Origin of the sequence: Flavobacterium sp. (assembly GCF_039595935.1) — a bacterium.
GTDB lineage: Bacteria > Bacteroidota > Bacteroidia > Flavobacteriales > Flavobacteriaceae > Flavobacterium.
Genome location: NZ_JBCNKR010000006.1, coordinates 1,499,457 through 1,557,127, shown reverse-complemented (window position 1 = coordinate 1,557,127; position 57,671 = coordinate 1,499,457). Strand labels below are relative to the sequence as shown.

Here is a 57,671-nt window from a genome sequence, read left to right as displayed (position 1 = left end):
CTGTTATTAAATCTTCCAACTTATAGTATGCCATACTTAACAGCTGGTATATATAATGCTCAGGTTAATCCTGGTTTTGATTTGGCAAATGCTGGAGAATCTCCAAAAATCTACGGCCGTCAAACCGGAGCAAATAATTCTGAATTACAAATTGATTTTATGGTGGGCGGCAACAGCATTGCCTCTCCTATTGTATTAAAGTTTACCAATATTTCAAATTATAAAAATCCTTGTGGTGAAAGTGTAACTGCCCCAAAATGGGCAGATGTAGCAGGCTTTAAAAACTTCCATTACGAATTATATAACGCCGATGATAAAACTTATAAATTCAAAATTTTAGCAACTATCGTTCGTAAAGGAGTAACACCAACTTGTATAACACCGGAAGAAGTTATTATTGAAGGATATACAAAAGCTGCTGTAGGCGGATGTCATTTTGCTGGTGATGCCGGTGTAGGTGAAACTATTGCTTTAGCAGGTGATCAATGTAATAAAAAAGAACTTTTTAGTAGTGCTTTAAGAGATCTAGTTCTTAATTTACAAACCAGCGGAACGCTGACAACAACTCAGGATATTAGTAATAATGCTGTTTTTAAAACAGGAAATTTAAATACTTATTTCGGCATCAACTCAGGTGATGTTGTAAAATGGAATTACGAAGTAGTTTCTAATGAAAGACTTTTCTCTATAACGGTTAACAATATCTCTAGAATGAGATTGAACGCTGGAGATGCGAGCGTAAACCTAGGAAGCATTAGAGACTTATTTATAGGTGATCTAAAAGCTGATGGTAAAAGCAATATAGTTAAATTAGTAACCAGAAGATCTATTGGTATTACCCATATAACTACTACAAAAGTTATTTCTATAGCTGCTGGTAAAAACAATGCTTTATATTTTGCTTGTTGCGGAACTTGTGGTGAAAATGATTTCGATGGTGATGGTTATGGAGATTTATGTGGAGATCCAACTATTCCTTCAAACGCAATTAATGCTTGTCAGTTAGCAGATAATGCAGAAGTTATCTATGAAGAAGGTTTAAAAAATGCTCTTAATAACGGCTTAGCAAATTATACAAATGGTATTACTCAAAATACCTCAAATAATGCTGCTATGAACTCTTTTGTTACTAATTCAAATTTAATCAGTCATTTTCAATCGTATTTAAACTATAATTACAAACATCAATTTTATCCTGATGTTCCAACAGTTCCTACGGTTACTTTATCAAAATTCTATTTTGTTCAAAATCCAACAAGCAGTGAAACGCAATTAGCATTTTTCTTCCAAAACAATAACAATGAAGATCAGGGTCAAACTGTCCTGACTATTCCAGGAGTAAATGGCGTAAAACAAATTAATTCTATTGATATAGTTGATGGGCAATATGCTCGCGTCAATCTTATAGATATTAATAATGCAACTTTAGTAGTCGAAAATGCAAAAGTAAGTAATACTGCTTATCCTACTTTCTTTCATGGATATTCTGCAACATTTTGCCAATTTATGAACAATGATCATCCTGCAGTTCCTGCAGAATCAGTTAAAGTAACTACTTGTTCTATAAGTGAAAATGATGAAATAAAATATGAAGAAACCTTAAAAAAAGCTTTCAATTACATACTAAATGGAGCTTCAAATACATACTATGATTCGGTAGATGTTCCAATTGTATTAGAATTTATAAATGAATCAAAATTAATCCAGCATTTTCAATCTGCGAGAGATTTTGCTATAACATATTATCAATATCAAGATCTTTATACTTCACCAATTACACTTGCTCATTATCAAATAAATCACATTAGTAATGGAATTCAATTATTATTTTTAAATGACAATTATGAATGGGAAGGAGCAATAACTTTATGGAATATTCCTAATTTTTCAGAAATAAGTACTATAGATTTTTTAGATTATACCAACGATTTATTTAATACTGCAATTATTAAATATACAGATTTCAATGGCCAATCTCATACTTTTAATGATGCAATCATAACAAATGGTATAGGTATAAATAGACAAGCCATGGGTATGCTCAAATTATGTGATTTTCTTTCAGATAATTATCCTTATAGTCAATCAGCCAAAAAAATCGTTTCTAAATCATCTATACTTAGGTTATCATCAGCCTCCCAATCCTGCAACACATCCTGCATTCCGCCAACAATTACACCAGTAGTCTGTGGAGATAAATGGAATGAATATAAAACACGAATGCAGGTTCAAATGCCTACTTACCAAATTCCGACTAAGTTAACCGCTAACGGAACATTTTTCTGTGAGGCTAATTATGGGTATATCAGTAAAGAATATGTAGATTATTTAGTTAAGTTCAATGTTACGACAGCTCAGGATCCTTTATTCTTAACGATTGCTGAATTTGGAAGTACTAATCTAAAATATGGTAATAATCAAACATCAGAAGTTATTGATGCTTATTATACCTATATCCAAACACAAACTGCAGTTAATGCAAGTCTGGAAACAAAACTAGAAGTTCAAAACTGGAATGCTTTTGCAAATTCATATGTTATAGCAAACGACATTTGTGCTCCAGCAACGTTAACTCCTTCGTTTAGTATGGAATTACCGGTTGATCCAGGAACTAAAACTCCTTGTGAAATTTACAAGAAAGCTATTAATGACGTAAACATTCAACAAGTTTCTGAAAGTTTTTATGCGGAGAAAAAAGAAGCCTTTAAACGTAATTACCTTAAAGCTGCATTTGAAGGTTTAAAAGAAACTTTAACTAAAACCGCTATTGATAAAGAATATCAGTATACTTTATATTATTACGATCAGGCAGGAAACTTAGTGCAGACTGTTCCGCCAGAAGGTGTAGATCGTTTGGCAACAGCTTCAAGTAATGCTATTGATGCTGTTCGCGAAAATAATCCACTAAAAGAAGATACTGCAGATGTAAATGGTGTTAAAGTAGCACCTGCTCACAAATTGCAGACACAGTATCGTTATAATTCCCTAAATCAGTTAGTTTGGCAGCAAACTCCTGATGGTGGTATAACACGTTTTGCTTATGATGAACTAGGCCGAATTATTGCCAGTCAAAATGCAAATCAAATCAGCAATGGTCAATTTAGTTATACACGTTATGATGGACTTGGCCGTATTATGGAAGCTGGTCAGTTAAAAACAAAAACGGGTCTTACTATAAATATTAGTGAAAATGGAAGATTAACAAATGTAAATGGAGATGTCATTCCTTCAGACGCAGTATTACCAACCGTTAATTATCCGTATAATATCGCCGATGCTACAGAACAAGTAACAAAAACAATTTATGACAATCCTTTACAGGATTCACAAAGCTGGTTCACTTCATATGGTTCAGACAATAGCCATAAAAGAGTAACTGCTGTATTGTATTTTGATACCTATAGCAGTCAAATGGATATCAATGGATACAATAATGGTATCTTTTATGATTATGACGTTCACGGAAATGTAAAAGAACTTGTTCATCGTATAAACAATGACAAGCTGAACACAATGAATGTAACTACTAAAAAAGTAGTGTACGACTATGACTTAATCAGCGGTAATGTAAACAAAGTTACCTATCAGCCAAATGATGCCAAAGAGCAATTTATCCATCGCTATGAATATGATGCTGATAACAGAATCCAACAGGTTTATACCAGTAAAGACAATGTAATTTGGGAAAAAGAAGCTAATTATTTATACTACGATCACGGTCCGCTGGCACGTGTAGAATTAGGAGACAAAAAAGTGCAGGGTCTTGACTATATCTATACATTGCAAGGCTGGTTGAAAGGGGTTAACTCTGAAAAAATCGGAAAAGATTATGATGCAGGTGGAGATGGACTGAATGTAGCACAAGATGCATTCGGATTTGCCTTAAATTATTACAAAGGCGATTACCAGTCTCGTTTTAACACTAACGATATTAACATTTTTACATACAGTAAAGGTGGAAATATGGAAAAAGACGATAATAACTTGTACAATGGAAACATTAAAGAAATGGTTACTTCATTAACTGACCATAATCAAAATGTTATTCCAACACAATTTAATTATTACAAATACGATCAGCTGAACAGAATTAAGGATATGACGTCTAAGTCTATTCTGGGTTCAACAATATCTGACAGTTATGCATCTAACTATAGTTATGACAGAAACGGGAACTTACAAACCCTTTACAACTCTGCTCCTAAAAATGGTACTTTCATACCAATGGATCAGTTAACGTATCATTATAACTCAGGTAAAAATCAATTAAGACGTGTTAACGATGCTGTTGCAAATGATGCATTTGGTGCAGCTGATGATCGATCAGTAGATATTGACAATCAAACGGACGAAGAAAATTATGAATACGATAATATCGGGCAATTAACACACGACAAACAAGAAGGAATTCATATTGACTGGCGTGTTGACGGTAAAGTAAAATCGGTTACGAAAGATAACGGAACCGTTATAAGTTTTGAATACGATGGTCTAGGAAACCGTATTGCCAAAATAGTTGCGGCAAGCGATAAAACAATTACCACTTATTACATGCGTGATGCACAAGGCAATGTTTTAAGTACTTACGAAATGGTCAACCAAGGCAGCCAGACAACGTATTACCTTGTTGAGCAGGAAATATATGGAAGCAGCCGACTTGGTGCTCAAAAACGTAAAATACAAATAAGTGAAGACATTGCACCACAACAGTTAAGAATGGCGGCACGCAGCGCTAAAGTTGTGGCAAGTGCAGAGCCTATGAGCTTAATGTCAACAAGTGCCGTAACTCCTGCTGTGCAGTTAGGATTAAATTTTGATGCTGACACTGACAAAGCAACCTGGACAGAAACAACAGAAAATGCGATCAACTTATTTAACCCTTCGATTGAAAAAACAAAATCGATAACATTAAATACGCATTTAAAAATTGATGCTGCCAATGCACTTAACAGCACTGGACTTATAGCAGCTTTACACGGAACTTCAAAAAGAGGTGACAACTGGCCTGGAGATGGGACTTACTCTTATTTAAATTCTATTCTCGTAACCGTTAAAAAAACAGATGCAGGATATGTACCAACAGTTTCTTTAATTAATTATATAAGAGGACATAATAAGTATACTAACAATTCAAGGAAAACAAAATACAGTTTTAGAAACTACAGGTATAGAACTAATTACGAAATTAGTTCTACCACTCCACTATTGGCTATACCAGAAGACGAATGGGATTTAAAAGTAACAGTAACTCCAAGTCAAAATTCTGAAACATCAAAAGTTGAATTAATTATCAATGGTAATCTTTATACTGCAAAAGCATCTTCAGTAATTACGGAGTTAAATGGAGGAAATGATACTCAGGTACTTGGAAAAAACAGAGATTCTCAGGAACTTAATATTACATTGCCTTCTCAGTCTTTAGGTTATACAAAAATTGACTATTATGGTGGAAAAAGTGGAGATACAAAAGCATCTAGTACTTACAACGCCCTTAAAGCAGAGATGTGTGATTTTACCTATTCTGTAAATAATAATCAGGAAGCAGAGGATATTAAAGTCAACGAATATAGTTTTGATGAAGGCGGCAGTACTGCACAATCACCAACTGGTCCAACTATGACATTAAACGTTGATCACGCTGAAACTTTCTGCGGATCTAAAGAAGGTGACCGTGATGGAGATGGAGTAAAAGATATTAATGACAACTGTCCGGATACTTTCAACCCAGGTCAGGAAGATGTTGATGGTGATGGTGTAGGCGACGTTTGTGATAACTGTAAAAACACCGCAAACACTAATCAATTAGATACTGATGGAGATGGTGTTGGTGATGTATGTGATAATTGCAAAAATAAAGCTAACTTTGATCAAAAAGATACTGACGGAGACGGTGTTGGTGACGTATGCGATAACTGTAGATCTCATGCAAATCCTCTTCAGGAAGATGTAAACAACAATGGTGTTGGAGATATCTGTGAAGGATTGGCACAAGGTGAAGGACAAAATGCAGTTCCTACTACTCCACTTACAGCATACCGTTTTGTAGGAGACAAACAATACGAATTATCGAACCATTTAGGTAACGTTCTTTCGGTAATTACAGACCGTAGTTTATTTGCTGAGGATCATTTTGTGGCCGACGTTTCTAGCTACTCAGATTACTATCCTTTTGGAATGCTCTTACCTGGTCGTCATGGAAGTGCTAGTCCGCATGAATATCGCTATGGGTTCCAAGGGCAGGAGAAAGATGATGAGATTAAAGGCGGGGAAGGGAATTCGCTTAATTATACCTTCAGAATGCATGATCCTAGGATTGGGAGGTTCTTTGCTATTGACCCGTTAACTGCAACATATCCGTGGAATTCTCCTTATGCTTTTAGTGAAAATGATGTTATATCTCATGTTGAGTTAGAAGGACTAGAAAAACATCCTGCAATACAGGGACCTATGGATAAATTTATAAATGCAATAGGTTTAGATGGGCTAAAACTTAGTCCTAAAGAAGCAAAAAATGGAGAAGAGGCAAACGAAATCATGGCTAAAAAGAAAGAAGCTTTGAATAGAACTAAAACCGCAACAGAAGTAACACAAAAAGCTGCATATACTACAGCTGGAATTGCAGCTAGCCCATTTGTGATTGGGGGTGTCGTGTATGTGTCGCCATTCATAGCAGGTTATTATGATACATATTGTATATGGTATGCTAATAGCATGGCATATTCCTATTTTGGAACTGTAGCGGGTGTAGGAGGAACATCTTCCGCATTTATGATAGATTTTAATGCATATGCGAGTAGCTCTATTTGGAGGGCTTCTTTAGGAGAAAGAGCAACTAATGCTGTTACAAATTTTGGAGGACAATTCATTGGAAATGACTTTAAATTCGATAGTAAATTAAATTATGCACAACCAATAGCTGACTTCATGATTTACAACCCATTAGCTCAAAATTGGGGAGAATCATCTTTTCAACTACATTATATGGGCAATGGGGAATGGAGTGGAGGTTTTTCAACATTAGGACAGTTTAGCGAATCTTTTTCTGGAAACTTGTTTGGGGATCTAGTGACAAAAAGATTTGAGCAAACTCTAAAACCTATTACGAATTTTAGTAAATCTTTAAACCCAATGTTTGAGGTGTATGGGGGAATGGGAATAGAATTACTTGAATCGGACTTTTCTGACAATATTGTCAAGCCGTATACTGATCCTGAACCTTAATTAAGCAAGAAAACTTTAAATAATATGAATATAAAAGGAAATAAGATTGAATTGTTTTTGACAAGTATTGGACTCATAATATGTTTTTATATAATAATTTTGGCAATAACTCAAACCTGTCAAAATAATATTGACATTGATAATAATGAGTTCACTACAATTGGAATGGTTTATAAATATGAGGAAGGAAGAAGAGTTGAGAATTATAAATACAAATATTACTACAATAGAAAACTTTATCAATCGGAGATAAATACATATGGATTTGGAGGAGCGAAATGCATTAATCATTTTTATACTGTAAAATTATCGAGTAAAAATCCTCATAATTCAGAAATATTATTAGAAAAAGAAATAATTGATAATTATGAAATTTTAAATTCGGGATTCCGCCCCTAGCACAAGCATCTTGCTCATGAACATAGAATAAAAAAGCGACAACATTAAAAAGTTGTCGCTTTTTTAATAACTCTCCAATTTACTATGCACTTTCTCAATTTCCTTATCCATATAGGCTTGTGCATAATGCACATAACGATTAAAAGAAGTACTGGCATGACTATGACCACTAATTTTGCGTACTAAATGTTCCGGCATTCCTAAAATGAGTAAAGTAGTAATGGCAGTTCGTCTCATCATGTGGGAACTCATTTTATCGCAAAAACGGTTTTTTGAAGTATCTGTTTTTTTAGTTATAGTTTGAGTTTTGCCTTGTTTTTCTCTTGAAACTTCAATAGGAGTTGTAAAGCCAGCGAGTTCGCCTATATGTTTTAAACTTTTATTGAAATTGAATAAACTAGTATTTCCAAAAAGTGTAGACTTGTTATTGGGTGTAGTATAACGTTGAAAAATCATAACTGCATACGCAGAAAGTTTAATAAAACTAAACGTTTTGGTTTTCTTAGATTTTAGTTTTAGGTACCATTCTCCATCTATTTTTTCGAAATTTTTATTGGTTAATAAAAAGATATCGGAGTAGCGTAAACCTGTAGAACAGCCAAAAACAAAAATATCTTTTATACGTTTATAACTGGGTATTAGGGTTTGCTCAAAATCTTTATCGTGAATTAAAAACTTAAGCTGATCAGGCGAAAGAACAAATATTTCAATTTCTTCTTTTCGAACGTAAAACAAACGTTGAAAATCGCCTGTATTTAAGTCTTTGTCATTTTTTAAATAATTGAAAAAAACACGAATTACTTTAATATTAGCTCCCACATAGTTATCATGACAGCCTTTTTTGTATAAAAATTCCGTAAACTTTTGGTAAAACTTTTTCCAATAACTTTTCTCAGAAGCTAATTCTCTTTTATCCAGTTTTGAAGCATCACAAATACGCAATTCAAATTTATTATCACTCGAAAACTGAATTAAATTATTTAATACATACTTATAGTTTTGTATAGAATCTGGTTTTATTTTTTCACCATTTTTTTTGAGTCGTTTTCCTGTTTCTGTTTCTTTTATGAATTGTTTGAATAAAGGAATGATTGGACTCTGTTTTTTCATATTTTATTTTTTGGTAAAAATATAATTTTAGCTGAATTGAAATTGATTTGACCATAGAATAAAAAACAGACACTTCAAAAAATAGTTTTTACGTCAAAATGAGTTCACATATGATGCGAAGAACTGCCATTACTACTTTACTAATTTTAGGAATGCCGGAACATTTAGTTCGCAAAATCAGCGGACACAGTCATGCTAGTACTTTTTGTAATCATTATGTACATTATGCGCAGACTTATATGGATAAGGAGATTGAGAAAGTCATATTAAGTAGGAGAGTTATTAAATTAAAAACTATAAAATTTTAATAAAGTTATAGTTTTTAGTTTAATATGACAAGATGCTCGAGTTCGAAAGAGTATAATTAAATTATCGAACGTTTACTGCCTTTAATATAATTTGGAAAAACTTTTTTTATTAAATTTTCTGACAAATAGTTAATAGGATCTTCAAACTTACCTATCCATTGATCATCAGGAAGGTATTCTTCAATATCAATCTCATCAAAATAACTTATAAATATTTTTGAATCAAAATCAATAAAGAAAAGAAAAATATCCATAAATCTATAATCAGACATATTCACCGAATCGATGTCAATTTTGTCAACTTCAATATATTTTATAAAAGGATCAATATTATTATCATTAACATTCAATATATTACCCCTAAAAACGAATTCCCAATCATCAGGATTGTACTCTGGGTCATATGTAAGATGATTTAATATCCAATATGCTATTGGCATTAAATAAAACGAAAACTCATTTTTATATTTTACACAGCCAAATAAATAGCTGTTTTTAATATTTTCTTGAATTATATTACTCATAATGTTATATCTTTTTATGGTGTTGTAACTGTTGCACTTCCTTTAACGGCACCTTCTTGTAATTTCTTTATATACTTAGCAGGCAAACCATATGCACTTTTTGATTTAGTTATATCTGCCTGTTCAGGACTGTCAGGAAATGCCTTAGCTTGTTTTTGAGGAACCGCCGTTCTTCTAATTTCATCTGCAACTTCCTTTTTTACTCGAAATGATGTAATCGATGCACCTCCTTCTGAAGCTCCTTTTTTATTATAATAATAATTGACATGATTTGCATCATCAATTGTTATATATAACTTACTTTCTCCTGAAATATGAATATCACCAGACTTGTTTACAGAAATTCTTTTACTTTGAGGGTGCTCTGTTTGAACTCTGGTAACAATTACACTTTCTTCTTGAATAGGAGTTTTTTCTACAGGCGTGGAATATTCAGCATATACAATCATTGCATTTGCCGCAGCCATGAGATATTCACTACTAGTACTTAGAAAATCTTTTGAAAATGCAGCTTCAGCATCATCTTCATTTTGATATCTAATTTTTTTAGAATCAGAAACAAATTTTCTTAAACTTGCAGGCAAATTTAATGTCTCAGGTATAGAAGTTGGTCCATATTGTATATGTTTACCTTCTTTTGGGAATACATATTCAGTTTTTTCACCACTACTACTCTGATAAACAACGGTGTGTTCTTCGTTTGGAATCCATGTATATCCTAAAAATGATTTTCTGTATACAGTTTTTTCATTCTCTATTGCAAATAAAATTTTTCCTGATTTCTTATCCCATTTAGCTAAATAATGATACTCTTCCGCACCATCTAAATCAATAGCTTGAATAGGTGTATTACCTGCAAATTGATATGGGCTATAATGAGGGAAGCTCTTAGTTAATGGATCAATACTTAAAAATCTGCCAATACGTGTATCTTGAACGCGAGCTTCATAGTTTATACTATTTCCTTCACCACCTTTGAGTTCATTATCTTTCTCCATTCCATTAAACCCATAGCGATATTCATGCGGACTAGCACTTCCATGACGACTAGGTAAGAGCATTCCAAAAGGATAGTAATCTAAACCTTTACAAAGTCAATAAAAATAAGAACTTTTAGCCAAACCAATAATTAATAAAAATGCATTTTAAGGCAATTTTTAGCAATTTAAAGTATATATAATAATTTGATTTTTCAGCATAAAATTATCTCTTTCAAACGTACGAATTATTTTTATATCATAGTAAACAAAACAAATCCTCATATTTTTTTTTAAAAAATAAGCACAAATGAGGAAACCCGTAATTAAATTAAAAAAATATAAAATATTTTTGCTCATCAAAAATAACTTGATATAAAAGCATAATAAAATCAATAATTTATATTTAAACTTAAATTTTATACGATTCATTTACAAATAAAAAACCACCTAAAATTATAGATAGTTTTAATTCTAAATTTATTATAAAAAAAGTATATTGCCCCACAATTCATAAATCAAAATAACCCTTGAAAACATTAACAATACCACGTTATTTCGTTATCTTTTTGGCATTCATTTTGGTCTCTTTTGGAGATCCGTATATGATCAAAAGAATTTCTGATAAAGACTTTAGATACGAGTTTTATACTACTGATAAAAAAATTACTCCTAAAATTTCAAAAACGTACTACTGGTTCAAGGGCGGTCTTATCCATGAAGCGCAAGGCGGTATTGGCGGTGATTTGCTAAATGATAAGTTTACCAAAATGTACCACAGCAACCAGCTGGCAGAACAAGGTGAGTTTAAAGACGGTCTGCGTGTGGGCGAATGGAAAACCTGGCACCAAAATGGTGTTTTGGCTACCATATCAAATTACAGTAAAGGGCTTCGCTGTGGCAAATATTTTAGATACAATGAAATTGGCGCTTTAGTCGAAAACGGCAAATATTCTTCTAACCAAAAAACCGGAAAATGGACCAATGCCGAAACTAAAGAAGTTACAACTTATAAAAACGGTGTAATTGTTAAGAAAAAAGAAACGCTTTCTAAATCTGAAAAATACAGAATTAAACAGGAAAATATCAAACTCGAAAATTCTAAAGAAACTCAAAAAGAATTAGAAGAAACCTCAGATGCTTTAAAACTGGAAAGCTACAAAGCGAAAACTAAAGAAGAAAAAGCGCAAGCTAAGGAAAAAGAAAAAAGAGAAAGAGAAGCTAAAGCCGCAGCCCAAAAAGCAGAAAAAGAAGCTAAAAAACAGGCAAAAGCAAGAGAAAAAGAACGAGCAAAAAATGAACCTAAAAAAGATTCAAAAATAAAAAGCTTCTTTAAAAATCTCTTCAAAAAGAAAGATAAAGCTCCAAAATAATGGTCAAGGCTCACAGTTTGCTATATGCCATTTATATATGCTTAATTGTTTCTATAATTTGCGGCGCACTGTTGTATTTTTCAAACTTATACAATCAGCTTAACTTGTATTATAACCTGCAGGAAGAACTTTATATCCAGAACCAGTCTGTTTTAAATTTTGCCTTAGGAAATAAAACAACCCCGGCAGAAATTGAAAAAGATGAAAAAACAGGAATCGAAGGCAGTTTTGAAACCAAACCGTATGGCTTGTTTTCATTAATTCTGGCAAAATCGTATATCGCAAACGATACGGTTTCGTCTGTTCATTTTGCGGGTGCACGCAACATAAACAAAACTGCCGTTTATGTAACCAACTTTACAAAATCGCTTTATTATTCAGGAACCGTAAAATTAATTGGAGATAAACAGCTGCCTACTCCTTATATCGAAACTTCGTTCCTTAACAACGAAGTAAACAAACTTACGAACGAAGGAAAAATGACAATTTCTGAACCGCAGCTGCCGGAAATAAATTCGGAGTTCAAAAAGATTTTTGAAGGAATACAATCAGAAAAAGTAAAACTTTCTGATGTCGAAAAGCCCAAAGATTCTCTTTTTTATAATTCCTTCTTTAATCCAACCAAAGAAATCTCGGTAAAGTCAACGATCAGTAATATGATTTTTAAAGGAAATTTTATTCTGCGCTCTGACGATTCTATTCGGGTAAAGAAAAATATGGTTTTAGAAGATGTTATTTTAATAGCGCCAAAAATAACTTTTGAAGAAGGTTTTAAAGGAACTGTTCAGGCATTTGCCACAAAAGGAATTGAACTCGAAGACAAAGTAACTTTAAACTATCCGTCGGTAATTTGTGTTTATAACGAAACCACAGAAGAGGCTAAGATCAACATAAAAAAAGAATGCCGCATTACGGGCGCAGTAGTTTTATTTGGAAACCCAAATAATCTAATAGACAAAAACACAATTGTAGTGGATGAAAAAGGGCTTCTTTTTGGCGATTTATACTGCACAGGAAAACTAATGCTTAAAAGCAATGTTTACGGCTCTGTTTACACCAATCGCTTTTTTTTAAAAACGACTGGTTCCTCATACGAAAATGTAATCAGCAATATTGAAATCAATACCGGTAAACGTCCGGATTATTTTATTTCAATTCCATTATTCAACACTAAAAATACAACGTATGGCGTCATTAAAAAAGTGTTGTAATCTGGCGGCAAATTCGCTGTTAGAATCGGTTATTGCTTTGACTATTATTTCGGTATGCCTGTATTTTGCCGTGATGATTTTTGCTTCGGTTTATACGCCAAGAACATCGGCTAAATTTTACAGTACACAAAATAAGGTGAATGAACTTTTTTATTTATCGCAGTTAAAAAGTGATTCTATAGCCAATGAAAGTGAAGATGAAAACCTTTTAATAGAAGAAGAACCGATAAACGAAAATCTCAAAAAAATATCCATTCAATATAAAGACAGCACGCAGTTTAAGTTCGAAAAAAGTTTCTATGTTCAGAGTAATCCGTAGTCAATCAAAATCGGTTCCTGCTTTTTCTATTATAGAAGCAGTCGTTGGTATGGCCATTACAGCTATTATCATGGGAATTTTGTTTGTTATTTTTTCGATTGTTACGGGACGAATGCTGGATTTTAAAAGTCAGAATCAATTGGTAAACGATTTAAACCGACTGACGTATAGTTTGAACAAAGATATTTTTGAAAAGGAAAAAATGACGGCTTCTGAAAGTGAAATTTATTTTAACGGCTACACAGGCGAAAGGGTTTCTTATCAGTTTCTTGATGATTATATTTTAAGAAACAGCAAGACTTTTATTGATACTTTTCATATTAAAATGCACAGTATAATTCTGGATACGGTAAAAAGCAAAACAGAACAATTTGTTTTTCAAAAAATAAAATTAAACGTAGAAGCAAACGAAAAAGAACTGGATTTACGATTTTATAAAAGAGTGTATCCAAATGAATTATTACAAAGAATAAAAAGCGAATGAGTTTCGATTTATCAACATACAAAGCGCCAAAAGCAGAGAAAAAGGATTTCAGGATAGAAACCGGTTCTTTTCAGTTTTCTAAAAAACTCTCCGATAAAAAAAAGGAGATTTTTTACAGAGAACTCGGCATGCTTTTAAGATCCGGAGTAGATTTTAAAAAAGCCTTGGAAATCCTAAGCAATCAATCGGCCAATAAATTTGAAAAAGAGCTGATTCTTCAAATCAAAGAAAAAGTAATTGAAGGAAAAAGCATTTACGAATCGATGCGCGAAAGCAATCAGTTTTCGCCATACGAATATTATAGTATTCAAATTGGTGAGGAAACCAGAAAACTGGAAGAAGTTTTAGGAGAACTGCAAAAATATTTTAACCGAAAAATTCAAATGAAAAGGCAGATTGTTTCGGTTATGACGTATCCAACAATTGTAATGCTGGTTACGATTTTGGTTTTGTATTTTATGCTTAATAAAGTAGTTCCGATGTTTAGTTCTGTTTTTAAACAATTTGGAAGCGAATTGCCAAAAAGCACTCAGATTATCCTGAAAATTTCCAATCATTCGGGACTGATATTTTCTTTTGTAATTGGGATTATCGTGGCTTTGGCCGCTATTCATATGCTTTTAAAAGACAAGGATAGTTACAGATCGTTTACCACAAAAATGCTTTTAAAAATTCCGTATTTCGGAAACCTGATTCGTAAAATATACATTTCGCGTTTTTGCCAGGCAATGAATTTATTGATTACGTCTAAAACAACTTTAATTAATTCGCTGACCTTAACTGCAAAAATGATCGGCTTCTACCCTATTGAAGTTGCTATTCATCAAATTAAAGAAGATATTACGAGAGGAGCTTCTTTAAATGAAAGTTTAAAAAAGCACAGCGTATTCGAAAACAAAATGGTTTCGATGGTAGAAGTTGCAGAACAAGTCAATCAGCTCGAAACGATGTTTGAACGATTAACAGAACAATATAATGAAGAAATAAGCCATCAAACCAAAATGATTGGCGTAATTCTCGAACCTATGATTATTATTGTAATTGGAGCTATCGTAGGCGTGATTATGGTTTCGATGTATGCTCCAATGTTCGATTTAAGTAAAATAATAAATAAATAGTTATTACATCAATTCAATTTGTATTTTTGCCCACATTAATTAACAAATTTTAACACTGAAAAAGCACATAAATGTTAAAAACAATTAAAAAATACCACAAATCTTACAAAAAACTATATGTTAAAGCCTACTCTTTAACAGAAATTTTAATTGTATTATGTATCATTGGTATCTTATTACTAATGGTATTACCTAACCAAACCTCGGTTATTGGGCAGGCTAAAGCTATTGAAGCTCAGGCTATGCTGAATCAGGTTTACGGTTTAGAAAAAAGTTATTTCTACAGACATTCAAAATATTCAGGCAGTTTAGAAGAAATTGGTTTCGAACAGGAAAAAACCGTAGACGAAGGTGGTCAGGCGGTTTACAGAATCGAAATTATAGATGCTTCAAACGATTCGTTTATGGCCAGAGCTACTGCAACATCTGATTTAGATGGAGACGGAAGTTTTAATACCTGGGAAATTGACAGCAAAAAAATACTAACAGAAGTAACAAAAGAGTAAATTGAAAATAGCCCTCGTCATTTTGTTATTTTGTTTAATCATTGTTTTTATTCAGGATTGGAAATACAGAAAAATACATTTGGTTTTACCGCTTGCTATTTTTACTGCTTGTTTCTTTTTGCTTCCTGTAGAAAATTATGCTTTTGGCGAAATTGTACTCTTTAATACAGTTTTCTTCCTGATAACATTAGGCATTCTGACACTTTATATGAGTTTGAAATCTAAAAAATTTCTAAACCCTTTCCAGCATTATTTCGGATTGGGTGATTTGCTGTTTTACATTGCGGTTACTCCGTTATTTTTATTAAAAAATTACATTTTATTTTTCATATTATCACTTCTTTTTGCCATTCTAATGCAGTTTGTATTAAAGAAATTCATTAAGGAAGAAACAGTTCCTTTGGCAGGATTTTCGGCATTGTTTTTATTTGTTATACTACTGAAAGACTATTTTATACCCTTTCAAAAAATTACATTATTATAATGAATCAGAATATCGAAATCCTTCCCGAAATACAGCATAGTGTATCTAATGATTTAGCAAATCAATATAGAATTCTGCCAAAATCGATGTATGAAAATACTATAGAATTGTATGTTGACGATTCGAATAATAATGAAGATGCCAAAGATGAATTAGAATTGTTTTTAGGAAAAAATATTGTTTTTCATCCTGCAGATTCTTCTGAAATTGAAAGGGCTTTATCGATTTACTACAGAAAAGAAAGAGCTTTAACATCAAACAAATCTTTGAATGTTGACAAAGGTGATTTTCTGGAAAATTTACTGGCCGAAGCAAAATCATTAAAATGCAGTGATATTCATTTTGAAGTTTATGAAAACTCTTCCCGTATTCGTTTTAGAATTGACGGTCAATTAATTGAACGCTATAAAATCGAACAGGATAATTATCTTGAATTGGTCAACAAAGTCAAGATTAAAGCCAAATTAAATATTACCGAGAAAAGACTTCCACAGGACGGAAGGATTACCAATGAATCTTTTGATATAAGGGTTTCGATTCTGCCAACATTATTTGGAGAAAAAATAGTAATGCGTCTTTTGGGTCAGGATGCTTCTAATATAGATTTGAATACTTTAGGTCTACAAAAAGAAGAATTAGAAAAATATCTTGAAGCGGTAAAAAAACCAAACGGAATTATCTTAATAAGTGGTCCAACAGGTTCTGGTAAAACCACAACGCTTTACGCTACTTTAAGATTATTAAACGACAGCCGAAGAAATATTGTAACAGTCGAAGATCCAATCGAATATACCTTAAAAGGAATTAATCAGGTACAGTTAAAAGAAGATATTGGTTTAACCTTTGCTTCTGCTCTAAAATCATTTTTACGTCAGGATCCTGATGTTATCATGTTGGGGGAAATTCGTGATTCGGAAACAGCGCTAATGGCTATTCGTGCGTCACTTACAGGACATTTGGTTTTATCAACTATACATACCAACTCAGCAATTGGAACTATTTCAAGGTTAATTGATATGGGAGTTCCCTCCTATTTAATTGCCGAAACTTTAAATTTATCTGTTGCGCAAAGACTGGTTAGAAAACTTTGTGACTGCAAAAAAGAAACGATAAGTAATCCGAAAGATTTCCCGCTGAATTTTAAATTTCCATTTGAAATTTCATCTTATTACAAACCTGTTGGATGCAACAAATGTTTTCATACCGGTTATAAGGGAAGAACAGCGATTTACGAAATTTTAAACATCGATCATACTATTGCAGAAGCAATTAAAAACAATACAATTACAAAATTATACAGTAATGACCAAAATTATAAATCGCTGCCAGAAAAAGCATTTGAAATTTTAGCCGCCGGAGAAACATCTCTAGAAGAAATATACTCAATTTTAATAAACATATAACCTAATGTTCAAACAGATAGTTTTCGCACTCGCTGCGTTACTTTTTTCAAATATAATTTTCGCTCAGCAGGATATTGTTGAGTTAAGCAGAAAATTCGATGAATTTTCAGTACAAAAAAAAGGATTAAACGAAACCATAAAAATTGACGTTTCGGGATTGACGCTGCACGATTTTATCGCATCAATTGCCGAAGAACATCAATTAAATGTGGATATTGATGCCGATCTGAATCAGCCAGTTGCCAACAATTTTTTTGATGTAACAGTAAAAGATGTTTTTATTCACCTTGTTCAAAAATACGATCTTGAAGTTTCTTTTATGAGCAATATTATTGTTTTCAAAAAAAGAAAAATTGTACCTGTTGTCGAAAAAAAGCAGCCAAAAATTATTGATGTAACGTACAATCCTCAAAATGATTTTCTTTCAGTAAAACTTGAAAACGATACTTTATCTGCAGTTGCAAAAGCTATTATTGATAAATCGGGGAAAAATATAGTTCTGGCTCAGGACATAAAAAACATTAAAGTTTCTTCTTACATCATTAACCGTCCTTTTGATCAGGTCATCGAAATGATGTCTAAATCAAATGATTTAAATGCTGTTAAAGATGACAATGGTGTTTATTTCCTGCAAAAAATGACAGCTCAGGCGCTAAATATGCAAACAACAGGACCAAAAGCAAAACAGCCAAAAGTAGGTCTTGGTGTTCCTGGTTTTTATGAAGTCAATATCAATAAAAATGGTTTTCTGCAAGTCAACGCTTATATTGCCGATGCCTCTGATTTATTGACAGAAGCGGCTGAAAAACTTCACATTAATTATTTTCTATACAATAAACCTGAAAACGAAAAAACCACACTATCTGCAGACAACATTACTTTTGATGACCTTTTAGCCAATATCTTTAAAGGAAAAAAATATACCTATAAAAAACAAGGCGATTTATATATAATTGGAGAAGAAGCGACAGAAGGATTAAGAATAACTGAAATGATTCAGTTAGAAAACAGATCTATTGAATCAGTTGTAAATACGCTTCCTAAAGTTTTTTCTGAAAAATTAGAAATAAAAGAATTTATTGAATTAAACGGATTAATTGTTTCTGGTTCAAGGTCTATTTTAGAAGAGCTGAAAGTTTACATGAAACAAATTGATAAGGTTGTTCCGATGGTACAAATTGAAGTTATTATTGTACAATACAATAAATCTTATGATGTACAAACAGGATTGAAAGCGGGATTGGATAAAATAAATGCTACGCAAACCGGCGGTGTTTTATTTCCTAATTCTGATGTGACATTAAATGGTTCGTCTGTAAATAGTTTAATAAATGCTTTTAATGGTTTTGGGTTGTTTAAAATTGGAAAAGTAACTGATGCTTTCTATCTCAACTTAAAACTTTTAGAAACTAATTCGGCCTTAAAAATAGAATCTACTCCAAAAATTGCAACAATCAGCGGGCACGAAGCTAAATTATCTATTGGAGAAACCAGTTATTATTTTGAGCAAAATAACCGATTGATAAACAACAATATTGGAAATGACATTTTGAATTCTGGAACTTGGAAATCTACAGATGCCAATTTAAGTGTTTCAATAAAACCATACGTTTCAACAGATGAAAATGTAACCTTAACAATTGCTGTAGAAAAGAGTTCTTTCCTTGCCAGAGCTGGTGAAAATGCTCCTCCGGGAAAAGCAACTCAAAAATTCGAATCTTTAGTAAGAGTAAAAAACGGAGAAATGATTTTACTTGGCGGTTTAGATGAATTGAAAAAAGAAAATTCAGGTACAGGAACTCCGCTAATATCGAGAATTCCAATTATTAAATGGTTTTTTAGCAGCAGAAAGAAAGCAAAAAGTGATGCCAAACTTCATATTTTCATTAAACCGACAGTTATTTATTAGTAATGTTTAATACTTTATCTAAATTCATAAAAATAAACGACTTAAACGTTGTTGGTGTAATCAAAAAAGAAGATTACGAAATTTATAATCTGCTTACTATAAAAAAGAAAGCAAATAAGATTTCTATTGGTGCTAAACTAACATTTGAAAATTTTGAAAGCTTAACAAAAACAATCGACAAAAAACTTCCGGTTTTAATTGTTGTAGATGGAAAAGGGGTTTTAAATAAAGAAATTGACTTTGAAAACGAAACTGATTTAAACTGGCAGAAAAACATTGATTATAATGCTATTTATTATACCGATATAAAAGGTTTAAAATCAAATTTTATTAGTTTTTGCAGAAAAAATATTATTGAAGAATCAATCTCAAGTTTTCAAAAAAACGGTTTTCAGGTTATCGATGTATACGTGGGTTCATTTTTGTCGGCTTTATTAAATAGTGCTTTAAAAAAAGACGTTTTATTTTCATCTGATTTAAAGCTTGAATTTCAGGACGAAAAACTAATTAGCTTTTCTAAACAAAATGAAAATGTACAGTCTGTTAATTATCAAATTGGAGAAGATACTGTTTCAAGTTCATTTTTACCTTTATACGGTTCTGTTGTTCATTTTTTTATAAAACAAAAAGAGGTTTCAAAAACGGTAAACCCTAGTTTAAATAGTGAAGAATTAGTTTATAAGAAAGCTTTTAATATTCTTGGTTTGGTAATGCTTTGCGGTTTTCTGGGTTCATTATTAATCAGCTACTTTTTAATACAGTATTACGGCACTAAAAATTCTGAATTGAATCTGCAGACTGTATATTCAAATCAATCCTATCAATTGATTTTAAATCTGGAAGCTCAGAAAGAAAAAAAGCTGAACTTATTAAAAGAGTCTGGTGTCTTATCTTCTAAGTTTCTTTCTTTTTACAGTTATGAAATTATAAAAACAATCCCGGGTAATATTTCGTTAAATGAATTAAATGTTATTCCGTTAAAAGAAGAATATAAAGAAAATAAAAAAGCATTATTTAATAATGGAATTATCATTATTAAAGGTGAAACTTTTGAAGAATCGTCTTTTAATAATTGGTTAGAGAATTTAAAAAAAATGGACTGGCTGAAGAATTTTGAGATAATCAGTCTAAAAAAGGATAAAAAAAATAAATCAATATTTGAAATAAAAATCATTCTAAAAAATGTTTGAAAATTACTCTTATAAGCAAAAATTTTATGCCTTGATTGTGGTATTTTTCATGCTCTCTATCGCAGCATACAAAAGATCCTTTCATACTTTATTTGAAGTTGTTTCAGAGTACAAAACACTTTCAAAAAAGGCAGATGATATTAATAAAAAATCAAAAAATACCGGAACGCTTGAAAATGACATAGCCTATTTAGATAAGATTATCGGGAAAGAGGGTGTCACAAAAGAAATGGTACAGCAGGGAATTGTAAGTTTTGCATCGACAAATTCTAAAAACATTTCAATAAGCGATCTAAAACCTATTCATGATTTTCCTGAAGACGACTATCATATTATTACAAACCAGCTTGACGTTACCGGAAACGCAAATCAATTATTAGAACTGGCTTATAGTTTTGAAAAAAACTTTGACTATTCAAGAATGGTCAGCCAGGATTTCTACACCACAAAAAAGAATAACAAATCGGAAGTTTTACATTTAAAAATGATTTTTCAAAATTATGAAAACAATAAATAAAATTATATTAATAGCCCTTGCAGTCTTTGCTTATTCATGTGAAGATATTCTTGAAGAAGATATTAGCGACGATACAATCCAGATTATATCTCCAACAAAAGATGCAAAAATAGAAAGTAATGTAGTTAATTTTAAATGGAACACTCTAAAAGGTGCAGATAAATACCGCATTCAGGTTTTTGAATCAAATCAGGTTTTAGTCTTAGACTCACTTACTACCAAATCAAGTTTAACCCTTCCGCTTGAATCAGGAAGTTATATCTGGAGAGTACGAGCTGAAAATTATGCTTATGAATCTACTTATTCATTCCCATCAAATTTCTCGACTACTATTCCAGATGACTTAACAAATCAGCAAGTTATCTTAACTAGTCCTGATAATGATAAATTTGTAAATTTTATCAATGTAACATTAAATTGGGAAATACTGGAAAAAGCAACCAGCTATAGTGCAAAAGTTGTTAATAGCTCGACAGGGCAGGAAGTTTTTTCTAAAACAGATTTAACTGACAATTCAGTAACACTTGATTTACCAACTCTGGCTGATGGAAATTATGAATGGAGAATAAAAGCTAAGAATGACGAAAGTGAAACAAAGCAATATTCTGCGAGAAAATTCAATATTGATACTACGATTCCGAATCAGCCAAAAAATACATTACCGGCCGATAATTCGACTCAAACATCTGGTACAACAACAACTTATACCTGGAGTATTGCATCTGATGTTGGAAATGCAAAATCACCTATTTCGTATGTAATTGAATTTGCAAGTGATGCTGCATTTACTTCTATTGTACAAACATTAAACAGTAACACAACAAGTGTACAACAATCATTTTCTACTGCCGGAATTTATTATTGGAGAGTAAGAGCCGTAGACGGGGCCGGAAACATAGGAACTAATAGTACAGGATTTAAGCTTACAGTTAATTAAAAATGGCTAAAAAAAAGATAAATATTATTCTTATTATTGTCGTTTTAGGTCTATGGGGAACTGTAGGCTACAGAACTGTCAGCCGATATTTTGGCACCAATAATGTAACTTTCAATACAGAAGTTCAAAACAAAAATATTTCTCTTAAAAAAGTAAATAAAGATACTTTTGAATTAGAAAAAATAAATCGTGATCCATTTTTAAATAAACAATTTCAAGAAACGCCATCTATTACGCAAAAAGCAGTTGTACATCATAGTGTTATAAAAAAGGCTCCTTTAGCGGTAATTCCTCAAAAACCTAATGCTAATATAAGCTGGCCTGCACTAAAATATTTTGGATATATTAAATCTAAAGATCAGGAAATGGTGTTATTAAAAATAGATTCTAAACTACATAAACTCAAATTAAATGACCAAGTAAATGGACTAGTCGTGAGAAAAAAATATAAAGATTCAATCGAAGTTTTTTTTAATTCGGAAAGCAGGATAATTCGATTAAAATAAAATTACATAAAAAAAGCTTCAGATTTCTCTGAAGCTTTTTTTATAGTATCTACATCTTACGCTCTAAACAAAGCATATTTATTATAATTAAACAAAACCCTGTCATAAGGAACATAAAGAGAAACAATCTTCTCAGATGATTCATCAAATTTAATTCCGTTGTACTTTCTGAAAAGGTAAATTTCTTTTAAACAATTTGAAAGACTTTGGTGAATTTCACTTGTAAAAGTTGGCACTTTTTTGTCGCCAACCAAAAGGTCGATTTGGTAATTAGAACTACTTTTTGATAAATTGTTTCCAATAATTCTTAAAGTAAAAGTTGTTGCTTTTCCGTATTGCTCACCTTGATATTGTAGTGTCATAATTTTAGAGTATAAAGGTTATTATTTTCTTTTCTGACTTTATTTTGAAATTGAATCCAATTTTAAAGTTATGAAAAAAAATCTTTCTGTTAAATTTATTGAAGCAAAATTAGCTAACATTTTCTATAGAAAAACTCCGTAAATAAAATTAATTTACAATACTGTTTTCCGGCATTTTTTCTTCGTTGATATCCAGTAAAAATAAATTTCCGTTTTCGTCAAACATAGTCATATTCAAGGCATCTAATACAATCAGATTTTTTGAAACCGATCCGTTAAACTTATTGTATGAAAGATTTAGTTCAGATAAGTTAGGCAGTTTTTCCAGTTCCTTCGGAATTTCGCCTTTAAAATTATTATCAAATAAACTTAGATTTTCCAGGTTTACTAAATTCAAAATGGCTGTATTCAAATTTCCAGATAACTTATTATTATTTAAAAGCAATACCTTCAAAGTTGAAATCTTATATAAGGAAACAGGCAGAACACCTTCCATTTTGTTATCAAATAAACAAAGGATTTCTAATTGATTCAGATTTCCAATTTCAGCTGGTATTTCTCCGGAAATATTATTCTTAAAAAGCTCTAAATCTTTTAGTTTTTTCAGGTCACAAATTGTTTTAGGAATTGCTCCCGATAATTCATTTGAAGATGCATTAAAAACCTCCAGATTTTTAAAATTACCAATTAAGTCTGGCAACTGCCCTTTAAGAGCATTTTTATGAAAATCTACAGATACCAAATTTATGAGCTGGAAAAACTCAGCCGGCAGTTCGCCTTGCAGATTATTATCGGCGAGATATAATGCGGTTACTTTTCCGTTTTCAGTACGAACTCCATACCATGTCTCGACTGATAACGATAAGTCCCATTTAATTTTCCATTGCGAACCATTCGTCGCATAATATAATTTTATTAGCGCGTCTTTCTCTTTATCTGAAACAGTGTCTGCAAAAATATTTAGAGAAAAAACACATGCTAAAAAAAGTGTTGCAAAGCTTTTCATAACAGATTTGGGGGAATATGTTTTTCTTGGGTCAAAATTAGTTAATTACAAGATACAAAGTGACTTATGTCAATAAAGTGTTGATAAATAAAAATCCTATAGTAATTTTCTCTCTTTTAAAATATCAAAATCGTTGTAATTTTTGTTTACATTTGAAATAACTAATTACAAAAACCTAATATTATGGAAATTAACTTTTACGCATTACTGGCTGCCGCAGTAGTTACACTTATTGTTGGCTTCATTTGGTATCATCCAAAGGTATTTGGAACAATCTGGATGAGAGAAAACAATTTTACAGAAGATGACCTTAAAAAAGGAAGCATGCTTAAGATTTTTGGGCTTACTTATATCTTCTCATTAATGCTTACAGTAATATTAATTGGTGTAACAATTCACCAGTCTGGAGCAGTAGGAATGGTTGGCGGACCACCATTGCTTGCTAACGCAAAACCATCTTTTGCTGCATTTATGGCTGACTACGGAACTGCTTACCGCACTTTTAAACATGGAGCGCTTCATGGTTTTATGTCGGGATTGTTTTTTGCGCTTCCTGTAGTAGGAATCAATGGTTTATTCGAAAGAAAATCCTGGAAATACATTTTTATTCACGCCGGATATTGGATGGTTACGCTTGCTTTAATGGGCGGAATTATCTGCGGATTTGCATAAATTATAAATAAAATAAACCCGTTTGAAACCAAAACTCAAACGGGTTTTTCTTAATAATAACTTAAAGAAAATAAGTTATTATAAATATTCCCTAATTTTGAAGAAATTAGCTCATACTTTTGAATACAACTTATTCTTTCCAAATATATAAAAGCGCCTCAATACTCCCTGCTGAATGGAATTTGCTCGCTGCTGAAAATATCTTTTTAACACGGGAATATCTTGAAGTTCTGGAAACTTCCTGCCCGGTAAACATGATTTGTCATTTTATTGGAATTTTTGAAGAACAAAAACTAATCGGAATTGTTTTAACGCAATTTTTATTTGCCGAAAAACTGGAATCTTTTGGTGAACGGGATCAGTGTTTAAAAACTTCTGTTCGAAATTTTGCATTAAAGAACTTTGCTTCTCACGTACTATTTGTCGGAAATAATATGCTGACTGGACAAAATGCATTTTTTTTTGATAAAAATATAAAGGAATCAAAAGCTATAAAAACACTTCACAAGGCTGTTAATAAATTAAAAAAAGATTTAAAAGAAAACGGAAAGAAAGTTCATATAACCAGTATCAAGGATTTTACTGAAGAAGAAATTAAACCACTTCAGGCTGAATTTAAAAACAATTATACTTTTTCGACTCAGCCTAATATGATTTTTGAAATCCATGAAAGCTGGAAAACTGAACAGGATTATATTGATGCTCTATCTAAGAAATATCGGGACCAGTACAAACGTGCCCGCAAAAAATCAGAAGGAATAGAAAAACAACAAATGTCTTTAGAAGATATTCGAAAATACGAAGATGTTATTTACGATTTATATTTTCATGTTGCCAAAAACGCTCCTTTCAATACTTTTTTTCTCGCAAGAAATCATTTCAGCTTTTTTAAAGAAATCATGGGTGATAACTTTTTACTTTATGGTTATTTTTTAGACGAAAAACTAATAGGTTTCAACACCTTGATAAAAAACGGAAATGTCATGGATACCTATTTTTTAGGATATGACGAAAGTATTCAGCGCGAAAAAATGCTCTATCTAAACATGCTTTACGATATGATTGGCTATTCTATAAAAAAAGGGTTTAAAAAGATTATTTTCGCCAGAACAGCTCTCGAAATTAAAAGTTCTGTTGGCGCAAAACCTGTGAAAATGTACGGTTTAATTACACATAGTAATGCTTTGATTAATCATAATATTGCGAGATTTTTTAATTATTTAGAACCAAAAACCGAGTGGCAGGAACGTAATCCGTTTAAATAATAACTTTGACAAAGTTTAGAACTTTGTCAAAGATTTACCAAAGATTTTTAATATTTAAGGAACCGCCAGTTTCATCTGCTTGTGCAGAATATGTATTTCTAAAGCATTTTGTGCTCCACAATATTCCCCATCAATCTGAAAATGAACCGGATAATCTGTTTTGATTTCAGCTTTATCTGTCGAAATAATCACAATGTCATCAGAATCAATTGGCATATTTCCGGTAATAATTTTACCAATTAAGAGTAAGTCAAGGCTTTTTAAAATCACCAGTTCAAACTTTCCATCGTTCATTGCTCCATTCGGATTGATAATAACTCCTGTGCCGTATTTTTGAGAATTCGCAATTACAATCATTCTCGCTACATGATCGACCGTTTTATTATTGGCAGAAATCGTTGCCACAAAAGGCTCGTCAGATTCCGTTAAAGTCGTAAAAGCCTGCAAAGCATAACCCCAAAAACCTCTTACATCGCTCTGTTCGTAATTTTTAACCAAATTGGCATTCAAACCAAGATCACTTAAATGGATGCTTTTTTTGCCATTAATACAAATCATATCCATTTCGATGTAATGGTGCTGAAATGCAATTTTAAGGTTTTCTTCAATTCCTGCCGGCAGGTTTAAATCAACCGAAAGTCCGTTTGCAGATCCTGCCGGAAGAATCCCAATAATAACATCATGTTCTTCCATTGCTTCTGCAACCATTTTTATAGTTCCGTCGCCTCCGGCTACAATAATTCGTTCCGGTTTATATTGATTATACAGTGCTTTTATCTCTCTTAAATCGTTTTTACCAGTCGTTTCATAAACTTCTAAATCAAAATGATTTGTTGTCGCAAACTCCTGAACAGCCTCAATCAAATCTGACTTATCAAGGTCTCCAGATATTGGGTTTACAACAAATATGATATTCTTTTTCAATGTTTTTATTTTTAAAAATCAATTAAAATAATTAATTTACAGTGTAATATAAATATACGGAATTAATGAAACCAATTTTACAATTATATCGCGGTTATGCCAATGAAGAGGAATTAATTGTAATGGGGCATGTCTTTAAGAGAACGTATGATTATGATTTTCAGAAGAAAAACTTAAAAAATGCACGTTCTGTTGTCAATCAGTTTAGAATAAAAACTATCGAAAATTTTGATGTTTATCTTAAATGCGGCAAACAGGAAATCCATACCAAAACGCTCGACGATGGTTATTTTAAATTCTGCATTCCGCTTGAAAAAGAAACTCAATTTGGCTGGATCGAATACGAGGTAAGCATTAAATATGGCGGTAAAAATATTGTTTCAAAAGGAAGTTTTATACGTCCGCATAAAGGAAATTTAGGAATTATTTCTGATATTGATGATACTTTCTTGATTTCGCATACGCGGAATATCTTCAGGAAAATGTACATCTTACTTTTTAAAAATGTAAATGACAGAAAAGTTTTCAAAGATGTAGTTCCGCATTATCAGGCTTTAAGTTCCGCGGGAAGAAATAATAAAGGGGAAGAAAATGCTTTTTTTTATGTTTCGAGCAGCGAATGGAATCTGTATCGGTTTATCGTAGAATTTACTAAAATTCATAATTTGCCGCGAGCCGTTATTTTATTAAAAGATATTCGAAGAGGAATTACGGATTTCTTTATGAGCGGAAGAGGAAATCACGATCATAAATTTGATAAAATAAAGCATGTTTTAGAGTTTTATCCTAATTTAAAATATGTTTTATTGGGAGATGATTCTCAGCATGATCCTGTTTTATACGAACGAATCTGTAAAATATTCCCCGTTACTGTTATCGCGGTTTACATAAGGCAAACCGGAAAAAGTAAAAAGAAGGAAGTTAAAAAAATCATGAAAAATTTAGAATCTTTGGATGTTGCAGTTTGCTATTTTAAAGAAAGCAGCGAAGCTATTGCACATTCTAAATCTATAGGAGTGATTAAGTAGTTTTTTGTTTCAGGTTTTAGGTTTTAGGTTTTAGGTTTTTCTGATACAAAAAAACCTTTGTCAAAGTTTGAAACTTTGACAAAGGTCTGTAAGTATAAAAAAATGTGTTTCAGAAACTAAAAACTGTAACTGCGACTGAAAACCTATTAAGCATTAAAATTATCAATCTCTTCTGATACAACTTCCCAGTCGATTAACAATTGTTCTAAATCTTGTTTCTTTTTGTTGTATGCTGTAAAAAACGAAGCGTCCTCAATATGTTTGTCATAATTGGTTTCGAGCATTTTATCGTCGTGCTGAATGTCTTTTTCTAATTGCTGAATCTGACTTTCAATTTTGCTTAAACGGTTTTGAAGTGCTTTTCCTTTTTTCTGGTCTTCGTATGACGCTTTTGTATTTTCTTTAGGCGCAGCAACTTTTACAACATCTTTTTTCTCTACTTCACGCATGTTTTCCAAATTGCGCTGTTCTAAGAAAAAGTTAATATCTCCCAAATATTCTTTGATTTTTTGATCTTTGAATTCGTAAACGATATTCGACATTCCCTGAAGAAAATCCCTGTCGTGAGAAACTAACAATAAAGTTCCTGCAAACTTTTGAAGTGCCGCTTTTAAAACATTTTTAGATTTAATATCTAAGTGGTTCGTAGGCTCATCCATTACCAAAACGTTAATTGGCTGTAACAATAATTTGCAAAGTGCCAAACGGTTACGTTCTCCTCCAGAAAGTACTTTTACCTTTTTCTCTACATCATCTCCACGGAATAAAAAGGCTCCAAGCATATCACGCACTTTCATACGATTTGTATCTGTAGCAGCATCTTCCATAGTCTGCAATAATGTGATTTCTCCATCAAGATACTCCGCTTGATTTTGAGCAAAATATCCTAATTGCACATTATGTCCTAACTTGATATTTCCTTGATACTCAAATTCATTTACAATCGCTTTTATAAAAGTAGATTTCCCTTGTCCGTTCTGTCCCACAAAAGCAATTTTACTTCCGCGCTCAACCAGTAAACTAATGTCTTTTAATATCGTTTTATCTCCGTAAGCTTTTGTAACGTGCTCAGCTTCTATTACAACTTTTCCTGGTTCTTTTGAAACCGGAAACGAAATATTCATCACCGAATTATCATCTTCATCTACCTCAATTCTTTCTACTTTATCCAGCTTTTTTATCAGCGATTGTGCCATCGAAGCTTTGGATGCTTTTGCACGGAATTTTTCGATTAATTTTTCAGTCTCTTCAATCTTCTTTTGCTGATTTTTTTGAGTCGCTAATTGCTTTTCACGGATTTCGTGACGCAATTCTAAATATTGAGAATATGGTTTATTGAAATCGTATGCTTTTCCTAAAGAAATTTCAATCGTACGATTGGTTACATTATCAAGGAACATTTTATCGTGCGATACGATTACCACAACTCCGGGATAATTACGAAGGAAATTTTCTAACCAAATAATACTTTCAATATCTAAGTGGTTCGTTGGCTCATCCAGAAGCAATACGTCATTTGACTGCAATAATAATTTAGCCAATTCGATACGCATTCTCCATCCTCCGGAAAAAGTCTCAGTCTGGTTATTAAAAACTTCTCTTTTAAAACCAAGTCCTAAAAGAATTTTTTCTGTATCTCCCACATAGTTATAACCTCCAAGAAGTTCAAAACGATGCGTATAATCAGATAAATCTTCTATAATTTTGGCATATTCTTCACTTTCATAATCGGTTCTTGTAACCAATTGATGATTGATTTCTTCCAGCTTTTTCTCTACAACTTTAATATCTGTAAAGGCTTCGTATGCTTCTTCTAAAACAGTTCTTCCTTGTTCAAAGTCAATATCCTGACGTAAAAAACCCATTTTAATATCTTTCTCCTGAGAAATAACTCCAGAATCTGGTTTAAAATCTCCTGCCAGCATTTTCAGCATTGTCGATTTACCTGCTCCGTTTTTACCAACAAGACCTACCCGGTCACCGGCTCCTAAACGAAAAGTAACTTCTTCAAATAAATAGGTTCCTCCAAACGAAACCGAAAGATTGTGTATATTAAGCATAATTTATAACTATTGTTATCAGCAGAAAAGGCGGAAAAACGTACCTTTGTTTAAATTTTTTGCAAATGTTAAAAAAAGGATCCAAACTAAATAGTATTTTAACAGGAAGTTGTCCAAAATGCCAAAAAGAGAGCATGTATTCAGACAAAAACCTGCTTCATTTGAATAATGTTCTCAAAATGAATGAGAATTGCAGTCATTGCGGTTTAAAATATCAAATTGAACCTTCTTTTTTTATGGCGCAATGTATGTAAGTTATGCCTTGAATGTTGCCGTTGGAATTGCTGCTTTTATAGTTTCTTTTGTCTTTTTTGGAGCTACTATCAGTCAGTCGTTTGTAACGATAATTATTACTTTGGTAATATTGTTTCCGGTTGTATTGCGGCTGTCAAGGAATTTATACATTAATATGTTTATTTCATATGATCCTAAGGCCGGTCAGGAGCAATAGATTTTAGATACCTTTTGTGAAATCTTTTTATGTCGGCTTCGCGATCTATAGGTGTTCCATATTCAATACTTTCATATAACATTTTTGCTAATGCAGGCCCCAGCATAACACCACGTGTGCCTAATCCGTTAAGAACATGAATTGAACTGTATGCTTCATGGGTTCCAATTAAAGGTCTTCTGTCGGCTACGGTTGGTCTCACTCCTGCAAAGTGTTTTATAATCTCAAAATCGCAATTAATAATTTCCTTTATACGATCGACAAGTTCTTTTTTCCCTTCTTCTGTAGGAAGATCTGTTTTATCATGCCAGTTATAGGTCGCACCAACTTTGTATAGATTTCCCCCCACAGGCAGAATAAATACACTTGTGTTCACAATTAGATCTAATTTTAAATCAGGAGCATTTATTAAAAACAACTCTCCTTTTGTACCATCTAAAGGTAAATAATTAAAATAAGGGTTTTTATGCAATCCAAACCCTTCTGCAAATATGATATGACGGGCTTTTATATTTTTATACTGAACTCCTGAATCTATAAAATCTATGAAAGAACTATGAAAAGATTCTTCCAAAAGTAAATTATTCTCTTTTAAATAAGCTTTATAGCTTTCTAGTAATTGTCTGGTTTTAACATAACCCGTTTGCAGAACTTCTCCATAATCATACGGAGAATCAATACTTTGATACTTTTTAGTAATTAGTTTCGTAGATAAAAAAGGCGCTAAATTAATTCTGTCAGAAGCGGCAAACCAATTATTTTGTTCTTCAACGGAAAAGAATTTTCTTAAGATGGGCATTTTAAAATTAAATTTTTCATTTAATTTATCCTCTACCTGATCATAAAATTCATTCATTAAAACCAAATGCTCTTTAGCATTCCAAACTTCACTGAAACGCTTCAAAATAACCGGATTATACAATCCTCCGGCAATTCTCGAAGAATTTTGAGATTTGTCATCAACAACCAAAATAGTTTTGTTGTTTTTAAGCGCCACTTCGGCAAAAGAAATACCGGCCAATCCAGACCCGACAATTAAATAATCAAGCATTTGCAATAGAAATAAATAAAAAAACTCTTGCTACAAAGGTAGTAAGAGTTTCTCTTATAATGTAATTTAGGAGCTTAGTAGTTCCACATATCTTCTTCAAAATTACGAATCTTCTCTTTTACCCTTTCCGATTCTAGTAATTGATTCTGTGCATTGTCTTTCATATAATCTTTAATTTCACGGTCACCATACATATTTTCTTCTTTGTAAATGATCGCATTAAATCTTCTTGAATTTAGAACCTGATCAAATGAAATAGGCAAAGCTGAGTTATTATCATTAAAGGCTTTTGCTTCGTGTAACACTTCCCTTGCATTAGGAAAAAAGACCCAAAATAATTCTATATAATCTTTTTCATCACTGTTCATCGTATACACGTCAGGAGTTACAGGACAAATTCCAAGTAAACGATATTTCAATTCACCTTGACGTTTATCAAAATACCAATATCCCTTTAATTTATATTGGCTAACATCTGCAGCGGTAAGATCTTGTCTTAAGATATATTCAGCAGGAACAGTTCTTTTTGGCCCCACGGTTTCATCAACATATGTAACCGATTTTTTCTTCCCGGTACCTGTAACTACTTTTTTCTTGACAACACGTGTTTTGTAATCATCAGGATATTGATTGATAAGCTCTCTACCTGCATCTGTTGTATCAATACGGGTTAAAGAGCCTTCTATGTCTTTCATAGATTTCTTTGTATTGAAATAACTGTCTGTATAAACTTCGGTAATTCTGCCTTGCCTAATACCTTTAGTTAAAACATCATAGAGCGAACGTCTGTCTGACCCTATATTAACGGTATCAACCGGAAAATATAAAGGAAAATTTATTTTTTCGTTTAAATCAACAATTTCCCAAGTAGTTTTTGCCATCAGGATATCTCTGTCATCAACATATCCATAAGCTAATGGCTTGTCATTATCAGAGATTAATTGAGCCGCATTCTTTTTACCTATTTGATCTGCCGTCTTTGCATTCAATAAATTAGACTGTGCATTTGAGTTGATAAAGCACATCGCAAAAACAATAACCATTAAAAAAACTTTCACTTTCATCATATTATCTTTTTTTATAATAAAATAAACGCAATTTGAAGTTTTATATTGTAATTTTCCTACAAATAAATTTATTTACCAGATTAATAAACTTGATTTACAAATTACTTCTTACAAAATACAACACAAAACACTATAAAACAGAAAGTTACAAAAAATAATTGATTTTAAAAAAATGTCAGGCAAATTAATATCGTATAAAGCTTTTCAAATAATAGAAAGTTTTTAAATTCAGCATATAATATTTTCTAATCTCTATAAAGCAAAAAACTCTTACTACTAGTTGTAGCAAGAGTTTTTTATATTATTTAATACTGAAACTTAGTAGTTCCACATATCTTGTTCGAAGTTACGAATCTTCTCTTTTACTCTTTCAGATTCTAACAATTGGTTTTGAGCATTGTCTTTCATGTAATCTTTAATCTCACGATCTTGATACAAGTTTTCTTCTTTATAAACAATTGCATTAAAACGTCTTGAATTTAAAATTTGATCGAATGAAATTGGCAGAGCAGAATTGCTGTCATTAAAAGCTTTAGCTTCATGCAGAACATCTCTTGAATTTGGGAAGAAAACCCAAAACAATTCGATGTAATCCTTCTCGTCACTATTCATTGTATAAACGTCCGGAGTTACAGGACAAATTCCAAGTAAACGATATTTTAACTCACTCTGACGTTTGTCAAAATACCAGTATCCTTTAATTTTATACTGACTAACATCAGCAGCTGTAAGATCTTGTTTTAAGATATATTCAGCAGGAACTGTTCTTGAAGGAGGAACTGTTTCATCAACATAAGTAACAACTTTCTTTTTACCAGTTCCAGTAACTACTTTTTTCTTCACTACACGTGTTTTGTAGTCATCTGGGTATTGGTTGATAAGCTCTCTACCAGCATCAGTTGTATCAATACGAGACAATGCACCTTCGATGTCTTTCATAGATTTTTTAGTATTGAAATAACTATCAGAATAAACCTCAGTTATTTTGCCTTTTCTTACGGCTTTCGTCAAAACATCATAAAGAGAACGTCTATCAGAACCAATATTAGCAGTATCTACCGGAAAGTAAAGTGGAAAATTTATTTTCTCATTTAAGTCAATAATCTCCCAAGTAGTTTTTCCCATCAAGATATCTCTATCATCTACATATCCATAAGCTAATGGCTTGTCATTATCAGAGATAAGCTGCGCAGGAGTTTTAAGTCCAATTTGAGCTGGTGTCTTCGCATTTAGCAAATTTGATTGCGCATTAGACGCAAAACCTCCAGCAATAGAGACAATAGCTATTAAAAAATTTCTTACTTTCATCGTGGTATCATTATAAGATATTGAACGTAGTTTTCACTACAAATTATTGTATTTCGTAAATTACCGGAGCAGTTCTTGGTAATAAATAGCTGCCAGCTCCAACAAGTTTAGTTTTAATTTCAGAAATAGTAACTTGGTCTCCTTTACCAGCTCTAGAAAGAACTTGTTTACATTGTGCATTTAATCTGTTACCAGTAACAACAACTGTAGGCTGTCCAGCAATTTTCATATTAAATCCAACAACATCTAAACCAACTTCAAAATCAAAATCAAGTAATTTAGCACCAATTGTAGCAATCTCTAAGTTAGATCTAGGACCTTTAACAACTCCCATTTCTCCTCTGATTGTTCCTGTTGGTCCAGGAATACCTTTAATTCTGAATGTTTTCTTATCTGTAACTTTGTCACCGTTTGGTAATGTTCCTGTAACAGAAATTGTAGCTTCTGTACCAGAACCAGGGCTCATGTTATATTTTCCAGGTTTTCCAGCTGAAGATAATCCAGGTGCGCTAGCTTGAACTTTATTGTCAGCAACACCAGCAAACGATACAGAGATTGGGTTAACAACTCCTCTATATACTACGTTCATTTTATCAGCAGAAATAGTAGCTGAATTTGGTCTTGGAACTACAACGTATTTTCCAGCGAATTTAAGCGGAATGTTTTTTCCATCCTCTAAGAATGTAAATTGTCCGTTGATGTTTTGTTCTCCAACTCCACCAGCAGTTAAAGAGATAACAGCTTGTCCGTTTACAATTTGACCAGGTCCTTGGAAAGAAGTTGGTTTTGTGTTTTCGTCATAACGACCTAAAACTACTTTACCAGTTACTTTTTCTCCTTGGAAATAAGCATTTTTATCTAAAACCACAATTGCCTGATAGTTACTGTAAGAAGCTGCCTGAACTGCCGCTTTTCCTAAAGCACTATTGTAAACATCAGTCTCTGCTTTTTGAACGTCATTCTGCCAAGCTGAAAGTTTAGCAGCAGATGCGATTGCAGGGAAACCTTTAAAGTGGTAAGCTAAGTATTTTTCTTTTATACCTTCTTTGTTTTTAACGTCAGAAACATCAAATTTCTTCTCAACTTCTGCAATAATGTTAGCATATTTTTTATCAGTTCCTAAAGCTGCTTTAAAATCAGCTTTATATTTCTGAATTCTAGCAATGATTTCATTACCTTTTTTAGTGTAACCGTCTCCTGTAAACCAGTCATCGATATTATCACCTCTGTCCATAGCTTCGTAAGGCAATTTTCCAGTCTCTTTATCAACTTCAAATCCTTTGATAGACTGAGCTTTTAAAGTTCCTAAATATGCATAAAAGTCTTTCGAAATAGCTTCAACTTTATGAGCTGTTTCCGCTGCTACGGCGAATTCTCCTTTAGCCTCAGCTGCTTTTTGATCTAAAGCTGCTAATAAAGAAGTATTATTGGTAATAGATGTTGTATTTGAAGCCTCAAATTTTTCGTTAAATAAACCAAAACCTGAAATAACTTCTTTTGATACGTTCATTGCTAACATTGCGATGAAAACCAGATACATCAGGTTAATCATCTTCTGTCTAGGGGTTAATTTTCCTCCTGCCATTTTTTCCTAATTAGTTTTTTATTAATACTCTAAATATAATAGTCAAAAACTAATTATCCTTTGTTACTCATTGCAGAAAGCATACCACCGTAAACGCTGTTTAAAGAAGCGATATTTGCAGTCATAGAAGCCATTTGCTCTTTTAATTTAGATGCATTTTCAGCAATCTCTTTGTTAGCTTCAGCATTTCTAGATGCACTTTCTAATTGTACTTTATATAAACTGTTTAATGATTCCATTTGTGCAGCAGCAAGAGATAATTCTTCAGAATATTTCTTTTGACCTGCGATTGAATCTACAGTTGGAGCAATTCCTTTAGCAGCAGATTCGAAATTTTTGATGCTGTTTCCTAAGCTAGCCATTAACTCACCGTCAACTTTAGCTTCTTTTAACATTGCATCTAATTTTTGAGATAATAAACCTTGGGCATCAGTTGACTCAGCTTTATCCTCTTTTTTTCTAGCTTGTCCGTTAGCTAATTCTGGGTAAACAAGAGTCCAATCCAATTCGTCTTCAACTGGTTCAAAAGCAGATAACGCGAAAATTAAAGCTTCAGTTAACAAACCAACTGAAAGCATAACTGTTCCTGTTAAAGGTCCAATTTCAAAGTGCGTAATTTTGAATAAAGCTCCAACGATTACTACTGCCGCTCCCATACCATAAGCGAAATTCATTGCTTTTTTACTTAATAATGCCATAATAATTTTTTTTTAGGTTTTAATTTTAAAATAGATTCGATTTGGTTATTGTATTGATTTAATTATAAATTACTATTTCTTTTTATTAGTTCCGTTTCCAGTTACCTGAGTTCCCATGTAATCTTGTACAGTTCTGAAACCAATGTAACTTCTTGCAGAATCAGCATATTCGTGGTCACGAGTACTTACTTGAAGGAAGTAAGCAACGTCTTTCCAAGAACCTCCACGAACCACTTTTCTTTGGTTTTTTCCGTCAATTACGTTAGGGTTCATTGTAGATACGTACTCATATGCATTTGGATTATAAGCTGAATCTGTCCACTCAGATACGTTTCCTGCCATATTGTATAATCCGTAACCGTTTTGCTCATAAGATTTTGCTTCAACAGTATATAAAGCCTCATCTGCAGCGTAATCTCCTCTGTTCGGTTTGAAGTTTGCCATAAAGCATCCTCTGTCACTCTTAGTATAAGGACCACCCCAAGGATAAGTAGCTGATTCCAGACCACCTCTTGCAGCATACTCCCACTCTGCTTCTGTTGGAAGTCTGAAAGCATTAACCAGGTCACGCCCTTTTTTCTTAGATTTAATATAGCTGTTTTTATTTAATGTTCTCCAAGCACAGAAAGCTTTTGCTTGTTTCCAAGTTACACCTACTACTGGATAATCTCCATAAGCTTTATGCCAGAAGTAATCGTTGTGCATTGGTTCATTATATGAATATGAGAAATCTTTAATCCAAACTGTTGTATCAGGATAAACATTAACCTGCTCAGTTTTAACGAAGTCTTTTCTTTTTCCAACTTTAGCTTTTGCTGCAGCCTGAATATCCATCCAAGAATAACGGAATTTTAATTTATTTACATCAATTGTTCTTAAACCATTATATGATTCTTCAATTGGTAAATACATAGAGTCCATTACTTCAGCATAATACTCATCCGGATAAGCTTTAGTGTCTCTGATTAATTTAACTTTTTTATTTAATTTTCTACCAGCATAAGGATCATCTTTTGTTCCTACACTATAGTAGTTATCATACATATATTTATCGTAAGCCGTCATTTTATCTGGCTCTGAATCATTAAATGCATAATCAGCAATACTGCCACCTTTACTTCCTTTACCTCCAGTACTTTTTTGTCCTGTTTCATCTGCTAAAATAGCAAGACGAACTCTCATTGTAGAATCTTTTACCCATTCTACAAACTGACGATATTCGCTGTTAGTAATCTCAGTTTCATCCATATAAAATGAACGAACTGTTACTGTTTTTGTTGGAGCGTCTTCTACGTTAGCTAAATCAGCATCTGCTTTACCCATAATAAAAGATCCACCCGGAACTAATGTCATTCCATAAGGTTTTTCAGGATGCCATTTCCCTCCTGCAACACCAACTAATTCACCTTTGTCACTTGACTTACCACAGCCGATTACTAGTGTTAACATTGCTGTAAATGCAATAAACTTCTTCATATAAATTTGGGATTATCTATTCATTATTAAAAGTCCGTAAACGTATTTATTATTTATCTAAAAAACAATACTACTTGCGAAATTTATTTTACCGTTCAAAAATAATGTTAAATAAAATAAAAAAAAAATATTTCATCGATAAACTGATTAAAAAAATCGACGTAAAACGTTAAATTTTATAATATATAAACCTTATCTTACTAAATTTTTTAACTTATTTTTGAAAAAACTTAAAAAATTAAGATTTTCATTAAAATTTTAATTTACAAAGCGTTTTTTCGCTGTGCTTTCCACCATCTTTCTGGCAATTCCTGATTACAAGCGCTCAAATATTCTTCATAAGAACACGGTAATAACGTATTTCTTTTTAGTTTATTGCTGCCGTTTGTTTCAAATGGAATTTCGATCCACCATCGTTCTGTTTTGTCACTTTTATAAAATACCAGCTCTTCTTCTTCAAGCGGTACAATATATTTTAAATAATTTGTTCTGCTGCCAAAAGGGTATTCTTTTGAGCGATAGTGATATCCTTCAATAAAATACCAAACTATCTGAGCCATAATAGGCGCTTCTGAAACTGTACTATTATGATTAAAGACTCCAAAAGAAGATACTTTATCACTTATTCCTGCATATCTTGCCAAAGAACAAATCTCTTTTCCTTTGAAACCATTGGGTTCAAACGAAATCATATTACCTGAAGCAGAAGATTTTACTGAGTTTAAATCTATACTTACTAAATCAGCATCTCTAAAAACCGGCTCTGCCAGTGCAATTTTATTTGAAATCTCACCTAAACGGTAAGCATCAAAGAACAATTTTTCAATTAAATCAATTTCTTCCTGTGAATTATAATAGGTTTGATATCCTATATTACAGTAATTAAAAAGGTTATTAGGCTCATCAATTATAATTTTTGTCAGATAAGAATTAGCCGAAACTGATTCATTTTCTTTACCAAAATCAAACCTGTTATCAACAGAAACCATATTAACCATTTGCTCTAAATCATCATATGCACGATACAAAGCGTATGTCAAATCCTGCGAACCTCCCAGAACTATAGGAATGACTTTATTCTTAATTAATGTAGAAGTTACCTTCTTAACTGCAAAATAAGTATCCTCTACAGTATCCCCTGCAAGAATATCTCCTAAATCAGCAATCGAAGCATCCCAGTTACCTGGAAACATTCCGTAAAGCTTCTTACGAACAGCATTTAGATTAACTTCATTTACCATGTTAATATTGCGTCGGTCTTCTAAAACTCCAACAATTGCAATATTAATTTTGCTGATATCCGGAAATTGATCCTGAGTATGCAATACAATTTTACTTCCCAGTTCTTGTGATGACAATGAACTAATGAATTTTAAAATTCCATCATTTAAAGGCTCTAGAAAATCAAATTCCATTCTTTATTTCTTTTTTGCTGCTGCTTTTTTTGCCGGAGCTTTTTTAGCTGTTGTTGTTTTTTTTGCTGCTGTTTTCTTTGCTGGTGCTTTTTTCTCAATCATTTCCTGAACTTCAGCCAATGTTAATTTTGTCGCATCAACATCTTTACTTAATTCAATTTTGATTTTTCCTTTTAAAATAACCGAACGTCCCCAGCGTGCTTTTTCAACTACAATTCCTTCTTCTTCCCAATTATGAAGAACTTTATCTATGTTCTTCTGTAATTTATCTTCAATTAACTCCTCAACATCTGCCTGAGATAAATTATCAAAATTGTATTTTTTACTTACGTTTACAAAAAGGCCATTCCATTTAATGAAAGGACCAAAACGTCCCACTCCTTTTTGAACAGCTTCTCCTTTATAAGTAGCAATTGGAGCATCTGCAAGAGCTTTTTCATCAATTAACTCCTGAGCTCTTTCTTTTGTAACACTCAAAGGATCTTCTCCTCGAGGTAACGAAATAAATACACTTCCGTGACGTACATAAGGACCGTAACGACCATTACTTACCTCTACTTCTTCTCCTTTATAATCTCCTAAATTTTTAGGAAGCAAGAATAAATTCAAAGCCTCTTCAAGTGTAATATTTCCAATATTTTGATCTGCCATTAAGCTGGCAAACTTCTTATCTTCATCATCTGCTTCTCCAATCTGCGCCATTGGTCCAAATTTTCCTAAACGCACAGAGACTTGTCTTCCGTCAGCATCTTTTCCTAAAATTCTTTCACCGCTTTCACGTTCAGCATTTGCCTCAACTTCTTTTACATTTGGATGAAACTGATTGTAGAAATCCTGCATCATTTTTGCCCAGTCAATATTACCTTCGGCAATTTCGTCAAAATCCTGTTCTACTTTTGCAGTAAAATTGTAATCTAAAATATTTCCGAAATTCTTAACAAGGAAATCTGTTACAATAGTTCCGATATCAGTAGGAACTAATTTCCCTTTATCAGAACCAGTGTTTTCTTTTAAAGTCTTTTCACCTACTTTACTATTTTGCAAAGTAAGCTGCGTATAGTTACGCTCTACACCTTCAAGAGTACCTTTTTCAATATAATTTCTATTGATGATGGTAGAAATAGTTGGCGCATATGTAGACGGACGACCGATACCCAGCTCCTCTAATTTTTTAACCAAAGATGCCTCAGTGTAACGTGCCGGCGGTCTTGAATATCGTTCTGTAGCTGTAATATAATTGTTAGCCAGTTTCTCATTTACTTTTAAAGCCGGAAGCATTCCTTCCTGCTCTTCTTCATCATCATCGTGCCCTTCTAAATATACTTTTAAGAAACCTTCAAAAAGTAATACTTCTCCAGAAGCTGTAAAAAGCTCATCATGATTATCTGCTTCAATTTTTACGTTTGTTCTTTCCAATTGCGCATCGCTCATTTGAGATGCTAATGTTCTTTTCCAGATCAAATCATATAAACGAGCCTGGTCACGGTCAATATTTACAGAGTGACGAGACATATCTGTTGGACGAATTGCTTCGTGTGCTTCCTGAGCTCCTTTATTTTTATTAGCAAAAACACGAGGTTTTGAGTATTCCTTACCGTATGATTTTATGATTTCTGCTTCGGCCGCATCCATTGCTTCTTTAGAAAGATTCACAGAGTCAGTTCTCATATAAGTAATAAGTCCCGCCTCATACAGACGCTGAGCCAACTGCATAGTAATTCCTACCGGAAGATACAATTTTCTGGCTGCTTCCTGCTGCAGCGTAGAAGTTGTAAAAGGTGATGTTGGCGATTTTTTGGTAGGTTTAGTTTCTAAATCTGCTACCTTATATTTAGAACCGATGTTTTGATTTAAGAAATCTTCGGCCTCTTTTTTAGTATTAAAGTTTTTTGGAAGTTTTGCTTTAAAAGCTTTTCCAGCTTCGTTTACAAATTCAGCAACAATAGAATAAGTTGCAACTGCATTAAAACTTTGGATTTCGCGTTCTCTTTCTACAATCAAACGTACAGAAACTGACTGTACACGACCAGCAGAAAGTCCGCCTTTGATTTTTCTCCATAAAACCGGAGACAATTCATAACCTACTAAACGATCCAGAACACGACGCGCCTGTTGTGCGTTTACTAAATTATAATCTATTTCTCTTGGATTGTCGATTGCTTTAAGAATCGCAGATTTTGTAATCTCGTGAAAAACAATTCGTTTAGTTTTTTTTGTATCCAGTTTTAATTCTTCCGCCAAGTGCCATGAAATAGCCTCTCCTTCGCGGTCCTCATCGGATGCTAACCAAACCGTTTCGGCATTCTTAGATAGTGACTTAAGTTTAGTTACCAAGGCTTTTTTATCCGGAGAAACTTCATATTTAGGTTTAAAACCATTCTCTACATCCACTCCTATTTCCTTTGATGGTAAGTCGGCTATGTGACCATAACTCGACTCCACCTGAAAATCACTCCCGAGAAATTTCTCGATCGTTTTCGCCTTTGCAGGTGACTCCACTATTACTAAATTCTTTGCCATTGCTCTTATTTTCTGCAACAAAAGTATTTATTTTTTTTAAATATTAACCTTGTGATTGAATTTTTGAGGTATTTTGATATTATGAAACTTAAAATTGCAGATTTATCTGTAATATTCTCGATAATATATATAGGTATAACTTTTAACGGATTATGACCGTCAAATTCCTTTATTTTAGATTTCTGAATTTAGATTTTAGATTCTGAAATTACTTATCATAATTTCTATAAACGTAAAATCTGCTTTTCTAGATTTATTTTTTAACGCAAAGTTTGTTAAAGTTTTTTCGCAAAGCACACAAAGCTTTGAGAAATCATTTTAATCTTTTTAATCTGTGGTTATTTAATTATTTTAATTCCTCTAAACAGATTTTCTTTATCATTCTAAAATCCGAAATCTAAAATCTAAAATTTCTTCTCTGCCATCTTGTCATATTGAACACATTTGCCCTATCTTTGCACTTTGAATTTTTACAATGGAAAAGATTATTGAAGAAAGCAAACAAGGCGAAAGTCTTGTTTTAGAAAATAAACCTGAGAATACTAAAAAACTCTTTATAGAAAGTTACGGCTGTGCAATGAATTTTTCAGACAGTGAAGTCGTAGCTTCCATTTTGTCTGATGGAGGATACAATACAACTTCAGTTTTAGAAGAAGCTGATTTGGTTTTGGTTAACACCTGCTCGATTCGTGACAAAGCTGAACAGACAATTCGTAAACGTCTGGAAAAATACAACGCCGTAAAACGAACGAACCCAAAAATGAAAGTGGGTGTTTTAGGCTGTATGGCTGAGCGTTTAAAAAGTCAATTTTTAGAAGAAGAGAAAATAGTTGACTTAGTTGTTGGCCCGGATGCTTATAAAGATCTTCCGAATTTATTAGCTGAAGTTGAAGAAGGACGCGACGCCATTAATGTTATTTTATCAAAAGAAGAAACATATGGGGATATTTCGCCTGTTCGTTTGATGAGTAACGGAATTACTGCTTTGGTTTCAATCACCCGCGGATGCGATAATATGTGTACTTTCTGTGTTGTGCCTTTTACACGCGGACGTGAACGTAGTCGTGAACCACAAAGTATCATGAATGAAATTCAGGATTTGTGGAATAATGGTTATAAAGAAGTTACGCTTCTTGGACAAAATGTTGACAGTTATCTTTGGTATGGCGGCGGTTTGAAAAAAGATTTCGTAAACGCGTCTGAAATGCAGAAAGCAACTGCAGTAGATTTCGATCAATTACTTGAAATGGTAGCGGTTGGTTTCCCTAAAATGCGTATTCGCTTTTCGACTTCAAATCCGCAGGATATGCACGAAAGCATTTTACATGTTATTGCAAAATATCCAAATATCTGTAAACATATTCATTTGCCGGTTCAGTCTGGAAGCAATAGAATTTTAAAAGAAATGAATCGTCTGCACACACGTGAAGAATATATGGCTTTGATTGACAAAATTAGAGCAATTGTTCCGGAGGCTTCGATTTCGCAAGATATGATTGCTGGCTTTCCAACAGAAACAGAACAAGATCACCAAGATACAATGAGCTTAATGGAATATGTAAAATATAATTTTGGTTATATGTATTCTTATTCTGAACGTCCTGGAACTTTGGCCGGAAGAAAAATGAAAGATGATGTTGAAGAAGAAACTAAAGCAAGAAGATTACAAGAAATTGTAGACTTACAACAAAAACATGCGTGGTTTAGAAGCGAAGAATTCGTTGGAAAAACAGTTGAAGTTTTGGTAGAGAAAGTTTCTAAAAAATCTAAAGATGAATTCTCTGGAAGAAACTCGCAAAGTATAACAGTTGTTTTCCCAAAAGAGAATTATAAAATTGGAGATTTCGTAAACGTAAAAATCACGAGCTGTACAAGTGGAACTTTAAAAGGTGAAGCAGTTGGTTTGAGTAGCATGAATTGATTTTTTTTGCCACAGATTAAAAGGATTAAAATGATTTTTGTATTATTTTTCTTTCCTTATTTCTTTTAGATTTGTGGTAAATAAAATATTTATGCAACATTATAGAGAAAAAGATACTTACAAGATTATTGGAATCTGTATGGAAGTACACCGAAATCTTGGACCAGGTCTATTAGAAGTCGTTTACAAAGACGCTTTAGAATTAGAATTTAAAGAAAATAATATTCCTTTTGAAAGAGAAAAAGAATATTCAATTGAGTATAAGGGAACTATTTTACCTCATAAGTTTTATGCAGATTTTATTATTAATGAGGACATCGTTTTAGAAGTAAAAGCAATAAAAGAATTTTCAAATGAACATATTGCTCAGATTTTAAATTACATTAAACTATCAGATTCTGAAATAGGATTACTTGTAAATTTTCAAACAAAATCCCTTCAATATAAAAGATATATTTTATAATTTAGGTAATCTGTGTTAATCATTCTAATCTGTGGCAAAAATATAAGCCAATGTTTTAAGTTTCAGACATAACCTGAAACCTGAAACAAATAAAAAACTTGAAACAAAACACAAATGGAAACAGTTCAAGCAATAAAACAACGATTTGAGATTATTGGTAATGACCCAAAATTAAATCGTGCCATCGAAAAAGCCATTCAGGTTGCTCCAACTGATATTTCGGTTATGGTAACTGGGGAAAGTGGTGTTGGTAAAGAAAACATTCCTAGAATTATACATTCGCTTTCGCACAGAAAGCATGGTAAATATATTGCCGTAAACTGCGGAGCGATTCCGGAGGGAACAATTGACAGTGAGCTTTTTGGACACGAAAAAGGCGCTTTTACAGGAGCTACAAGCACGCGTGAAGGTTATTTTGAAGTAGCTGACGGCGGAACCATTTTTCTTGATGAAGTTGGAGAATTACCTCTAACAACACAAGTTAGATTACTTCGTGTACTTGAAAACGGTGAATTTATAAAAGTAGGTTCATCTCAGGTTCAAAAAACAAATGTTCGTATTGTTGCGGCAACAAATGTGAATTTGTTTAATGCAATCGAAAAAGGGAAATTCCGTGAAGATTTGTACTATCGTTTAAGTACAGTCGAAATCACATTACCTCCTTTACGTGAACGTAATGACGACATTCATTTATTGTTCAGGAAATTTGTCGCCGATTTTGCGCATAAATACAAAATGCCGCCATTAAGACTGGATGACGATGCTGTTCAGCTTCTACAAAAATTCAGATGGAGCGGAAATATTCGTCAGCTTCGAAATGTAGCCGAACAGATTTCAGTTTTAGAAACCAATCGCGATATCAGCCTTGCTACTTTACAATCTTACTTGCCTGCCGAAGGAAGCAATTTACCTTCGGTTATTAACGACAGTAAAAAAGAAAGTGATTTCAGTACCGAAAGGGACATTTTATACAAAGTTCTTTTTGATATGAGAAGCGACCTGAACGACCTGAAAAAACTGACTTTAGAATTAATGAAAAACGGAGGCAGTTCGAAAATGCAGGACATCAATCCGAATTTAATTCAAAAGATATATGGTTCGCAGGAAACAGACAGTGAAATTGATTTTGAAGAAGAACCAAGAACTGCTGTTATGTCGCCAGCAGTGCGAGAAGAAAATTATCAAATTCCGGAAGACAATTATTTGTTTGCCGAAACGATCGAAGAAGAAGAAATTTTGCGTTTAGAACAAAAAGAAATCGAAATGATCAAAAAATCATTAGAAAAAAATAAAGGAAAACGAAAAGCTGCCGCTGATGAATTGGGTATTTCTGAGAGAACTTTATATCGAAAAATTAAACAATTTGACTTATAACTTCTTATAAAGACGTTAAGACAAGAAAATGTTTTAAACGAAATGAATATCTTTGACCCAGCCGGTAGCAAACTGTCAAAACAATCTTTATAAAATAATAATGAAATACCTAAAATATCTTCTTGTTCTTTTAATCGCGACAACATTCAGCGGATGTAAATATTACAACTTTACAGGAGCAAAAACAATTGATGCAAAAACTTTCCAGGTGAGCTTTTTTCATAATAATGCTGATTTGGTTGAACCTGGAATTGACAGAGATTTTACATTAGCCTTACAGGATTTGATTATGAATCAAACCAATTTAAACCTTGTGAGCGCTGGTGGTGATTTAGCTTATGAAGGAGAGATTATCGATTACCGAATTACTCCAATGACAGCAACTGCCGTAACATCAACTGGTGATGTCGGTGCGGCACAAAACCGTTTAACGATTCGTATTGCCGTAAGATTTACAAACAAAAAGAAAGAAGCAGATGATTTCGAAAAAACATTCGAATTCTATTATGATTTTGCCGGAACATCACTCCCAACAGGAGCCGTATTAAACGAAGCTATTAAAACAATTTTTGAAAGAATCACACAAGATATCTTTAACGAATCACTGGCCAAATGGTAGTTTTTGGTTTAACTGTTAAACCGTTTATTTGTTAAATCGGCAAAAGAAACGAAACCAAACAGTTAAACAGATAAACAGTTAACCGATTAAACAAAAAAAAAACAAACGATTAAACAAAAAACAATGAACGTTACTGATTATACATACTTAATGAACAAACCTGATGCTATTACAGAAAATCAGGCTGAAGCGTTAGGAGGTGTTTTGAATGAATTTCCATATTTTCAAAGTGCAAGAGCGCTTCGATTAAAAGGACTTTACAGTCAAAACAGTTTTAAGTATAATTATGCCTTAAAAGTAACTGCAGCACATACTGCAGATCGTTCTGTTTTGTTTGATTTTATAACTTCTGAGACTTATACTTCAATTCAAAATGATTTTTACGATCAAAAATTAAAAGAGCTTTTAGAAATAAAAGTTCATGATAGTGAAATCGTTACATTTGAACCTGTTGTAAAAATTCCGGAGATTCGCATTGATCCTATAGAACAATCTATTTTAAAATCAATAAAAGAAGCAACAACAGTAATTTTTGAAGAGCCATCAAAAATAGAGCAGTCAAATTTAATTCAGGAAGAAGAACCTGTAAAAGTCGAAGAGCAGGCAATCATAATTCCTAGTGAAGAAGAAATACTAAGTACTTTTAAAGAAGTAACTGAAGTTGAGGAAAACATTCAGGATTTAACTGATGAACAACCTTTCGCAATTATTAATGAAGAGGAAATATTCAATTCATTTAAAGAAGTAACCGAAATTGAAGAAAATACCGAATCAACAACTGTAGAACCAATTGCAGTTTTGGAAGAAGAAAAAACAGACAACACTTTTAACCAAACTACAGAAATTGAAGAAATAAAAGTTGAAGCGATTGTTAATGAATCAGTTCTTACCCCTAGCGAAGAAGAAATATTGAATACGTTTAAAGAAGTAACTGAATCTGAAACAGAAGAAATTAAACCTGAAATAGAAGAATCTATCGCAGCTCCCAGCGATGAAGAAATTTTAAATACTTTTAAAGAAACTGCAAAAGCTGAAGAACCTGCTGCAGATTCAATTATTGAAAGACCAGTTGTAAAAGCTACTTTTTTTGATGAATTTGTAGATGATGAAATTCCGGAAGTACAGGTTGACCCAATCGAGGAATCAATTTTAGTTTCTATTAAAGAGGCTTCATCCGTTACTTTTGAGAAAACTCCAGCTGCAGAAGAAAATGCAATTATTGAAGAACCAATAGCTGTTGAAGAAATTATAGAAAAAACAGCTGCTGAAACAGAAATACCAGAAATCGAAATTCCGCAGGATGTAAAAGAAGCAGAGGAAAATTTAGAAATAGGAAAACCAATCGATTTTTCTTTCAACGAAAAACATTCATTTCAGGAATGGCTTCAATTATCAAGAGCTGAACCAATTGACCGATCTAATGAAGTTTCAAACGAAACAGAAAACGGTGAAAAAAAAACAATAAAAATTACTGAAACCGTTTCGCCGGAGGAAGAAAAGAAGAAAAAGGCAGAAATAATTGACAGATTTATTGAAGCAAATCCAAAAATTTCTCCAATAAAACCAACAATGGCAAATCCTCCTATACAATTTAATATAAATGAAGAGGAGAATTCATACTTAATGACGGAGACTTTAGCCCGTGTATATCTGGAACAAAAGAAATATACGAAGGCCATACAAGCATATGAAATATTAATTTTGAAATATCCAGAAAAAATTAGTTTCTTTGCAGACCGCATTTCGGATATAAAGATTTTACAACAAAATAACAATAACAATTAATACAATGAGCACATTTACAATTTTCTTAGTTTTAATCACAATAGTTTGCTTTCTATTGATCGTAGTGATTATGGTACAAAACCCTAAAGGAGGCGGATTATCTTCTACTATCAGTGGAACTCAAATGTTAGGTGGTGTACAAAAAACAACTGACTTTTTAGACAAAAGTACTTGGACACTAGCTACTATTTTGATTTCTTTAATTTTACTTTCTAGCTTAAGCTTCACTGGAGCTTTAGGTGATAAAACTTCTAAAATTATCGATAAAACAGAAGCGCCTGCAACTACACCTGTTGCGCCAGCTCAACAAACTCCTGCTCCGGCAGCACCAGCAGCAAAATAATATTTTAAATATAAATTAAAATGCCAGCCTGTCAAAGCTGGCATTTTTTTTAAGAAATAATGTCAGTTTTACCAGCATGGCACAATTTCTGAAAGTTTATAGAACATTAAAAAACGTATAACTTATAATAATATAAAATCATGGCTTTAAACATTAAACCGCTTTCTGACCGCGTACTTATTGAGCCTGTAGCAGCTGAAACGAAAACTGCTTCAGGAATTTTTATTCCGGATACTGCCAAAGAAAAACCACAAAAAGGAACTGTAGTTGCAGTAGGAAACGGAACTAAAGATCATACTATGACTGTAAAAGTTGGCGATACTGTTCTTTACGGAAAATATGCAGGTACTGAGCTAAAATTAGAAGGCACTGATTATTTAATCATGCGCGAGGATGATATTTTAGCGATTATCTAAAGATTGCTGTAAGCCGTAAGCCGTAAGCTATAGGCTTTCCTGAAAAGCTTAAAGCCTACTGCCTAAAGCTTAAAGCCTCAAAAAATGAGAGATTTTAAAAAATATGATATTTGGCAGCTAAGTCATTCTTTTACTTTAGAAATCTATAAATTGACTTCTTATTTTCCAAAAGAAGAACTTTATGGACTAACAAGTCAAATAAGAAGGGCATCATCTTCAATTCCAACTAATATTAGTGAAGGATGCGGAAGAAATAGCGACAAAGAATTTAATCAATTTCTCAACATTGCTTTGGGTTCTGCCAATGAAACAGAATACCTTTTGATTTTAGCTAAAGATCTACAATATCTAAATAAAGAAATTGCAGAAAATCAAATAGAAAAAATCAACAGCATAAAAAGCAAAATTTATAAATTAAAACAAGTGCTTATACAGCAATAGGCTGTAAGCTTTAAGCAATACGCTTTTCAAAAAGCCTAAAGCTTACAGCCTATTGCCTAAAGCAAATAAAAGCAATAAAAAAATTACTAACCAGCAGTAGAAAAGCCTAAAGCTTAAAGCCTACTGCCTAAAGCAAATAACAAAAAAATGGCAAAAGATATAAAATTTGATATTGAAGCACGTGACGGATTAAAACGTGGTGTTGATGCATTAGCAAATGCGGTAAAAGTAACACTTGGACCAAAAGGTCGTAATGTAATTATCGGAAAATCATTTGGTGGACCAACAGTTACTAAAGATGGTGTTTCGGTTGCAAAAGAAATCGAATTAAAAGACGCATTAGAAAATATGGGTGCGCAAATGGTGAAAGAAGTTGCTTCTAAAACCAATGATTTAGCAGGAGACGGAACTACAACTGCTACAGTTTTGGCTCAGGCTATTGTGAAAGAAGGTCTTAAAAACGTTGCTGCTGGTGCAAATCCAATGGACTTAAAACGTGGAATTGATAAAGCTGTTGAAGCTATCGTGGCTGACTTATCTAAACAAGCTAAAGTTGTGGGAAGTGATTCTGATAAAATCAAACAAATTGCTTCTATCTCTGCAAATAACGACGAAGTTATTGGTGAGTTAATCGCTACTGCTTTCGCAAAAGTAGGTAAAGAAGGTGTAATCACTGTTGAAGAAGCTAAAGGAACTGATACTTTTGTAGATGTTGTTGAAGGTATGCAGTTCGACAGAGGATATCTTTCTCCATACTTCGTAACAAATCCAGAGAAAATGGAAGTTGAATTAGACTCTCCATACATCTTATTATATGACAAAAAAGTTTCTTCTTTAAAAGAATTACTTCCGGTTTTAGAGCCAGTTGCACAATCAGGTAAGCCATTATTGATTATTGCTGAAGATGTTGACGGAGAAGCTCTTTCTACACTTGTAGTAAATAAATTAAGAGGTGCTCTTAAAATTGCTGCTGTAAAAGCGCCAGGTTTTGGAGACAGAAGAAAAGCAATGTTAGAAGATATTGCAATCTTAACTGGTGGTACTGTAATTTCTGAAGAAAGAGGTTATACTCTTGAAAATACAACTATCGAAATGTTAGGAAACGCAAAAAGAGTTTCTATCGATAAAGACAATACAACTATCGTAAGCGGAGCTGGTGAAGTTGATATCATCAAAAACCGTATCAACCAAATTAAAGGTCAGATGGAAACTACAACATCTGATTATGATAAAGAAAAATTACAAGAACGTTTAGCTAAATTAGCCGGAGGTGTTGCAGTACTTTATGTGGGTGCAGCTTCTGAGGTTGAAATGAAAGAGAAAAAAGACAGAGTTGATGACGCTTTACACGCAACTCGTGCTGCTGTTGAAGAAGGAATTGTTGCTGGTGGTGGTGTTGCTTTATTAAGAGCTAAAGCTGTTTTAGCTGATCTTAAAGCTGACAATGCTGACGAAGCAACCGGAATTCAAATTGTTTCTCGTGCTGTTGAATCTCCATTAAGAACAATCGTTGAAAACGCTGGTCTTGAAGGTTCTGTGGTTGTTGCTAAAGTTTCTGAAGGTTCAGGTGACTTTGGATACAATGCAAAAACTGACGAATATGTAGACATGCTTACTGCTGGTATTATCGATCCTAAAAAAGTAACTCGTGTAGCTCTTGAAAATGCTGCATCTGTTTCTGGAATGATCTTAACTACAGAATGTGCATTAATCGATATTAAAGAAGAAAATGCCGGAGGTGGAATGCCAATGGGAGGCGGAATGCCAGGAATGATGTAATCGTTCTCTTCTTACAATTTAAAAGCGCTGGATTTACTTCTGGCGCTTTTTTTTATAGCCACGAATTCACGAATTTATTTTTTTTCAAATCTTTGCATACAATTTGTTTGCCACAGATTAAAAAGATTTTCACAAATTATAATTCTTTTTAATCTGTGCAATCTGTGGCTAATAAAAATATAGATAAAGATTATAAAAAAATAAATTCGTGAATTCGTGGCTATCATTTTTATTTAACATTCTCTTTTTCTTTAAAAAATCTGTTATCTCTACCTTTGCGGCTTCATAATAATTATCAATAATGAAAAAGCCTTTTACCGCTCTCCTATCTTTATTTTTTCTTTTACTTTCCTTTATTTTACAAGCACAATCCAGCAAAGAAAATTATGTTGTTTTGGTTTCAATGGACGGTTTTCGCTGGGATTATCAAAAGCAGTTTAACCTTCAGAATTTAAAGCAAATTGCAAAAGAAGGTGTTCATGCAAAGTCAATGAAACCATCTTATCCAACTAAAACTTTTCCAAATCATTATTCGATTGTAACAGGACTTTATCCGGATCATCACGGAATCATTAATAATGTTTTTTATGATGCTGCTTTAAATCAATCATTTTCATTATCATCAAATGCAAAAAATGATTCGAGATTTTATGGCGGAAATCCAATTTGGAATCTGGCAGAACAGCAAGGTGTAAAAGCAGGTTCTTTCTTTTGGCCAGGTTCTGATATTGATAAAAGAAATCCAAGTTATTTTAAAAATTACGATAACAAAATTCCTTATGGGGCAAGAATCGATACTATTTTAAAATGGTTACAGCTTCCAGAAAAGCAGCGTCCGCATTTAGTGACTTTATATTTTGATGAACCTGATCATACCGGACATAATTTTGGTCCGCTTTCGCCAGAAAACAAAAAAATGGTTATTAAAATGGATTCTATTATGGGAGAATTATCCAGAAAACTAGATCAATTGCCTATCGGAAAACAAATCAATTTAATTATTGTTTCAGATCACGGAATGGCCGATATTTCTAATGATAAAAAAGTTGCTGTTCTTGATTACCTAAAACCAGAATGGCTGGGTTATAAAGATGTAATTAACCCTATTATGAGTCTTCAGGCAAAATCCGGTTATCAGGATTCTATTTTTAATGCTTTAAGAAAAGTTCCTCATATTAAATTCTGGAAATCAACCGAAATTCCTAAGAGACTACATTTCGGGACCAATCCGCGTGTTCATGATTTTGTTATTGAAGCAGATAAAGGATGGAGTTTAGTGAGTAAAGAATCCCAAAATATTAAAGGCGGAACACACGGCTATGACAATAAGAATAAAGATATGCACGCCATTTTTTATGCTAAAGGTCCTGCCTTTAAAGTAGATAAAACAGTTAGAACCTTTCCAAATGTTTCTGTTTATCCTTTAATTGCTCATATTTTAGGTCTGCAAATTGATCAGATTGATGGAAAGTTGAATGATGTAAAATCGATGTTGGTGAATTAGATAATGTGTCAATGAGAAAATTAGATAATTTTAAATATTTAATACGACCCTATTTTTTGTAGAGACGCACAGCTGTGCGTCTCTACAAAAAATAGGAATCAATTATTTAATTAAAAACCAGTTGAAACAGAAACTTCTTTCCATTGTCCCAATTCACTTTGAACACTTGCTATTTTTTGGTTTGCCATATTAAAGGCATCTTCACCTAAAAACAAATGCAATGGTGGATTTTGATCTTCAGCAGCTTTAATCAAAGCTTCTGCTAATTTTACTGGATCTCCCGGCTGATTTCCGTTAATATCTTCTTTGTGAGCGCTTTCAGACTCTCTTACGTTTTTATATTCTGCAATTGGATTTTCCGGAAGCAATAAAGAACTATCTTTTAAGAAATCTGTTCTGAAATAACCCGGATAAACGATAGTTGCGTGAATTCCAAAAGGTTTAACTTCTGCAGATAAAGATTCTGTCAATCCTGCTACGGCAAATTTTGTAGAACAATAAATTCCCCAGCCCGGAAATTCTCCATAATAACCTCCAACAGAAGAAATATTAAAAATATGCCCAGACTTGTTTGCACGTAGAATTGGCATTGTATTTCTAATTACATTTAATAATCCAAAAACATTTACTTCGTAATTTTTTCTGGCTTCTTTATCTGTTAATTCTTCAAGCGTTCCTAATAATCCGTAGCCAGCATTATTAACCAAAACATCAATTGTTTTAAAATGATTTATAGTTTTGTCGATAGCATTTTTCACGCTTTTTTCGTCAACCAAATCCATTTCTAGAGGAAGAAAATTGTCTGATGTAGTTCCTAATTCTTTAATTAAAGAAGCTTCACTTCTTGAAGTTGCAGCGACTTTATAACCTTCTGCTAATAATTTTTTAGCCAATTCTAATCCGATGCCTTTTGAAGCACCTGTGATAAACCAAACTTTTTTATTGTCCATGATTTTAAATTTTTACGTTTATAATTACATGACAAAGGTATGGTCGAAGTTCAGCTCAAATATTAAAGCAATCAAGCAAGAAGTTACAAAAATCAAACAATTTCTGCCAAACGATAGTTTTTAGGCGAAACCTGAACATTTTTCTTGAAGAAATTGATAAAATGAGACAATTCTTCAAAACCTAAACACCAGGCTATTTCGTTAATATTCCAATTGGTTTGTTTTAAAAGAATCATCGCTTCCTGAACAATTCTTTCAGAAATAATCTGCGAAGTGGTTTTTCCTGTTGTTTCTTTTAAAGCTTTATTCAAATGATTCACATGTACATTTAACTGATTTGCATATTCTGAAGGCGAACGAAAATTAATTTGCTGTGTTATGGATTCAATTGGAAATTGTCTTTCTAATAATTCTAAAAACAAAGATGAAATTCGAATTGTAGCGTTTGATTTACTGTATAATGAAGTAGTTACAGTCTGCGTTTTTAGCGCAAGATGAATAATTTCAAAAACCAGATTTCGAAGCACATCATATTTAAAAGCATAATCAGAATTGATTTCATCAAACATTCTTAAATAAACCGTTTTTAGAGATTCTGCCAGTTCCATAGAAATCGGAACAATCGGATTTCCGCCCGGCTGAAATAATGGATATTCTTTTAAATTTCCGTACTGACTAAAAAAAGCATCGGTAAAAATGCAGAAAAATCCCGTTTGATTTTCATCAACTTGTTCCCAATTATAAGGAATCTGCGGATTAGCAAAAAACAAAGCCTGATCTTCAATAACGGCAATCTTATCTGCGTAATGCACTTTGTTTTTTCCGATGATCAAACTTATTTTATAAAAGTCTTTTCTGGTGTATGGAAATGGCTTGCAGATACTTCCAACGAAATCATCTAATTTAAAAACATTAAAATGTCCGATTTCTTTTTTAAGATTCTCGGGCATTCCGTTTACTTTGATCGTGTAAAAATCTTCTAAGGTTTCTGTGAGTTTCATTTTGTAAAGTTACAAAAATCAATCTTTTAATGATTAGATAATTCATTATACTTTAATCAATTTAGGGAATTAATATTTTTATTTTACAATCTTTGAATAGTCGTAATAGACATTGGCGGTTCGCCATTTTTAGTAGATATCATTTCAATAACAGCAATTAAATCACCTTTTTTATACAACAAACCTACACCAAACACTTTAGAAGCAAAATTAGAATCTTCTTTGTTTACTGCTTCATAACCTGCTTTTTCCAGAAAAAAATGTGCTAATTCTCCATTTAGAGCAATATAACGTATCGAATTCTTCTTAAATCCAATTCCGATATTTTTCCTTTCATTATACCATATTTTATTAGATGCGCTATATGCCCAGCCATAAGCCAATTTATCCAATTTTTCTTTTATTTTATTCTCTTCAGTATCGATTAAGTTTTCCAGATCCTGTATTGTAATATCTCTTTCTGCTGAATTTTTAAACGTTTTCATATCTTCATTCGAAATCAGAAAACTAATATTGTGCGGATTTGTTTTAGAATAAATCAAATTTACATTCTGGCGATAATAAAACTTATCAAAATCATAAGGAGATACTTCCTTAGAAACAATAATTTTTTCTCCTTCCAGTGTTTTAAATTCCACTACAACAACTGCATCCTTTATAGAACTCCCTTTGTATCTGGTTTCGTTTTCGCTTCCTGAAATTACTGTTCCTTCAACTTCAATTTGATTCTTTTTTAAAATTTCTTCTGCTGTATTTTCAAATACTGCTGCGATAAAAAAATATAAGATGACACAGGGCAACAACATTATAACCAAGAAACTATAATTAATATTGATCGTTTCATGTTTACGAAGAAATTCTAAGTCCCAGCTTTTATAAAAAGCAATACTTAAATAACCTAAAAAACAAGTCAGAGAAGAACCTAATAATGGATAAAAAGCCGAAGATGATTCTATCTGCTCTGGTAAAACAAATAGAAAATAATATAGAGTTGCTATAATAAGAAAGACAATTACCCCAAAAAACAGTTTATATTTTTTAGCTGTTTTATTAATTTGTTCTTCAAATACTATTTTCTTGGCTTCTTCAAGCAACTTATAAACGTCATATTGAGATGCTCCATCTTTAATTAATAAATCTTCAATAGCAAAATCATAATAATCCTCCTTAATATATTTTACTGCTTTTGAAATTAAGTAAGTATTCTCCATACAAATTGGGATATCTTTTTTATTTGTTTAATTTATGTTGGTTTTATTTCAACTTACAATATAAGTCGGATCTTCAATTACATTGACATTAATAACGGCATCGGCATTTTTAAGCAATTGCCTGCAGTCTGCACTTAGGTATTGCAGTTCTATAATTTTGTTTTCCTGACGGTATTTTTTTGTCAAATTATTCAAAGCTTCTATTGCCGACATATCAGAAACACGGCTTTCTTTAAAATCAATTATAACATGATCAGGATCATTCTGCGCATCAAATTTCTCCAGAAAAGTAGTTACAGATCCAAAAAATAAAGGCCCGTAAATTTCATAATGTTTCACGCCGTTTTCATCAATAAAATTTCTGGCACGAATTCTTTTGGCGCTTTCCCAGGCAAAAACCAAAGCCGAAATAATCACACCAATTAAAACCGCCAAAGCCAGATTATGCAATACAATTGTAATTAAAGCAACCAAAATTCCAACGAAAATATCGTGTCTGGGCATTTTATTAATAATTCTGAAACTTGCCCATTCAAAAGTAGTAATCGCCACCATCATCATTACTCCTACTAAAGCCGCCATTGGTAATTTTCCAATTACAGGCGCTCCAAAAAGTATGATTACTAAAATTGTTAATGCCGCGATAATTCCCGAAAGTCTTGCACGTGAACCCGCGCCAAGGTTTACCAAAGTCTGCGCAATCATTGGACAGCCTCCCATTCCGTAGAAAAATCCGTTTAGAATATTCGAACTTCCCTGTGCAATACATTCACGATTGCTGTTTCCGCGAGTTCCGGTAATTTCGTCAACTAAATTCAGCGTAAGCAAACCTTCAGTCAAACCAACGGCGGCCACAATTACAGAATAAGGAAAAATTATTTTCAGCGTTTCAAAAGAAATTGGAATATTTGGAATATGAAACGGAGGAAATCCGCCCTGAACAGAAGCAATATCTTCTACCGTTTTAGTTTCTATATTAAAGATAATTACCAAAGCAAAAACCACCATAATGGCCACCAATGAAGCAGGAACTGTTTTTGTAATTTTAGGAAAAATCAAAACAATGGCAACCGTCAAAGCAACCAAACCCAGCATAATATACAAAGACGTTCCCTGAAGCCAGGAAACTTGTCCGTTTATTATGGTTTTAAACTGTTCCAGCTGCGACATGAAAATTACCACCGCCAATCCGTTTACGAAACCAAACATAACAGGCTGCGGCACTAAACGAATAAATTTTCCGAGTTTAAAAAGTCCGATACAAATTTGCACAACACCACCAAGAGCCACGGCTGCAAAAACATATTCAATTCCGTGCGACTTCATTAAGGCAATCAAAACAATTACAGTTGCTCCTGCTCCGCCCGAAATCATTCCGGGTCTTCCGCCAAAAATGGCTGTAACCAACCCGGCAATAAAAGCGGCGTATAAGCCAACTAAAGGTGGAAATCCAGCGAGAATAGCAAACGACAAAGATTCTGGAATCATCGTCATGGCGACGGTTAATCCGGCTAAAATTTCATTTTTGTAATTGACCTTTTGGGTAAAATCGAAGAGTTGGAATGCTTTTTTCATAAGGCACAAATGTAAAAAATAATGCCCAAAAGATGATTATCCTTTTCAAGTTGAAAAAGCATCAATACTAAACCGAAACAGTTATTCTAACAAAACTGTTGTAAAAGCAAGACAAAAAGCGACAGAATGAAACTTATCATTTTTAATGGTTTAATTTTAGTAGAAAACAGCACACAAAACTATTTATAAACTGAAATATTCAGCTGCGTATTTTTACCTGTTTTATTTAATAAAATGTTAATCTAAACGAATACAGGTATAACCCAGACAATTTACATAATCTACTATAGTATCGCATTGAAGTTCAACACCTTCTACACGAAGAATCTTGTCGCAGTCTTCAAGATCAAAATTGATTTTATAATCAGGAAACTGATTTTGAATAACTGCAGTAATGTAATTTTTGTCAGATTCTTTAATGACGTTTGTTTTAAAAATTTCAACAACCATAACTATTTATTTTGGTTTTGGATGATAGTTTAAATTCGAAGTCAAAAATACTTTAGACATACGTATTACAATAGTCTTTTTATACCAATGGCGTATCATTTATACGAATGGCGTTTGAATAAATTATTATTTACAAATAGCTATAAACTATAATATTAGACTATTTTTGCCGACATGAAAGTTCTCAAAATTTACCAAAATTTCTTCCTAAGAAACCTCATCGTACATACCTTCATTTTGTTGGTCATTTTTGCCTGTGTGTACGACGAACTCCATTTAGCTGGTCATGATCTTTGTTACATGGTCAGTAAAATTGCTATAGGATATTTTCCTTGTATTCTCTGGATTACCATATTTAATCTTTTTATAATCAAGAGATTATTATTTAAGAGAAAGGTCAAAATATTCTTTCTGTTGTTTCTAACATACTGGTCTTCTTTCTACTTTTTTATAAA

The 57,671-nt window shown here is 32.6% G+C and carries 48 protein-coding genes and 2 pseudogenes (1 of these 50 only partly in view); 30 read left to right on the top strand and 20 right to left on the bottom strand.

Annotation, left to right across the window (positions count from 1 at the left end; genetic code table 11):
* Positions 1–7,221, top strand: the 3' portion of a protein-coding gene (locus ABDW27_RS16605) for a thrombospondin type 3 repeat-containing protein (RefSeq protein WP_343696908.1). Its footprint begins 4,053 nt before the window's first position; 7,221 of the gene's 11,274 nt are visible here — the last part of the coding sequence; the start codon falls outside the window, past its left edge; its stop codon occupies positions 7,219–7,221.
* A gap of 24 nt (positions 7,222–7,245) precedes the next feature.
* On the top strand, positions 7,246–7,620 hold the full coding sequence (locus tag ABDW27_RS16600; protein WP_343696907.1) for a hypothetical protein: 375 nt from the start codon (positions 7,246–7,248) through the stop codon (positions 7,618–7,620).
* 63 nt (positions 7,621–7,683) lie between these two features.
* Here the strand turns inward: ABDW27_RS16600 and ABDW27_RS16595 are convergent, their stop codons facing one another.
* Entirely contained in the window at positions 7,684–8,730 is a 1,047-nt protein-coding gene (locus tag ABDW27_RS16595; protein ID WP_343696906.1) for a tyrosine-type recombinase/integrase, read from the bottom strand.
* 98 nt (positions 8,731–8,828) lie between these two features.
* On the opposite strand from ABDW27_RS16595, the gene ABDW27_RS16590 reads away from it, so the two are divergent.
* Positions 8,829–9,038, top strand: coding sequence for a tyrosine-type recombinase/integrase (locus tag ABDW27_RS16590; RefSeq protein ID WP_343696905.1), 210 nt, complete (start codon positions 8,829–8,831; stop codon positions 9,036–9,038).
* 56 nt (positions 9,039–9,094) lie between these two features.
* Here the strand turns inward: ABDW27_RS16590 and ABDW27_RS16585 are convergent, their stop codons facing one another.
* Positions 9,095–9,562 (bottom strand): hypothetical protein, encoded by a 468-nt coding sequence (locus ABDW27_RS16585; protein WP_343696904.1) that lies wholly within the window; start codon positions 9,560–9,562, stop codon positions 9,095–9,097.
* A gap of 14 nt (positions 9,563–9,576) precedes the next feature.
* Positions 9,577–10,626: pseudogene (locus tag ABDW27_RS16580) on the bottom strand (RHS repeat-associated core domain-containing protein); the annotation flags it as partial.
* A gap of 443 nt (positions 10,627–11,069) precedes the next feature.
* On the opposite strand from ABDW27_RS16580, the gene ABDW27_RS16575 reads away from it, so the two are divergent.
* From ABDW27_RS16575 to ABDW27_RS16515, 13 genes are all read left to right on the top strand, one after another.
* Positions 11,070–11,912 carry a hypothetical protein gene (locus ABDW27_RS16575; protein ID WP_343696903.1) on the top strand — a complete coding sequence of 281 codons (843 nt, stop codon included), beginning with the start codon at positions 11,070–11,072 and terminating at the stop codon, positions 11,910–11,912.
* Positions 11,912–13,123 carry a hypothetical protein gene (locus tag ABDW27_RS16570; RefSeq protein ID WP_343696902.1) on the top strand — a complete coding sequence of 404 codons (1,212 nt, stop codon included), beginning with the start codon at positions 11,912–11,914 and terminating at the stop codon, positions 13,121–13,123. Before ABDW27_RS16575 ends, ABDW27_RS16570 begins: the two co-directional genes overlap by 1 nt.
* A complete protein-coding gene (locus ABDW27_RS16565; protein ID WP_343696901.1) occupies positions 13,098–13,442 on the top strand; it encodes a hypothetical protein in 345 nt (114 codons plus the stop codon). Before ABDW27_RS16570 ends, ABDW27_RS16565 begins: the two co-directional genes overlap by 26 nt.
* Positions 13,423–13,926: a hypothetical protein gene (locus ABDW27_RS16560; RefSeq protein ID WP_343696900.1), complete on the top strand. Its 504-nt coding sequence runs from the start codon at positions 13,423–13,425 to the stop codon at positions 13,924–13,926. Before ABDW27_RS16565 ends, ABDW27_RS16560 begins: the two co-directional genes overlap by 20 nt.
* Complete coding sequence (locus tag ABDW27_RS16555; RefSeq protein WP_343696899.1) at positions 13,923–15,044, top strand: type II secretion system F family protein; 1,122 nt, start codon at positions 13,923–13,925, stop codon at positions 15,042–15,044. The genes ABDW27_RS16560 and ABDW27_RS16555 overlap by 4 nt, the downstream gene beginning before the upstream one ends.
* A 71-nt stretch (positions 15,045–15,115) precedes the next feature.
* A complete protein-coding gene (locus tag ABDW27_RS16550) occupies positions 15,116–15,550 on the top strand; it encodes a type II secretion system protein (RefSeq protein WP_309847562.1) in 435 nt (144 codons plus the stop codon).
* Between the two features lies 1 nt (position 15,551).
* Positions 15,552–16,034 carry a hypothetical protein gene (locus tag ABDW27_RS16545; RefSeq protein WP_343696898.1) on the top strand — a complete coding sequence of 161 codons (483 nt, stop codon included), beginning with the start codon at positions 15,552–15,554 and terminating at the stop codon, positions 16,032–16,034.
* Positions 16,034–17,437 (top strand): GspE/PulE family protein, encoded by a 1,404-nt coding sequence (locus ABDW27_RS16540; protein ID WP_343696897.1) that lies wholly within the window; start codon positions 16,034–16,036, stop codon positions 17,435–17,437. Before ABDW27_RS16545 ends, ABDW27_RS16540 begins: the two co-directional genes overlap by 1 nt.
* Positions 17,438–17,441: 4 nt before the next feature.
* The gene (locus ABDW27_RS16535; RefSeq protein WP_343696896.1) at positions 17,442–19,346 is read left to right on the top strand and encodes a type II and III secretion system protein; all 1,905 of its coding nucleotides are present in this window, start codon (positions 17,442–17,444) and stop codon (positions 19,344–19,346) included.
* Positions 19,347–19,348: 2 nt separating this feature from the next.
* Positions 19,349–20,536: a hypothetical protein gene (locus tag ABDW27_RS16530; RefSeq protein ID WP_343696895.1), complete on the top strand. Its 1,188-nt coding sequence runs from the start codon at positions 19,349–19,351 to the stop codon at positions 20,534–20,536.
* Complete coding sequence (locus ABDW27_RS16525; protein ID WP_343696894.1) at positions 20,529–21,053, top strand: hypothetical protein; 525 nt, start codon at positions 20,529–20,531, stop codon at positions 21,051–21,053. The genes ABDW27_RS16530 and ABDW27_RS16525 overlap by 8 nt, the downstream gene beginning before the upstream one ends.
* The gene (locus ABDW27_RS16520) at positions 21,037–21,990 is read left to right on the top strand and encodes a hypothetical protein (RefSeq protein ID WP_343696893.1); all 954 of its coding nucleotides are present in this window, start codon (positions 21,037–21,039) and stop codon (positions 21,988–21,990) included. The genes ABDW27_RS16525 and ABDW27_RS16520 overlap by 17 nt, the downstream gene beginning before the upstream one ends.
* Positions 21,991–21,992: 2 nt before the next feature.
* The gene (locus ABDW27_RS16515; protein ID WP_343696892.1) at positions 21,993–22,496 is read left to right on the top strand and encodes a hypothetical protein; all 504 of its coding nucleotides are present in this window, start codon (positions 21,993–21,995) and stop codon (positions 22,494–22,496) included.
* Positions 22,497–22,552: 56 nt separating this feature from the next.
* Here ABDW27_RS16515 and ABDW27_RS16510 read toward each other — a convergent pair whose 3' ends face one another.
* Together ABDW27_RS16510 and ABDW27_RS16505 are read right to left on the bottom strand one after the other, a co-directional pair.
* Positions 22,553–22,858, bottom strand: coding sequence for a hypothetical protein (locus tag ABDW27_RS16510; RefSeq protein WP_343696891.1), 306 nt, complete (start codon positions 22,856–22,858; stop codon positions 22,553–22,555).
* 148 nt (positions 22,859–23,006) lie between these two features.
* Complete coding sequence (locus tag ABDW27_RS16505; RefSeq protein WP_343696890.1) at positions 23,007–23,864, bottom strand: Two component regulator three Y domain protein; 858 nt, start codon at positions 23,862–23,864, stop codon at positions 23,007–23,009.
* Positions 23,865–24,047: 183 nt separating this feature from the next.
* Between ABDW27_RS16505 and ABDW27_RS16500 the strand changes: the two genes are divergently transcribed.
* Positions 24,048–24,536: a DUF1761 domain-containing protein gene (locus tag ABDW27_RS16500; RefSeq protein WP_343696889.1), complete on the top strand. Its 489-nt coding sequence runs from the start codon at positions 24,048–24,050 to the stop codon at positions 24,534–24,536.
* A 119-nt stretch (positions 24,537–24,655) separates the two neighbouring features.
* Positions 24,656–25,801 carry a GNAT family N-acetyltransferase gene (locus ABDW27_RS16495; RefSeq protein ID WP_343696888.1) on the top strand — a complete coding sequence of 382 codons (1,146 nt, stop codon included), beginning with the start codon at positions 24,656–24,658 and terminating at the stop codon, positions 25,799–25,801.
* A 54-nt stretch (positions 25,802–25,855) separates the two neighbouring features.
* Here ABDW27_RS16495 and ABDW27_RS16490 read toward each other — a convergent pair whose 3' ends face one another.
* Complete coding sequence (locus tag ABDW27_RS16490) at positions 25,856–26,725, bottom strand: diacylglycerol kinase family protein (protein ID WP_343696887.1); 870 nt, start codon at positions 26,723–26,725, stop codon at positions 25,856–25,858.
* A gap of 65 nt (positions 26,726–26,790) precedes the next feature.
* On the opposite strand from ABDW27_RS16490, the gene ABDW27_RS16485 reads away from it, so the two are divergent.
* Positions 26,791–27,753, top strand: a complete 963-nt coding sequence (locus tag ABDW27_RS16485; RefSeq protein WP_343696886.1) for an App1 family protein — start codon at positions 26,791–26,793, stop codon at positions 27,751–27,753.
* A gap of 146 nt (positions 27,754–27,899) precedes the next feature.
* Here ABDW27_RS16485 and ABDW27_RS16480 read toward each other — a convergent pair whose 3' ends face one another.
* A complete protein-coding gene (locus tag ABDW27_RS16480; RefSeq protein ID WP_343696885.1) occupies positions 27,900–29,813 on the bottom strand; it encodes an ABC-F family ATP-binding cassette domain-containing protein in 1,914 nt (637 codons plus the stop codon).
* A gap of 65 nt (positions 29,814–29,878) precedes the next feature.
* Between ABDW27_RS16480 and ABDW27_RS16475 the strand changes: the two are divergent.
* Positions 29,879–30,264, top strand: a pseudogene (locus ABDW27_RS16475) (DUF983 domain-containing protein).
* Here ABDW27_RS16475 and ABDW27_RS16470 read toward each other — a convergent pair.
* The 8 genes from ABDW27_RS16470 to topA form a co-directional block, all read right to left on the bottom strand.
* On the bottom strand, positions 30,242–31,315 hold the full coding sequence (locus ABDW27_RS16470) for an FAD-binding oxidoreductase (RefSeq protein ID WP_343696884.1): 1,074 nt from the start codon (positions 31,313–31,315) through the stop codon (positions 30,242–30,244). The pseudogene ABDW27_RS16475 and the gene ABDW27_RS16470 overlap by 23 nt on opposite strands.
* Before the next feature lie 74 nt (positions 31,316–31,389).
* A complete protein-coding gene (gene gldN / locus ABDW27_RS16465) occupies positions 31,390–32,379 on the bottom strand; it encodes a gliding motility protein GldN (RefSeq protein WP_343698139.1) in 990 nt (329 codons plus the stop codon).
* A 321-nt stretch (positions 32,380–32,700) separates the two neighbouring features.
* Positions 32,701–33,690: a gliding motility protein GldN gene (gldN, locus tag ABDW27_RS16460; RefSeq protein ID WP_343696883.1), complete on the bottom strand. Its 990-nt coding sequence runs from the start codon at positions 33,688–33,690 to the stop codon at positions 32,701–32,703.
* A 43-nt stretch (positions 33,691–33,733) separates the two neighbouring features.
* The gene (gene gldM / locus ABDW27_RS16455; RefSeq protein ID WP_343696882.1) at positions 33,734–35,275 is read right to left on the bottom strand and encodes a gliding motility protein GldM; all 1,542 of its coding nucleotides are present in this window, start codon (positions 35,273–35,275) and stop codon (positions 33,734–33,736) included.
* Positions 35,276–35,328: 53 nt separating this feature from the next.
* A complete protein-coding gene (gene gldL / locus ABDW27_RS16450) occupies positions 35,329–35,973 on the bottom strand; it encodes a gliding motility protein GldL (RefSeq protein ID WP_343696881.1) in 645 nt (214 codons plus the stop codon).
* A gap of 72 nt (positions 35,974–36,045) precedes the next feature.
* Positions 36,046–37,449 carry a gliding motility lipoprotein GldK gene (gene gldK / locus ABDW27_RS16445; RefSeq protein WP_343696880.1) on the bottom strand — a complete coding sequence of 468 codons (1,404 nt, stop codon included), beginning with the start codon at positions 37,447–37,449 and terminating at the stop codon, positions 36,046–36,048.
* A gap of 263 nt (positions 37,450–37,712) precedes the next feature.
* Complete coding sequence (locus ABDW27_RS16440; protein WP_343696879.1) at positions 37,713–38,864, bottom strand: formimidoylglutamase; 1,152 nt, start codon at positions 38,862–38,864, stop codon at positions 37,713–37,715.
* 3 nt (positions 38,865–38,867) lie between these two features.
* Positions 38,868–41,384: a type I DNA topoisomerase gene (gene topA, locus ABDW27_RS16435; RefSeq protein ID WP_343696878.1), complete on the bottom strand. Its 2,517-nt coding sequence runs from the start codon at positions 41,382–41,384 to the stop codon at positions 38,868–38,870.
* A 475-nt stretch (positions 41,385–41,859) separates the two neighbouring features.
* Here topA and miaB point away from each other — a divergent pair, with 475 nt between their 5' ends.
* From miaB to ABDW27_RS16385, 10 genes are all read left to right on the top strand, one after another.
* Positions 41,860–43,305, top strand: a complete 1,446-nt coding sequence (gene miaB, locus ABDW27_RS16430; protein WP_343696877.1) for a tRNA (N6-isopentenyl adenosine(37)-C2)-methylthiotransferase MiaB — start codon at positions 41,860–41,862, stop codon at positions 43,303–43,305.
* 91 nt (positions 43,306–43,396) lie between these two features.
* A complete protein-coding gene (locus tag ABDW27_RS16425; RefSeq protein WP_343696876.1) occupies positions 43,397–43,768 on the top strand; it encodes a GxxExxY protein in 372 nt (123 codons plus the stop codon).
* A gap of 114 nt (positions 43,769–43,882) precedes the next feature.
* The gene (locus tag ABDW27_RS16420) at positions 43,883–45,142 is read left to right on the top strand and encodes a sigma-54 dependent transcriptional regulator (RefSeq protein WP_343696875.1); all 1,260 of its coding nucleotides are present in this window, start codon (positions 43,883–43,885) and stop codon (positions 45,140–45,142) included.
* 100 nt (positions 45,143–45,242) lie between these two features.
* Complete coding sequence (locus ABDW27_RS16415) at positions 45,243–45,761, top strand: LptE family protein (RefSeq protein ID WP_343696874.1); 519 nt, start codon at positions 45,243–45,245, stop codon at positions 45,759–45,761.
* Positions 45,762–45,884: 123 nt separating this feature from the next.
* Positions 45,885–47,546 (top strand): hypothetical protein, encoded by a 1,662-nt coding sequence (locus ABDW27_RS16410; RefSeq protein WP_343696873.1) that lies wholly within the window; start codon positions 45,885–45,887, stop codon positions 47,544–47,546.
* Between the two features lie 4 nt (positions 47,547–47,550).
* On the top strand, positions 47,551–47,889 hold the full coding sequence (secG, locus tag ABDW27_RS16405; protein WP_343696872.1) for a preprotein translocase subunit SecG: 339 nt from the start codon (positions 47,551–47,553) through the stop codon (positions 47,887–47,889).
* Positions 47,890–48,029: 140 nt separating this feature from the next.
* A complete protein-coding gene (locus ABDW27_RS16400; protein WP_008467105.1) occupies positions 48,030–48,305 on the top strand; it encodes a co-chaperone GroES in 276 nt (91 codons plus the stop codon).
* An 84-nt stretch (positions 48,306–48,389) separates the two neighbouring features.
* On the top strand, positions 48,390–48,746 hold the full coding sequence (locus tag ABDW27_RS16395) for a four helix bundle protein (protein ID WP_343696871.1): 357 nt from the start codon (positions 48,390–48,392) through the stop codon (positions 48,744–48,746).
* Positions 48,747–48,893: 147 nt separating this feature from the next.
* Positions 48,894–50,525 carry a chaperonin GroEL gene (groL, locus tag ABDW27_RS16390; protein ID WP_343696870.1) on the top strand — a complete coding sequence of 544 codons (1,632 nt, stop codon included), beginning with the start codon at positions 48,894–48,896 and terminating at the stop codon, positions 50,523–50,525.
* Between the two features lie 301 nt (positions 50,526–50,826).
* The gene (locus tag ABDW27_RS16385; RefSeq protein WP_343696869.1) at positions 50,827–52,029 is read left to right on the top strand and encodes an ectonucleotide pyrophosphatase/phosphodiesterase; all 1,203 of its coding nucleotides are present in this window, start codon (positions 50,827–50,829) and stop codon (positions 52,027–52,029) included.
* Positions 52,030–52,139: 110 nt separating this feature from the next.
* Here ABDW27_RS16385 and ABDW27_RS16380 read toward each other — a convergent pair whose 3' ends face one another.
* From ABDW27_RS16380 to ABDW27_RS16360, 5 genes are all read right to left on the bottom strand, one after another.
* Positions 52,140–52,979, bottom strand: a complete 840-nt coding sequence (locus ABDW27_RS16380) for an oxidoreductase (protein WP_343696868.1) — start codon at positions 52,977–52,979, stop codon at positions 52,140–52,142.
* Positions 52,980–53,071: 92 nt separating this feature from the next.
* Positions 53,072–53,980 carry a helix-turn-helix transcriptional regulator gene (locus ABDW27_RS16375; protein ID WP_343696867.1) on the bottom strand — a complete coding sequence of 303 codons (909 nt, stop codon included), beginning with the start codon at positions 53,978–53,980 and terminating at the stop codon, positions 53,072–53,074.
* Positions 53,981–54,063: 83 nt separating this feature from the next.
* Positions 54,064–55,191 (bottom strand): hypothetical protein, encoded by a 1,128-nt coding sequence (locus tag ABDW27_RS16370; RefSeq protein ID WP_343696866.1) that lies wholly within the window; start codon positions 55,189–55,191, stop codon positions 54,064–54,066.
* A gap of 48 nt (positions 55,192–55,239) precedes the next feature.
* Positions 55,240–56,766, bottom strand: coding sequence for a SulP family inorganic anion transporter (locus ABDW27_RS16365; protein WP_343696865.1), 1,527 nt, complete (start codon positions 56,764–56,766; stop codon positions 55,240–55,242).
* A 237-nt stretch (positions 56,767–57,003) separates the two neighbouring features.
* Positions 57,004–57,216, bottom strand: a complete 213-nt coding sequence (locus tag ABDW27_RS16360; RefSeq protein ID WP_343696864.1) for a hypothetical protein — start codon at positions 57,214–57,216, stop codon at positions 57,004–57,006.
* Positions 57,217–57,671 lie beyond the last annotated feature (455 nt).

What these genes read in the sequence shown, in the direction of transcription:
- ABDW27_RS16600 (WP_343696907.1), top strand. Translation starts at nt 7,246, where the DNA reads ATGAATATAAAAGGAAATAAGATTGAATTGTTTTTGACAAGTATTGGA.
- ABDW27_RS16595 (WP_343696906.1), bottom strand. Translation starts at nt 8,730, where the DNA reads ATGAAAAAACAGAGTCCAATCATTCCTTTATTCAAACAATTCATAAAA.
- ABDW27_RS16590 (WP_343696905.1), top strand. Translation starts at nt 8,829, where the DNA reads ATGAGTTCACATATGATGCGAAGAACTGCCATTACTACTTTACTAATT.
- ABDW27_RS16585 (WP_343696904.1), bottom strand. Translation starts at nt 9,562, where the DNA reads ATGAGTAATATAATTCAAGAAAATATTAAAAACAGCTATTTATTTGGC.
- ABDW27_RS16570 (WP_343696902.1), top strand. Translation starts at nt 11,912, where the DNA reads ATGGTCAAGGCTCACAGTTTGCTATATGCCATTTATATATGCTTAATT.
- ABDW27_RS16565 (WP_343696901.1), top strand. Translation starts at nt 13,098, where the DNA reads ATGGCGTCATTAAAAAAGTGTTGTAATCTGGCGGCAAATTCGCTGTTA.
- ABDW27_RS16560 (WP_343696900.1), top strand. Translation starts at nt 13,423, where the DNA reads ATGTTCAGAGTAATCCGTAGTCAATCAAAATCGGTTCCTGCTTTTTCT.
- ABDW27_RS16555 (WP_343696899.1), top strand. Translation starts at nt 13,923, where the DNA reads ATGAGTTTCGATTTATCAACATACAAAGCGCCAAAAGCAGAGAAAAAG.
- ABDW27_RS16550 (WP_309847562.1), top strand. Translation starts at nt 15,116, where the DNA reads ATGTTAAAAACAATTAAAAAATACCACAAATCTTACAAAAAACTATAT.
- ABDW27_RS16540 (WP_343696897.1), top strand. Translation starts at nt 16,034, where the DNA reads ATGAATCAGAATATCGAAATCCTTCCCGAAATACAGCATAGTGTATCT.
- ABDW27_RS16535 (WP_343696896.1), top strand. Translation starts at nt 17,442, where the DNA reads ATGTTCAAACAGATAGTTTTCGCACTCGCTGCGTTACTTTTTTCAAAT.
- ABDW27_RS16530 (WP_343696895.1), top strand. Translation starts at nt 19,349, where the DNA reads ATGTTTAATACTTTATCTAAATTCATAAAAATAAACGACTTAAACGTT.
- ABDW27_RS16525 (WP_343696894.1), top strand. Translation starts at nt 20,529, where the DNA reads ATGTTTGAAAATTACTCTTATAAGCAAAAATTTTATGCCTTGATTGTG.
- ABDW27_RS16520 (WP_343696893.1), top strand. Translation starts at nt 21,037, where the DNA reads ATGAAAACAATAAATAAAATTATATTAATAGCCCTTGCAGTCTTTGCT.
- ABDW27_RS16515 (WP_343696892.1), top strand. Translation starts at nt 21,993, where the DNA reads ATGGCTAAAAAAAAGATAAATATTATTCTTATTATTGTCGTTTTAGGT.
- ABDW27_RS16510 (WP_343696891.1), bottom strand. Translation starts at nt 22,858, where the DNA reads ATGACACTACAATATCAAGGTGAGCAATACGGAAAAGCAACAACTTTT.
- ABDW27_RS16505 (WP_343696890.1), bottom strand. Translation starts at nt 23,864, where the DNA reads ATGAAAAGCTTTGCAACACTTTTTTTAGCATGTGTTTTTTCTCTAAAT.
- ABDW27_RS16500 (WP_343696889.1), top strand. Translation starts at nt 24,048, where the DNA reads ATGGAAATTAACTTTTACGCATTACTGGCTGCCGCAGTAGTTACACTT.
- ABDW27_RS16485 (WP_343696886.1), top strand. Translation starts at nt 26,791, where the DNA reads ATGAAACCAATTTTACAATTATATCGCGGTTATGCCAATGAAGAGGAA.
- ABDW27_RS16480 (WP_343696885.1), bottom strand. Translation starts at nt 29,813, where the DNA reads ATGCTTAATATACACAATCTTTCGGTTTCGTTTGGAGGAACCTATTTA.
- ABDW27_RS16470 (WP_343696884.1), bottom strand. Translation starts at nt 31,315, where the DNA reads ATGCTTGATTATTTAATTGTCGGGTCTGGATTGGCCGGTATTTCTTTT.
- gldN (WP_343698139.1), bottom strand. Translation starts at nt 32,379, where the DNA reads ATGAAAGTGAAAGTTTTTTTAATGGTTATTGTTTTTGCGATGTGCTTT.
- gldN (WP_343696883.1), bottom strand. Translation starts at nt 33,690, where the DNA reads ATGAAAGTAAGAAATTTTTTAATAGCTATTGTCTCTATTGCTGGAGGT.
- gldM (WP_343696882.1), bottom strand. Translation starts at nt 35,275, where the DNA reads ATGGCAGGAGGAAAATTAACCCCTAGACAGAAGATGATTAACCTGATG.
- gldL (WP_343696881.1), bottom strand. Translation starts at nt 35,973, where the DNA reads ATGGCATTATTAAGTAAAAAAGCAATGAATTTCGCTTATGGTATGGGA.
- gldK (WP_343696880.1), bottom strand. Translation starts at nt 37,449, where the DNA reads ATGAAGAAGTTTATTGCATTTACAGCAATGTTAACACTAGTAATCGGC.
- ABDW27_RS16440 (WP_343696879.1), bottom strand. Translation starts at nt 38,864, where the DNA reads ATGGAATTTGATTTTCTAGAGCCTTTAAATGATGGAATTTTAAAATTC.
- topA (WP_343696878.1), bottom strand. Translation starts at nt 41,384, where the DNA reads ATGGCAAAGAATTTAGTAATAGTGGAGTCACCTGCAAAGGCGAAAACG.
- miaB (WP_343696877.1), top strand. Translation starts at nt 41,860, where the DNA reads ATGGAAAAGATTATTGAAGAAAGCAAACAAGGCGAAAGTCTTGTTTTA.
- ABDW27_RS16425 (WP_343696876.1), top strand. Translation starts at nt 43,397, where the DNA reads ATGCAACATTATAGAGAAAAAGATACTTACAAGATTATTGGAATCTGT.
- ABDW27_RS16420 (WP_343696875.1), top strand. Translation starts at nt 43,883, where the DNA reads ATGGAAACAGTTCAAGCAATAAAACAACGATTTGAGATTATTGGTAAT.
- ABDW27_RS16415 (WP_343696874.1), top strand. Translation starts at nt 45,243, where the DNA reads ATGAAATACCTAAAATATCTTCTTGTTCTTTTAATCGCGACAACATTC.
- ABDW27_RS16410 (WP_343696873.1), top strand. Translation starts at nt 45,885, where the DNA reads ATGAACGTTACTGATTATACATACTTAATGAACAAACCTGATGCTATT.
- secG (WP_343696872.1), top strand. Translation starts at nt 47,551, where the DNA reads ATGAGCACATTTACAATTTTCTTAGTTTTAATCACAATAGTTTGCTTT.
- ABDW27_RS16400 (WP_008467105.1), top strand. Translation starts at nt 48,030, where the DNA reads ATGGCTTTAAACATTAAACCGCTTTCTGACCGCGTACTTATTGAGCCT.
- ABDW27_RS16395 (WP_343696871.1), top strand. Translation starts at nt 48,390, where the DNA reads ATGAGAGATTTTAAAAAATATGATATTTGGCAGCTAAGTCATTCTTTT.
- groL (WP_343696870.1), top strand. Translation starts at nt 48,894, where the DNA reads ATGGCAAAAGATATAAAATTTGATATTGAAGCACGTGACGGATTAAAA.
- ABDW27_RS16385 (WP_343696869.1), top strand. Translation starts at nt 50,827, where the DNA reads ATGAAAAAGCCTTTTACCGCTCTCCTATCTTTATTTTTTCTTTTACTT.
- ABDW27_RS16380 (WP_343696868.1), bottom strand. Translation starts at nt 52,979, where the DNA reads ATGGACAATAAAAAAGTTTGGTTTATCACAGGTGCTTCAAAAGGCATC.
- ABDW27_RS16375 (WP_343696867.1), bottom strand. Translation starts at nt 53,980, where the DNA reads ATGAAACTCACAGAAACCTTAGAAGATTTTTACACGATCAAAGTAAAC.
- ABDW27_RS16370 (WP_343696866.1), bottom strand. Translation starts at nt 55,191, where the DNA reads ATGGAGAATACTTACTTAATTTCAAAAGCAGTAAAATATATTAAGGAG.
- ABDW27_RS16365 (WP_343696865.1), bottom strand. Translation starts at nt 56,766, where the DNA reads ATGAAAAAAGCATTCCAACTCTTCGATTTTACCCAAAAGGTCAATTAC.
- ABDW27_RS16360 (WP_343696864.1), bottom strand. Translation starts at nt 57,216, where the DNA reads ATGGTTGTTGAAATTTTTAAAACAAACGTCATTAAAGAATCTGACAAA.